General features: G+C 59.5%; 55 protein-coding genes and 1 pseudogene (2 of these 56 cut by a window edge). 20 read left to right on the top strand and 36 right to left on the bottom strand.

The window, feature by feature from the left end:
- Positions 1-234: the final stretch of a transketolase gene (locus H8S56_RS16500; protein WP_187519220.1), read on the top strand. The gene continues 246 nt to the left of window position 1, outside the view; 234 of the gene's 480 nt are visible here — the last part of the coding sequence; its start codon lies off the left edge, out of view; it ends in the stop codon at positions 232-234.
- A gap of 4 nt (positions 235-238) precedes the next feature.
- Here H8S56_RS16500 and H8S56_RS16495 read toward each other — a convergent pair whose 3' ends face one another.
- Complete coding sequence (locus H8S56_RS16495; protein WP_024696181.1) at positions 239-745, bottom strand: Lrp/AsnC family transcriptional regulator; 507 nt, start codon at positions 743-745, stop codon at positions 239-241.
- A gap of 170 nt (positions 746-915) precedes the next feature.
- Between H8S56_RS16495 and H8S56_RS16490 the strand changes: the two genes are divergently transcribed.
- The gene (locus H8S56_RS16490; protein WP_024696180.1) at positions 916-1,932 is read left to right on the top strand and encodes a 1-aminocyclopropane-1-carboxylate deaminase; all 1,017 of its coding nucleotides are present in this window, start codon (positions 916-918) and stop codon (positions 1,930-1,932) included.
- A gap of 265 nt (positions 1,933-2,197) precedes the next feature.
- Here the strand turns inward: H8S56_RS16490 and H8S56_RS24950 are convergent, their stop codons facing one another.
- From H8S56_RS24950 to H8S56_RS16470, 5 genes and pseudogenes are all read right to left on the bottom strand, one after another.
- Complete coding sequence (locus H8S56_RS24950) at positions 2,198-2,902, bottom strand: methyl-accepting chemotaxis protein (protein ID WP_408003823.1); 705 nt, start codon at positions 2,900-2,902, stop codon at positions 2,198-2,200.
- A 39-nt stretch (positions 2,903-2,941) separates the two neighbouring features.
- A pseudogene (locus H8S56_RS24945) lies at positions 2,942-4,126 on the bottom strand (methyl-accepting chemotaxis protein); the annotation flags it as partial.
- Positions 4,127-4,365: 239 nt separating this feature from the next.
- Entirely contained in the window at positions 4,366-4,848 is a 483-nt protein-coding gene (locus tag H8S56_RS16480; protein WP_187519218.1) for a DUF2269 family protein, read from the bottom strand.
- 2 nt (positions 4,849-4,850) lie between these two features.
- Complete coding sequence (locus H8S56_RS16475; RefSeq protein WP_187519217.1) at positions 4,851-5,978, bottom strand: saccharopine dehydrogenase NADP-binding domain-containing protein; 1,128 nt, start codon at positions 5,976-5,978, stop codon at positions 4,851-4,853.
- Between the two features lie 64 nt (positions 5,979-6,042).
- Entirely contained in the window at positions 6,043-7,011 is a 969-nt protein-coding gene (locus H8S56_RS16470; RefSeq protein ID WP_187519216.1) for a threonine dehydratase, read from the bottom strand.
- A 105-nt stretch (positions 7,012-7,116) separates the two neighbouring features.
- Between H8S56_RS16470 and H8S56_RS16465 the strand changes: the two genes are divergently transcribed.
- The 3 genes from H8S56_RS16465 (at position 7,117) to H8S56_RS16455 (ending at position 9,558) form a co-directional block, all read left to right on the top strand.
- Positions 7,117-7,914, top strand: a complete 798-nt coding sequence (locus H8S56_RS16465; RefSeq protein ID WP_187519215.1) for a helix-turn-helix transcriptional regulator — start codon at positions 7,117-7,119, stop codon at positions 7,912-7,914.
- 104 nt (positions 7,915-8,018) lie between these two features.
- Positions 8,019-8,645, top strand: coding sequence for a glutathione S-transferase family protein (locus tag H8S56_RS16460; RefSeq protein ID WP_024686502.1), 627 nt, complete (start codon positions 8,019-8,021; stop codon positions 8,643-8,645).
- A 166-nt stretch (positions 8,646-8,811) separates the two neighbouring features.
- On the top strand, positions 8,812-9,558 hold the full coding sequence (locus tag H8S56_RS16455; RefSeq protein WP_187519214.1) for a substrate-binding periplasmic protein: 747 nt from the start codon (positions 8,812-8,814) through the stop codon (positions 9,556-9,558).
- An 86-nt stretch (positions 9,559-9,644) separates the two neighbouring features.
- On the opposite strand, the gene gcvA is transcribed toward H8S56_RS16455, so the two are convergent.
- The gene (gene gcvA / locus H8S56_RS16450) at positions 9,645-10,532 is read right to left on the bottom strand and encodes a transcriptional regulator GcvA (RefSeq protein ID WP_024686500.1); all 888 of its coding nucleotides are present in this window, start codon (positions 10,530-10,532) and stop codon (positions 9,645-9,647) included.
- Between the two features lie 135 nt (positions 10,533-10,667).
- On the opposite strand from gcvA, the gene H8S56_RS16445 reads away from it, so the two are divergent.
- Positions 10,668-11,510, top strand: coding sequence for an EamA family transporter (locus H8S56_RS16445; protein WP_024686499.1), 843 nt, complete (start codon positions 10,668-10,670; stop codon positions 11,508-11,510).
- Here H8S56_RS16445 and H8S56_RS16440 read toward each other — a convergent pair.
- The 9 genes from H8S56_RS16440 to urtA form a co-directional block, all read right to left on the bottom strand.
- The gene (locus tag H8S56_RS16440) at positions 11,507-12,217 is read right to left on the bottom strand and encodes a tRNA (adenine(22)-N(1))-methyltransferase (protein ID WP_024696169.1); all 711 of its coding nucleotides are present in this window, start codon (positions 12,215-12,217) and stop codon (positions 11,507-11,509) included. The genes H8S56_RS16445 and H8S56_RS16440 overlap by 4 nt on opposite strands.
- 114 nt (positions 12,218-12,331) lie before the next feature.
- Positions 12,332-12,772: a tryptophan-rich sensory protein TspO gene (tspO, locus tag H8S56_RS16435; protein WP_187519213.1), complete on the bottom strand. Its 441-nt coding sequence runs from the start codon at positions 12,770-12,772 to the stop codon at positions 12,332-12,334.
- A 264-nt stretch (positions 12,773-13,036) separates the two neighbouring features.
- On the bottom strand, positions 13,037-13,384 hold the full coding sequence (locus H8S56_RS16430) for an FmdB family zinc ribbon protein (RefSeq protein WP_187519212.1): 348 nt from the start codon (positions 13,382-13,384) through the stop codon (positions 13,037-13,039).
- 79 nt (positions 13,385-13,463) lie between these two features.
- Positions 13,464-14,693 (bottom strand): formamidase, encoded by a 1,230-nt coding sequence (fmdA, locus tag H8S56_RS16425; protein ID WP_024686495.1) that lies wholly within the window; start codon positions 14,691-14,693, stop codon positions 13,464-13,466.
- Between the two features lie 84 nt (positions 14,694-14,777).
- Entirely contained in the window at positions 14,778-15,467 is a 690-nt protein-coding gene (urtE, locus tag H8S56_RS16420; RefSeq protein WP_024686494.1) for an urea ABC transporter ATP-binding subunit UrtE, read from the bottom strand.
- Positions 15,468-15,477: 10 nt separating this feature from the next.
- On the bottom strand, positions 15,478-16,239 hold the full coding sequence (gene urtD, locus H8S56_RS16415; protein WP_187519211.1) for an urea ABC transporter ATP-binding protein UrtD: 762 nt from the start codon (positions 16,237-16,239) through the stop codon (positions 15,478-15,480).
- Positions 16,236-17,399: an urea ABC transporter permease subunit UrtC gene (gene urtC / locus H8S56_RS16410; protein WP_187519210.1), complete on the bottom strand. Its 1,164-nt coding sequence runs from the start codon at positions 17,397-17,399 to the stop codon at positions 16,236-16,238. Before urtC ends, urtD begins: the two co-directional genes overlap by 4 nt.
- Positions 17,400-17,409: 10 nt before the next feature.
- Entirely contained in the window at positions 17,410-18,327 is a 918-nt protein-coding gene (gene urtB / locus H8S56_RS16405) for an urea ABC transporter permease subunit UrtB (RefSeq protein WP_187519209.1), read from the bottom strand.
- Between the two features lie 96 nt (positions 18,328-18,423).
- Positions 18,424-19,668, bottom strand: a complete 1,245-nt coding sequence (gene urtA / locus H8S56_RS16400) for an urea ABC transporter substrate-binding protein (RefSeq protein WP_187519208.1) — start codon at positions 19,666-19,668, stop codon at positions 18,424-18,426.
- 572 nt (positions 19,669-20,240) lie between these two features.
- Here urtA and H8S56_RS16395 point away from each other — a divergent pair.
- Together H8S56_RS16395 and H8S56_RS16390 are read left to right on the top strand one after the other, a co-directional pair.
- Positions 20,241-23,642 (top strand): ATP-binding protein, encoded by a 3,402-nt coding sequence (locus H8S56_RS16395; RefSeq protein WP_024686489.1) that lies wholly within the window; start codon positions 20,241-20,243, stop codon positions 23,640-23,642.
- Complete coding sequence (locus H8S56_RS16390) at positions 23,617-24,288, top strand: response regulator (protein ID WP_024686488.1); 672 nt, start codon at positions 23,617-23,619, stop codon at positions 24,286-24,288. The genes H8S56_RS16395 and H8S56_RS16390 overlap by 26 nt, the downstream gene beginning before the upstream one ends.
- Before the next feature lie 27 nt (positions 24,289-24,315).
- Here H8S56_RS16390 and H8S56_RS16385 read toward each other — a convergent pair whose 3' ends face one another.
- From H8S56_RS16385 to H8S56_RS16370, 5 genes are all read right to left on the bottom strand, one after another.
- Complete coding sequence (locus H8S56_RS16385; RefSeq protein WP_024686487.1) at positions 24,316-24,762, bottom strand: GNAT family N-acetyltransferase; 447 nt, start codon at positions 24,760-24,762, stop codon at positions 24,316-24,318.
- An 11-nt stretch (positions 24,763-24,773) separates the two neighbouring features.
- Entirely contained in the window at positions 24,774-25,556 is a 783-nt protein-coding gene (locus H8S56_RS16380; RefSeq protein ID WP_187519207.1) for a hypothetical protein, read from the bottom strand.
- Positions 25,557-25,610: 54 nt separating this feature from the next.
- Positions 25,611-25,889, bottom strand: a complete 279-nt coding sequence (locus H8S56_RS24715) for a hypothetical protein (protein WP_328803412.1) — start codon at positions 25,887-25,889, stop codon at positions 25,611-25,613.
- A 42-nt stretch (positions 25,890-25,931) separates the two neighbouring features.
- Positions 25,932-26,624, bottom strand: a complete 693-nt coding sequence (locus H8S56_RS16375; protein ID WP_328803411.1) for a hypothetical protein — start codon at positions 26,622-26,624, stop codon at positions 25,932-25,934.
- A gap of 168 nt (positions 26,625-26,792) precedes the next feature.
- Entirely contained in the window at positions 26,793-27,788 is a 996-nt protein-coding gene (locus H8S56_RS16370) for a hypothetical protein (RefSeq protein ID WP_187519206.1), read from the bottom strand.
- Positions 27,789-27,889: 101 nt separating this feature from the next.
- On the opposite strand from H8S56_RS16370, the gene H8S56_RS16365 reads away from it, so the two are divergent.
- Complete coding sequence (locus tag H8S56_RS16365; protein ID WP_187519205.1) at positions 27,890-29,842, top strand: WD40 repeat domain-containing protein; 1,953 nt, start codon at positions 27,890-27,892, stop codon at positions 29,840-29,842.
- A 13-nt stretch (positions 29,843-29,855) separates the two neighbouring features.
- Here H8S56_RS16365 and H8S56_RS16360 read toward each other — a convergent pair whose 3' ends face one another.
- Complete coding sequence (locus tag H8S56_RS16360) at positions 29,856-30,140, bottom strand: hypothetical protein (RefSeq protein WP_318533401.1); 285 nt, start codon at positions 30,138-30,140, stop codon at positions 29,856-29,858.
- A gap of 308 nt (positions 30,141-30,448) precedes the next feature.
- On the opposite strand from H8S56_RS16360, the gene H8S56_RS16355 reads away from it, so the two are divergent.
- A complete protein-coding gene (locus H8S56_RS16355) occupies positions 30,449-31,390 on the top strand; it encodes an alpha/beta fold hydrolase (protein ID WP_187519203.1) in 942 nt (313 codons plus the stop codon).
- Between the two features lie 57 nt (positions 31,391-31,447).
- On the opposite strand, the gene H8S56_RS16350 is transcribed toward H8S56_RS16355, so the two are convergent.
- The gene (locus H8S56_RS16350; RefSeq protein ID WP_187519202.1) at positions 31,448-32,653 is read right to left on the bottom strand and encodes an MFS transporter; all 1,206 of its coding nucleotides are present in this window, start codon (positions 32,651-32,653) and stop codon (positions 31,448-31,450) included.
- Positions 32,654-32,763: 110 nt separating this feature from the next.
- On the opposite strand from H8S56_RS16350, the gene H8S56_RS16345 reads away from it, so the two are divergent.
- Complete coding sequence (locus H8S56_RS16345) at positions 32,764-33,396, top strand: TetR/AcrR family transcriptional regulator (protein WP_024686479.1); 633 nt, start codon at positions 32,764-32,766, stop codon at positions 33,394-33,396.
- Here H8S56_RS16345 and H8S56_RS16340 read toward each other — a convergent pair.
- The gene (locus H8S56_RS16340; RefSeq protein WP_187519201.1) at positions 33,393-34,043 is read right to left on the bottom strand and encodes a DUF4214 domain-containing protein; all 651 of its coding nucleotides are present in this window, start codon (positions 34,041-34,043) and stop codon (positions 33,393-33,395) included. The genes H8S56_RS16345 and H8S56_RS16340 overlap by 4 nt on opposite strands.
- Positions 34,044-34,260: 217 nt before the next feature.
- Here H8S56_RS16340 and H8S56_RS16335 point away from each other — a divergent pair, with 217 nt between their 5' ends.
- The 3 genes from H8S56_RS16335 to H8S56_RS16325 all read left to right on the top strand — a co-directional run bounded on the left by H8S56_RS16335 (position 34,261) and on the right by H8S56_RS16325 (position 35,623).
- A complete protein-coding gene (locus tag H8S56_RS16335; RefSeq protein ID WP_024686477.1) occupies positions 34,261-34,518 on the top strand; it encodes a hypothetical protein in 258 nt (85 codons plus the stop codon).
- A 131-nt stretch (positions 34,519-34,649) separates the two neighbouring features.
- Complete coding sequence (locus H8S56_RS16330; protein ID WP_187519200.1) at positions 34,650-35,222, top strand: NADAR family protein; 573 nt, start codon at positions 34,650-34,652, stop codon at positions 35,220-35,222.
- Positions 35,223-35,323: 101 nt separating this feature from the next.
- Entirely contained in the window at positions 35,324-35,623 is a 300-nt protein-coding gene (locus H8S56_RS16325) for a hypothetical protein (RefSeq protein WP_187519199.1), read from the top strand.
- Positions 35,624-35,797: 174 nt separating this feature from the next.
- On the opposite strand, the gene H8S56_RS16320 is transcribed toward H8S56_RS16325, so the two are convergent.
- The 7 genes from H8S56_RS16320 to H8S56_RS16290 form a co-directional block, all read right to left on the bottom strand.
- Positions 35,798-37,681: a methyl-accepting chemotaxis protein gene (locus H8S56_RS16320; RefSeq protein WP_187519198.1), complete on the bottom strand. Its 1,884-nt coding sequence runs from the start codon at positions 37,679-37,681 to the stop codon at positions 35,798-35,800.
- A gap of 247 nt (positions 37,682-37,928) precedes the next feature.
- The gene (locus tag H8S56_RS16315; protein WP_187519197.1) at positions 37,929-39,170 is read right to left on the bottom strand and encodes an OprD family porin; all 1,242 of its coding nucleotides are present in this window, start codon (positions 39,168-39,170) and stop codon (positions 37,929-37,931) included.
- Positions 39,171-39,322: 152 nt separating this feature from the next.
- On the bottom strand, positions 39,323-41,059 hold the full coding sequence (locus tag H8S56_RS16310; protein ID WP_187519196.1) for an ATP-binding protein: 1,737 nt from the start codon (positions 41,057-41,059) through the stop codon (positions 39,323-39,325).
- Positions 41,056-42,657: a 5-oxoprolinase subunit B/C family protein gene (locus H8S56_RS16305; RefSeq protein ID WP_187519195.1), complete on the bottom strand. Its 1,602-nt coding sequence runs from the start codon at positions 42,655-42,657 to the stop codon at positions 41,056-41,058. Before H8S56_RS16305 ends, H8S56_RS16310 begins: the two co-directional genes overlap by 4 nt.
- A gap of 9 nt (positions 42,658-42,666) precedes the next feature.
- The gene (locus H8S56_RS16300; RefSeq protein ID WP_187519194.1) at positions 42,667-43,461 is read right to left on the bottom strand and encodes a putative hydro-lyase; all 795 of its coding nucleotides are present in this window, start codon (positions 43,459-43,461) and stop codon (positions 42,667-42,669) included.
- Positions 43,458-44,228: a LamB/YcsF family protein gene (locus H8S56_RS16295; RefSeq protein WP_187519193.1), complete on the bottom strand. Its 771-nt coding sequence runs from the start codon at positions 44,226-44,228 to the stop codon at positions 43,458-43,460. Before H8S56_RS16295 ends, H8S56_RS16300 begins: the two co-directional genes overlap by 4 nt.
- A gap of 27 nt (positions 44,229-44,255) precedes the next feature.
- Positions 44,256-45,488, bottom strand: coding sequence for an NRAMP family divalent metal transporter (locus H8S56_RS16290; RefSeq protein ID WP_187519192.1), 1,233 nt, complete (start codon positions 45,486-45,488; stop codon positions 44,256-44,258).
- A gap of 253 nt (positions 45,489-45,741) precedes the next feature.
- Between H8S56_RS16290 and H8S56_RS16285 the strand changes: the two genes are divergently transcribed.
- Complete coding sequence (locus H8S56_RS16285) at positions 45,742-46,410, top strand: GntR family transcriptional regulator (RefSeq protein WP_073164746.1); 669 nt, start codon at positions 45,742-45,744, stop codon at positions 46,408-46,410.
- Positions 46,411-46,490: 80 nt separating this feature from the next.
- Here the strand turns inward: H8S56_RS16285 and H8S56_RS16280 are convergent, their stop codons facing one another.
- Together H8S56_RS16280 and H8S56_RS16275 are read right to left on the bottom strand one after the other, a co-directional pair.
- Positions 46,491-47,417, bottom strand: a complete 927-nt coding sequence (locus H8S56_RS16280) for a Gfo/Idh/MocA family protein (protein ID WP_187519191.1) — start codon at positions 47,415-47,417, stop codon at positions 46,491-46,493.
- 117 nt (positions 47,418-47,534) lie between these two features.
- Positions 47,535-48,467 (bottom strand): alpha/beta hydrolase, encoded by a 933-nt coding sequence (locus tag H8S56_RS16275; protein WP_187519231.1) that lies wholly within the window; start codon positions 48,465-48,467, stop codon positions 47,535-47,537.
- 669 nt (positions 48,468-49,136) lie between these two features.
- On the opposite strand from H8S56_RS16275, the gene H8S56_RS16270 reads away from it, so the two are divergent.
- Positions 49,137-51,299: a TonB-dependent siderophore receptor gene (locus H8S56_RS16270; RefSeq protein ID WP_187519190.1), complete on the top strand. Its 2,163-nt coding sequence runs from the start codon at positions 49,137-49,139 to the stop codon at positions 51,297-51,299.
- A gap of 71 nt (positions 51,300-51,370) precedes the next feature.
- Here H8S56_RS16270 and nadE read toward each other — a convergent pair whose 3' ends face one another.
- The 3 genes from nadE to H8S56_RS16255 are packed head-to-tail and all read right to left on the bottom strand — an operon-like array spanning position 51,371 to position 54,078.
- Positions 51,371-52,207, bottom strand: a complete 837-nt coding sequence (gene nadE / locus H8S56_RS16265; RefSeq protein ID WP_187519189.1) for an ammonia-dependent NAD(+) synthetase — start codon at positions 52,205-52,207, stop codon at positions 51,371-51,373.
- A 7-nt stretch (positions 52,208-52,214) separates the two neighbouring features.
- Positions 52,215-53,420 carry a nicotinate phosphoribosyltransferase gene (gene pncB, locus H8S56_RS16260; RefSeq protein WP_187519188.1) on the bottom strand — a complete coding sequence of 402 codons (1,206 nt, stop codon included), beginning with the start codon at positions 53,418-53,420 and terminating at the stop codon, positions 52,215-52,217.
- A gap of 16 nt (positions 53,421-53,436) precedes the next feature.
- The gene (locus H8S56_RS16255; protein ID WP_187519187.1) at positions 53,437-54,078 is read right to left on the bottom strand and encodes a nicotinamidase; all 642 of its coding nucleotides are present in this window, start codon (positions 54,076-54,078) and stop codon (positions 53,437-53,439) included.
- A gap of 197 nt (positions 54,079-54,275) precedes the next feature.
- Between H8S56_RS16255 and H8S56_RS16250 the strand changes: the two genes are divergently transcribed.
- The 4 genes in view from H8S56_RS16250 to H8S56_RS16235 are tightly spaced (at most 37 nt apart) and all read left to right on the top strand, a layout consistent with a single transcriptional unit that may run on beyond the window.
- Entirely contained in the window at positions 54,276-54,821 is a 546-nt protein-coding gene (locus H8S56_RS16250; protein ID WP_187519186.1) for an adenylyltransferase/cytidyltransferase family protein, read from the top strand.
- 1 nt (position 54,822) lies between these two features.
- Complete coding sequence (locus tag H8S56_RS16245; protein WP_024695204.1) at positions 54,823-55,536, top strand: NUDIX hydrolase; 714 nt, start codon at positions 54,823-54,825, stop codon at positions 55,534-55,536.
- Between the two features lie 35 nt (positions 55,537-55,571).
- Complete coding sequence (locus H8S56_RS16240) at positions 55,572-56,111, top strand: NUDIX hydrolase (protein ID WP_050586921.1); 540 nt, start codon at positions 55,572-55,574, stop codon at positions 56,109-56,111.
- Positions 56,112-56,148: 37 nt separating this feature from the next.
- Positions 56,149-56,822, top strand: the 5' end (the start) of a protein-coding gene (locus tag H8S56_RS16235) for a cryptochrome/photolyase family protein (RefSeq protein ID WP_187519185.1). Its footprint extends 865 nt past the window's final position; the window shows 674 of its 1,539 coding nt (coding positions 1-674); the start codon lies at positions 56,149-56,151; its stop codon lies beyond the right edge, outside the window.

The raw sequence follows: 56,822 nt of genomic DNA, 5'->3' as shown, positions 1-56,822 counted from the left end.
CTGGGGGCGATCCCCAAGACCTGCTACTTGCTGGACGTCGAGGCCAGTCACCCTGCTCATCTGGCATGGCTGGGCTCGGTCTGTGGGCACAAGATGCACTTTCTGGAACTGATCCGCCCCGAAGAACAGATGCCTTCCAGCAACTCGCCACAGGCTCAGGTGGAAGAAATCCTCGCTGCAGCCCGCTTCCTGATGAGGTGCTACCTGCAGGAGCATTACCTGTCGCCGGACTGATCGTTCAAAGGGGGATGTGGGTGGTCGACAGCACCTGGCGCAGCCCCATGAACGAGCGGATCTGCCGAACGCCCGGCAGGTACAGCAACTGCTCGGCATGCAGGCGGTTGAAGCTCTGGCTGTCCTTGGTGCGCAGCAACATGAAGTAGTCGAATTCACCGGTGACCACATGGAACTCCATGCACCCGGACACCTTCTGCGCAGCCGCTTCGAACTGGGCGAAGGAATCCGGCGTCGAGCGGTCCAGCACCACACCGATCAGCACCACCATCCCCGCATCCAGCACATCACCATTGAGCAACGCCACCACACCCTTGATGACCCCGCTTTCCTTGAGCCGCTCCACACGCCTCAGGCACGCGGGCGGGCTGAGCCTGACCTTTTCCGCAAGCGCCACATTGGAGATGGACGCGTCACGCTGCAGTGTCTTGAGGATCGCGCGGTCAATCCGGTCCAGCGGCGGCGCGGCATCGGATGTCAGCTTTTTGCCGCGTTCATTTATTGCTTTCATCTGACTTTTCACAACATTAAATAAGGTTTAAGTGACCTTACACTATGCTTAATTTCTTATTTGAACAATTCTTTGCAACCACGCTTATCGGGCGATTTTCTATGATGGGACCCATCTCAGGCACAGCGTAAAACCCCGTGTCTGGATCCCCCTCTCAACGGAGACTCGATATGAACCTGAGTAAATTCAAGCGCTACCCTCTGACGTTCGGTCCCTCCCCCATCACTCCGCTCAAGCGCCTGAGTGAGCATCTGGGTGGCAAGGTCGAGCTGTACGCCAAGCGAGAGGACTGCAACAGCGGCCTGGCCTTTGGCGGCAACAAGACGCGCAAGCTGGAATACCTGGTGCCCGAGGCCATTGAGGGGGGATATGACACCCTGGTGTCGATTGGAGGCATCCAGTCCAACCAGACCCGTCAGGTGGCCGCGGTCGCTGCGCATCTGGGCATGAAGTGCGTGCTGGTTCAGGAGAACTGGGTCAACTATTCGGACGCCTTGTACGACCGGGTCGGCAACATCGAGATGTCGCGCATCATGGGCGCTGATGTACGCCTGGATTCGGCCGGCTTCGATATCGGCATTCGTCCAAGCTGGGAAAAAGCCATGGCCGATGTGGTCGAGAGTGGCGGCAAGCCCTTCCCGATCCCGGCGGGCTGCTCGGAGCATCGATTGGGTGGCCTGGGGTTCGTGCGCTTTGCCGATGAAGTGCGTCAGCAGGAAGAAGAGTTGGGCTTCAAGTTCGACTACATCGTCGTTTGTTCAGTGACCGGCAGCACCCATGCGGGCATGCTCGTGGGCTTTGCCGCCGACGGTCGAGCACAACGAGTCATTGGCATCGATGCCTCCGCCAAGCCGGACAAGACCCGCGAACAGGTGCTGCGCATCGCTCAGAACACGGCAAAACTGGTCGAACTGGGCCGGGAGATTACCGCCGAAGACGTGGTGCTGGACACCCGCTACGCCTACCCCGAGTACGGGCTGCCCAACGAAGGCACGCTGGAAGCCATCCGCCTGTGCGCGCGTCTGGAAGGCGTTCTGACCGACCCGGTCTATGAGGGCAAGTCGATGCACGGCATGATCGACATGGTCCGTAACAGCGAATTCCCCGACGGCTCGAAAGTGCTCTACGCCCACTTGGGCGGCGTGCCAGCCCTGAATGCCTACAGCTTTCTATTCAAGGACGGCTGAGGACACTCGCAGATCGGTCATCAGGCCATCGACCGCCCGCGAACATCGCGGGCTTTTTGGTTATGTGTTGGTGGCTTAGACGGTCAGGCCCTCATAGACCGATACGTCTTCAAGAGCGGCTTTACCTTCTAAGCGAGCTAAAACGGCGAAATGATTGCCGCAAAGCACTCACCGAAAGGCGGGCTCGACACCCGCATCGGCAAGCCCGCCTCCCGGATAAAACGCTCTGGGCCTGCAACCTTGCCGCACGCCCGTTTCCCAGGCCTCAGATACGAAAGCGCGCCACCATGCTCTGCAGGTTGCCGCCCAGACGGGCCAGCTCCACAGTCGATGCCGCGCTCTGTTCGGTTGCCGCCGCGGACTGATCCGCGATATCCCGTACGCTGAGCACGCTGCGGTTGATCTCTTCGGTCACTGCACTTTGTTGCTCGGCAGACGCCGAAATCTGCTGACTCATCTGCTCGATGGTGCCGATCGACTGATTGATTTCCATCAGCGCCTGCTCGGCCTGGCGCGCCAGCACCACGGTACCTTCGGTACGTTGCAGGCTGGCATCCATCAGGCCGGAGGCAGCGCCCGTACCCTGTTGCAGTGCCAGGATCAACGCTTCGATTTCGGTGGTAGATTTCTGGGTACGCTGGGCGAGGGAGCGCACTTCATCAGCCACAACAGCAAAGCCGCGACCCTGCTCACCCGCACGGGCAGCTTCGATGGCAGCGTTGAGCGCCAGCAGGTTGGTCTGTTCGGCAACCGCCTTGATCACGTCGATCACACTGCCAATCTTGTTGCTGTCTTCAGACAGACGCCCCATGGCCTGACCCAGTTGTTTGACTTCGCCCGCCAACTGGCCGATTTCCCGTGTCGCGTGTTGCACCACACTGCTGCCATGAGCGGCACGCTCGCTAGCCTGTTTCGCGGCCCTGGAGGCGTCTTCGGTGTTGCGCGCGACTTCCTGGACGGTCGACGCCATCTCGTTCATGGCCGTGGCGACCTGATCGACTTCGTTCTTTTGCTGAGCGACGCCAGCACTGGTCTGCTCGCTGCCGGCAGACAGTTCTTCGGCTGCGGTCGCGATCTGCATGATGCCAGTGCCGATGCCGCCAATCAGGCCACGCAGCGACACCGTCATGTGCTGCATGGTGTTTTGCAGCAAACCCAACTCGTCCTGACGCGTCGTAACGGTGTCATGGGTCAGGTCGCCCTCGGCGATCCGGCGAGCGGCGATAACAGTGTCGTTCAAGGGCACGGTGATCTGGCGGGTGATGATGAACGCCGCGAAGATGCCGATCAGCAACACAACCAACGCCACACTCAACAACTGCACCACTGCGGTGTTCTGCTCGCGCTTGGCACTGACCAGTTGCGCGGCCGCCAGGTCGTCGGCACGGGCAGCCGTGGCGATGGACTGTTGCTGCAAGGCACTGCGCACCTGGTCGGTCTGCTGCAGCATCTCGGAGATCGACGCCATCAGCACCTTGTATTGCTTCAAGGCACTCAGGGCGGTGTCCACTGCGCCGTTGGCCTCGGCAGGCAACTGGTCGCGAGCGGCAGCCAGTTGCGCGATCAGCGCATCGGCCGCACTGAAGGTTGCCTGACGGTTATCGGCAGACGGAATACTCAGGTAACGGCGGAAGATCAGACGGAAGTTGGTCATGCCGTTGCGCAGGTCCCCGGCGACTTTCACTTGTTGAATACCCGACTGGCTCGGCGCCCGCACGGCGTCGTCGATGGTTTTCTGCAGCAGGTTTTCGAACGTTGCACTGACATCGTCCGAGACCTTGATCAACGGTTTTAACGCGTCATCGACTTTCTGGTTGATGCTGACCAGTTGATCGAACGTCTGCTTCAGGCCCCCGACCTGTTCCTTGATGTCACGCAGTTTGTCCAGATTGCTCGAAACGACAAATACCTTGAGCCCCCGCTCGACACTGTCACCCAACGTGCCCAGCGCGCTGGCGTAGGTCTGCACGCCGGCGGCGCTTGGACCCGTTGCGTAGGCCTGAGCGGCAATTCGGGCATTGAGCACATCGCCCTTGATGGCGGCAACCTCGCCACTTTTGCCCAGACGCTCGATCAGCAGGTTGGTACTTGAGTAACCAATCGCCGTGACCGTGAGTACGCCCAGCAGGGTCGCGGCAAAGCCCAGTCCGAGCTTGTTGCTGACTTTCAAGTTGTCCAACCATGTCGCGCTCATAGCGTGTGTGCCTTCGATTTTTCGGAATGCCCGTGAATCGGCGCTGAGCAGATGAACTTGATGGGAAACTTGATCGATATAACTGATCGACCGATAGATAGAACACAAAGCCCCTTGTTTCAGGGGCCTTCGCCAACATTAAGATTTATTTAACTTAGTGGGCTGAATCTTTTTCGGACGACTGGTCGCGCAGCGAACTGAAGTTTTCAGCAGTTCAGGTCTTTTTTTGATGACGGCAATCACTGAAACCACTGCACCAGCGTCATCTTGCTGACCATCATCAAAACAATCGCGAACATGCCGGAAAAACCCGCCACGCCGAGCCAGAACCATAGGCGATAGTGGACATGAAACTCATCGGGCAGCGCCCCGCCCCTTTCAACCGCCTGTTCAGCAAGCCGTTCGAGGCGTTTTTGCAGTATCAGAACCGGCAACCACAATGCGCCCACGCAGATGAAGATGATCAACGAGGTCAGCACCCAGTTGCTCAACAGGGACAACCCAGTGAGTTTCACCAGCCAATACCCGGTGATGATCTGAATGAACCCCGCCGGAGTGGTGATCCAGGCGTCGTAGCGCACCACCATTTTCGCCACATGGGCAATGACTTGCGCATTGGCACTGCGGCTGGCTGCGATCAGGTAGAGGTACGACCCCATGCCGAAGCCGAACAGAAAGATCGCCGCAATCACGTGCACATACTTAAGTATCAGATAAAGCATGGTCAGGCCTGTGCGCCCTTGAACTGCACGTCCAGCGAAATGTTGGCGGGTTCATTCATGGCCATCAGGTACTCATTCACCGTGATCTCGCCAACGCACGCACGTGCCCCGGGAAGCGGTCGGTAACCGGCGGCCATTTTTGTCGCCAAGGCCACTGCAGCGCAGCTGGGGATTTGCGGCCCCTTGTCGTTTAGAGCAGTCAGCAGCGCCAGCATGCGCAAAGGCTGACGGTTGTGATCGATTCCATCGACGTCTATGTACATCGCGCTTTTCTTGTCGCCCAGGTGTTCAAACCGGGTACCCCAGCGATGGAGCCGTGTCGCCCAGGGCGCAGGGTCATGAATCAGACCGCGGCGAACCGCCCAGGCCAACAGAAAATTGGCGATGCCGCCTGCCTTCAGTCCTGATCCGGCCTTGAAGCGCAGATTTTTTGCCGCGTAGCGCGTCGCAAATACATCAATGTCAGGCGCATCGACATTGGCCAGCAGCCGCGTCCCCATGCCCGGTATCTTGCGCAGCGTCAGGTCCATCCAGCCAGGCACCTGATGCACCTGCCCGTCCTTGAGCTGGTTGATCGGCTTTCCTGCATAGGCCAACACGCCCAGCACGGTAGACAGACCCGGCATTTTGGCTGCCGATGAAATGCCGTGCTCGATCGAATCGATGCGCAGAAAACGTTCGCGATGCTGATCAATGATGGCCGCCGACAGGGTCGGCACCGAACTGCAGCCGCTCAACACACTGACACCTGCCTCGCGCGCGGCGGCATCAAGGGTCGAGACCCCGGTCACAAATGCGCGGCAGTCCGACAGGTCGCAGTAGTTCACACCCGCTTCGATGCAATGACGTGCGATGGCATAGGATTGCTGCTGAAAAGGCCCGGCCGTGTGAATCACCAACTGGATGCCCATGGCACGAAGCTCGGTGGCCGTGCCCTCCTTCATTGCATCACCGCACCAGCTTTCGCAGACCTTGCCGCCCAGCGTTTGCAGCTCGGCGACCTTTTGAGCCAGCTTGCGACTGTCACCGCCCGAAATGACCAGCTCAACCATCGGCATCGTCACCAGATGGTCGCAGATCAAACTGCCAAAGTTACCGTAGCCACCAATGACCAATACCCGAAATGCCATTGACTCGTCCCTGATCTAATGTGAGCGCGCAATCTTACGCGATCGGCGACGGTTGCCGTATGGGTCAGGGCCATAACCCGGCGATCACCCTTGTATAAAGCTCGCGATCAATATTTCCTCCCGACAGAATCACACCGGCTTTTTTGCCCTGCATCTGTGCATGCTCCTGCATGAGTGCCGCCAGCGCCGCGGCCCCCGCGCCTTCGGTCAAATTGTGCGTATCGGTGTAATACACACGCATGGCCTCGGCGATCTGCGCCTCGCAGACCGAGACAATGCGCGCCGCGCCCGCCGAGTACACGTTGAACGCGTCTGCCACCGGCTTGCGCACCGCCAGGCCATCGGCAAAGGTCGTCGCCGATGCGGTTTCCTGCAGTCGCCCTGTCTCGAACGACTGCTTGGCAGCGTCGGCCTCAGTGGACACCACGCCCACCACTTCAGTCTCAAGCCCCAACGCGTCGCGGGCGGCAATCACGCCGCAGACGCCGGAGCCACAGCCGATGGGCACGTAAACCACATCCAGGTCCGGCACCGCGTTGAACAGTTCCAGGGCGTAGGTCGCCACCCCTTTGACCAGTTCTGGATGATAGGGTGGCACCAGATACAGCCCGTGCACCTGCGCCAGACGCGCTGCCTCCTCGCGGGCCTGGTCGAAATCCTGACCGCACTCGACGACTTCGCCGCCAAAGGCGCGCATGGCGCTGTTCTTTTCCACCGAGTTGCCTTGCGGGACCACAATCAGGGCGTGCAGACCCAGGGCACTGGCCGCCAGCGCAAGGCTCTGGCCGTGATTACCTCGCGTCGCGGTGACGATGCCCCGGACCTCTGGATGATTGCGTTTGAGCCAGCTCATGAAGGTGATGCCGCCCCGGACCTTGAAAGCGCCGGTCGGCGTGTGGTTTTCGTGTTTGACCCAGACACTGCAACCCAGCCGCTGTGCCAGCAAAGGCCAGGCATATTGCGCCGTGGCCGGCATTACGTCGTACACCTGGCGAGCCGCGCCTTCGATGTCTTGCAGCGTCAATCCATGCATGGTCATTGCTCTCGAATGTTTTGGCCCAGCCTAGGCAGAAAACGCGCCTGTGGCTTTCAGAAAACTGACCTGACTTTTACTGCGACGCCTGAGTACTATGCAGCCATGAAACCGCTCAAACGTCTGCAATCATCGCCCCCCGCCGAACCGGTTCGCCATGCCGAGGCCGGGCCGTGGAGGATCGAACTGCTCCCGCCTTCGGCCTATGAAGCCCGGTACGTGGCGGCCCAGTCTGCAGTGGGTTTTGCCTTCGATGGGCAGCACGGCGTGCATGCTATCGGCAGCGACCGGGTGATCCCCTTTCAGGCCATTGCCAACGGTCTGGCGTTTGTACCAGCAGGCTGTGACGTGTTCTCACAATCGCCCAAGGGCGGCGAGTACTTGCGGGTCATCCGTACTGACGGCAAGCCGCTGGCCGACGCCGGTCCGTTCAATAACCGCATCGACCCGCCCGCGATCAGCCTCGCGCAACGCATGCGCAACGCACTGCTGCGCATGTCCGTCGAAGCTGACTGGGAAGCCTGGGCCTTCGCACTGGTCGAACGAGCAACGGGCGCTGAGCATGCAGCCTGTCAGCCTCGTCCCTCACTCACCGCAAAGCGGCTACGGTTGCTGGATGAATACATCGAGGCAGAGCTGGACGGAACGCTGAGCGTGCAGGCAATGGCGAACGTGCTGGGCGTGTCAGAGGGGCATTTCATGCGTGCGTTTCGGGACACGACCGGCCAGAGCCCGCACAGCTATGTGATCGACCGACGCCTGGCGCGCGCAAGGACACTGCTGCGTCATTCAACCCAGAGACTGGCTGATATCGCTCAGGCTTGCGGGTTCTCATCGCAGGCCCACATGGCCACCGCCTTCAGGCAGCGGCTCGGTATCAGCCCGCGTGACATGCGGGCGTAACGACATTTCCTGACCTGTGATCGACGTCAATACCGATCAAGGGCACTCCCCGCCTCGACGACAGTCCTCTATTAACACCCTCACGTACCTGAAACGGAGCCCACATGATCACTGTTCACCACCTCAACAACTCACGCTCGCAACGCATTCTCTGGCTGCTCGAAGAGCTTGGCCTGCCCTACGAGATCAAGCGCTATGAGCGGGATACCAAGACCAACCTCGCGCCACCTGAACTCAAAGCCATCCACCCGCTGGGCAAATCGCCGGTGATTCAGGACGGCCCTCACGTCGTCATCGAGTCTGGTGCCATCGTCGACTACCTGATCCGCCGCCACGGTGAAGGCCGTCTGCAGCCCGACCCTGCCGGAGCCACGTACGATGAGTACGTGCAATGGCTGCATTTCGCCGAAGGCTCGGCCATGCTGCCCCTCATGCTCGACCTGTACGTCGGACGCCTGGGCGACGCTGGTGCGCCGTTGCACCCACGGATTGAATCGGAAGTGGCCAACTATCTGGGCTACCTGAACGAAGCCTTGGGCCTGACGCCTTACCTGGTCGGTGAAGAACTGACCGGCGCGGACATCCAGATGAGCTTCATCGGCGAACTCGCCAAGGCCCGCGGCAAGCTGCAGGCTTACCCCAACCTCGCCGCCTGGGTCGAAAAATTCCAGGCCAGACCCGCGTACCGCAAGGCCCTGGAAAAGGGTGGCGAGTATTCATTCGCAAAATAAAGCCGATGACTGCACGCCAGGCATGCAGTGACGCCTGACCCCGTCACTGCTGCTTTTCGCAATTGCCTCCCAGTGCCGCGATGCACGCCCGATACGCGTCTATGCTAGCTTTATCTGTTCAATCAAATCCGCTCTGGACCACCGAACAGCTCATCAGGCAGACCCTGTGAACCACTCGACATTAACTGCAGTGCTGTTGTGTCTGTTGCTCGGCGAACCTGCCAGGGCGGAGCGTTATCAGATCGTCACGGAAGAATGGGCGCCCTACAACTATGAGGAGAATAACCAGCTCACCGGCATGACCACGGAAATCGTCAGAGCCATCATGGCGGTCACCGGGGATGAGTTCAACATTGTGATGTTGCCCAGCATGCGGGCGAGCCATACCTTGAAGAGCCGACCCAAAACCATTCTGTACTCGATGTTTCGAACGCCAGAGCGCGAGCACCTGTACAAATGGGTTGGCCCCATCGCGGAAGAGTCCATATACCCTTATCAACTGGCATCGGCACCGCCGATCACCTCTCTTGAGCAACTGCTGCACGCACCGCAGATCACGACGCGGCATGCTGGCCTGCTACCCGACATGCTGCAGTCGCTGGGTTTTAAAAACCTCGACAAGAGTGCGACTGAAAGTGTTCAGCTTTATCGAATGCTGCTCAATGGGCGCACCTCTATCATCATTGGCGATACCGATGCGGGAGTGGTGTACCGCAGCCGACAACTGAACATCGCTCCCGGCACCTTGCGACAGATACCCATCGCGCTTTATCGCTCATCGCTGTATATCGCTTTCAGTCAGGACTGTGACGACGCAGTGGTCGCTTCCTGGGCCAAGGCATTGGAGACGCTGCGCGAGTCGGGAGAACTGGAGCGCATTCAACGCAAGTACGAGCGCCAACCAGACGCGTAGCCGTTGCAAGAAGGCCTTTCCCCGAGCCATGGGCATGGATTTTTCGGGGGCAGTTATCTGCGGGGCTGATGTCACTCGGCTAAAGCTTATCCACCGCCCTGCCCTTCAAGCCATGAGCAGAACAGTTGTACCGTTTCATCGGCCAGCTTCTGGTCCGGGACATAGGCGCAGTAACTGCGTGACGTGAGGCGAGGCCCGGTAAATGGCGTGACCAGCCGGCCAGCCTGCAAGTCGCTGGCCACCAATGCCGTGGGTCCCATTGCGATGCCGAGCCCATCGATGGCTGCTTGCAAGGTCAGGTAAAAATGGTCGAATACCACGCCCGCAGCTGGCTGCAAGGCTGGCACCTCGGCACTGGCGAGCCAGTCAGGCCAAAGTCTGGGCAGACTGGAGGTATGCAGCAACGTGTGCTGCTCCAGATCCTGGGCCACCCGAAGCGGCAGCCTCTCCAGCAACGCCGGGCTGCACACCGGTAACCGGTCTTCACGAAGGAACGTTCGGGTCGAGTAGCCATAGAGCGTGTCCGGCCCACCACGAATGATAATGTCGTAGGGATCCCTCAGGCTTTCAACCGCTTTGTTGGAGGTGTGCACCTGCACATCAATGCCGGGATGACTGGCGCGAAAGGCTTCAAGCCTAGGGACCAGCCAGCGCAGGGTGAAGGTCGCCAGCGCGTTCACCAGCAGTGTGCGAGGGGCAGGATCAGGCAAGCCGAACCGCGCCGTTGCCAGCACGATGCGCTCAAGCAAAGGGCCGATTTCAGTCAGATAAGCCTTGGCTGCCGGGGTCAGTATGACCCGACGATTATGCCGGTCGAACAGCGACGCGCCGAGCCAGTTTTCCAGCAGGCGCACGCTTTGGCTGATCGCTCCAGACGTGACATGCAACTCGGCGGCAGCCTGTTTGAAGCTGCCCAGACGACCGGCCGCCTCAAAAGCGCGCAAGGCATTGAGCGGGGGCAGTTCTCGCTTCATTCGCAATAGCCATTCTAATGTGAGCAGCCAATTTATCTGGTTTGTCAGCGAGGTCCAAGATAGATATTTTGCTGATCAGCGAGTCAATGCCGCTGCATCTGGCGGCTCCCCTGCACGGCTTACCGGAAAAAAATCATGTTCAGTTACGCTGGTGGCCTCGTTCTTCTCGCAGCTGTGCTTCACGCAGGCTGGAACGCCATGCTGCATGGCAACCGCGACCGCCACTTGTCCATGGCCTGGATGGGCCTTGTGATCGCAACGGTGGCCACCGTCGCCGTCATGGTCCTGCCGCTGCCTGCCGCCCAAGCCTGGCCCTACATTATCGCGTCTGGTCTGGTGCATTTCGTCTACACGCTCAGCCTGGTGCGTTCATACCGGCGCGGTGATCTGGCGGTGGCCTATGCGATTGCCCGGGGCTCATCACCGCTGTTGGTCACGCTCGGCGCGGCCGTATTCGCACACGAAGGCATCAGTGCCGTGCACGCCTTGGGAATCGGCCTGATATCGGGCGGCATACTTACCCTCGCCCTCCTCGATCGCCATGTGTCCCGCGCCGATGTGCTGACCGCGCTGGCAACGGGTGTGCTGATCGCGCTGTATACCGTGATAGACGGCATTGGCGTGAGGCAATCCGGAGGCCAGGCGCTGGCCTACACAGCCTGGATGTTTTTGTTCTACTGGACGATGCCGATGCTGTTTGTGGCAAGCCGTGGACTCAACGCGCTGGTGACGTCACTGCGCACCCATCCAGCTGCCGTCGGTTCGTCGGTGCTGGGCGGTCTGGTGTCCATCGCAGCCTACGGCATCGTGATCTGGGCGATGCAGTCGGGCGCGATGGGCGGCGTGTCGGCATTGCGTGAGACCAGTGTGGTGTTTGCAGCGCTTATCGGCAGGCTGTTTCTGGGCCAGGCCATGAGCGCTCGACGCTGGGCCGTCTGCACACTGGTCGCAGCGGGCGCGGTGTGTCTTGGGCTTTAGTCAGCCCCGCAAGCATTCGCCAGCACGCGGGTGATCCACTGGATCTGCTGGCCGATGTCGTGCAGTTTGTCCTCAGGCACCGCCTGCGCTCGGGCGAAGTTGTTCAGGGTTTTCTGACGCTGACTCAGTCTGCGCTGCCACTTGGCCAGAAACGCCGGGCTGCGCTCTTCAAGCAGTAGCGGACCGAAATACAGCGCTTCTGCGCTGTACGCCACCGGGCCAGTGCGTTCGGCCACAATAATCTCGTAGTCAAAACGGTTCTCGCGCAGGACTTCCTCGCCGACAATTCGATAATCGTTGTCCATCAGCCATTGGCGCAGGGGCTGCTCGCCCCCGTTTGGCTGCATGATCAGCCTCGCCAGGCCGCTCAGATGCGCCCTGCCACTGTCGAGAATGTCGCGAATCGTCTCGCCGCCCATGCCGCAGAGGGTGATGGCGGTGATCTCGTCGCCAGGCTCGATAGCAGCGAGCCCATCAGCCAGACGGACGACAATTGCGTTCTCAAAACCGTTTTCCCGCACCACGCGTTGGGCCGAGTGAAACGGCGTCAACGCCACCTCACCTGCCACCGCTGCAGCAATGGCACCTCGGCGCATCAGCGCCACGGGCAGGTAGCCATGGTCAGAACCGATATCGGCCAGACGCGCGCCAACGGGCACATGTGCCGCCACACGCTCCAGACGCATGGACAATAGATGTTCGTTCAACCACAGCCCCTTTCATTCAGAACGTCCGGCACCGAAGCCGGATCGGGGCGCGATTCTGTCGGGCTGTGGCGTATTTATCAATGCTCTGCGCGCCCAGATCTGCCTTGGGTCGCCTCAACGATTGTTGCGCAGGATCGAGAAATTCAGCGCAGCGGCCACACAGAGCCAGACAAGATAGGGAAACAGAATCAGGCCGGTGATCACATCCAGTCGCAACGCCATCACCACCATCGTGGCCACCACCGCCCACAGCACCGAGATGATCACCATCCCGGCAAACGGCTTTTGCGCACCAAAGAACACCGGCGTCCACAGTGTATTCAACGCAATCTGCGCAGCCCACAGCGCCAGTAATTCCTGGCTGCCGGGGATCAGGCTCAGACGGTAGCCTGCCCAGGCGAGTAGCAGATAGATGATCGTCCACGCGACCGGAAACGCCCAGTTCGGCGGCGTGAAACCGGGTTTGGTCAGCGATTCGTACCATTGGCCGGGCTTGAAAATGATGCCAGTGCTGGCGGCGGCGGCGCAGGCCAGGAGAAAAATGAAAAAGGTCATCGTCGTTCCTTGAGAGGGATAGTGGTCTGGCGCTTACCCTTCAATGACTCCCTTGCGGTGTCAGAAATTCAATGCGTCGGTGAGGTTTGTTATGTGGCGCAGTAAACACCTGGCCGTGGGGAGGCGGTTTACCCGCGATGAACGATGACGCGATTTTCCCGAGATACCGCGTCTACTGCATCGCCGGAAAGCCGCCTCCCACAATAGGTTGTTGCAATCAGACAGTTATAAGTCAGGCGATAGCCCGGAACTCAAAACCGGCACTCAATGACTGATCATCCACGGCCGCCCCGCCGCCTTGCCTTTCAGCGCATGCGGATTCGCCTTGGTCGGGACCGGTCGGGTCGTGGGACCGCAGCAACTGCACCCGCTCGGGTGGCCGCGGCTTTCCTTGTATTGATCGAGCGTTTTCGGTTCATGAGCACTTCGCTCGTTGCGGGCGATGGCTCTGCGGGTGTTGCCCGCCATGGTGCTCAGGCCCGGTGCCGACAGGATCACGCGCATGCTGGACGCGCCGCACTCGGGACACTCACAGGGCAGCGCGCTTTCGGCCATGGGCCGCAGTGACGTGAAGTCGCCGCAGTGCGGGCAGTCGTACTCGTACATGGGCATGCTGAATTCCTCTGAATTGAAATCGACAACGTGCAAATGGACGCCGCTCGTCTTTCACGAGCGGTGCGTCCTGCACAGTCTATTTGTCCTGAGCGATCGGCAAATCGACAGTGCCGTCGATGAACTTCGTCGGACCATTGGCGTTCGGGTTGATATCGAACTTGAAGATCTCCGTCGGCAGCCACAGCGTCGCGCAGGCGTTGGGCACGTCCACCACGCCGCTGATGTGACCCTGCACAGGTGCTGAGCCGAGCAGCGAATAGCCCTGCGCCGGGGAGTAGCCGAACTTGGTCATGTAGTTGATCGCGTTCAGGCACGCTTGGCGGTACGCGACGTTGACGTCCAGGTAATGCTGCTGGCCCGCTTCATCGACCGAGATGCCTTCAAAGATCAGGTAGTTGTTGTAGTTCGGCACGATAGGGCTGGGTTTGAAGACCGGGTTCTTGATCCCGTACTTGGCCATGCCACCCTTGATCAACTCGACACGCATGTGCACCCAGCCGGCCATTTCGATGGCACCGCAGAAGGTGATTTCGCCGTCGCCCTGACTGAAGTGCAAGTCACCGACCGACAGCCCCGCGCCGTCGACATAAACAGGGAAGAACACTTTCGAACCACGGGACAGGTCCTTGATGTCGCAGTTGCCGCCGTGCTCGCGGGGCGGAACCGTGCGTGCGCCAGTCGCAGCTGCCAGATCACGGGCCGGCCCCTTGAGTTTGCCCAGATGCGCGGTCCCGGCAAACGGTGGACAGGCCAGTACCGGGACTCGATCAGGGTCGGTGTCGATCAGTTCCTGCTCGCGGCGGTTCCACTCGGCGAGCATCTTGTGATCTGGGAGGCAGCCAATCAGGCCAGGGTGGATCAGCCCGGCGAACTCGACACCGGGGATGTGCCGCGAGCTGGTCATCATGCCTTTGAAATCCCAGATGGATTTCTGCGCCAACGGGAAGTGCTCGGTCAGGAAGCCACCGCCGTTCTGCTTGGAAAAAAAGCCGTTGAAGCCCCACTGCGAATCCGCACGGGCACCGATATCGAGCAGGTCCACCACCAGCAGATCGCCGGGTTCGGCGCCGTGTACGCCCACAGGACCGGACAGGTAGTGAACGGTGGTCAGGTCCACATCACGCACGTCACTGGCATCGTCGTCGTTCTTGATCGCGCCAGCAGTCCAGTCGTAGGTTTCGAGGATGAAGTCGTCACCCGGCTTGACCCAGCAGGCCATCGGAATGTCCGGGTGCCAGCGGTTGTGGATCTGCTCGTTCTCGGTGACGGGCTGGTTCAGGTCGACTTTGATCAGGGTTTCGGTCATAGCGGTTCTCCTGCGGGCTCGGGTCAGTTCGATAAGGATGTAAGGTCACTGCGGATAAAAGGTTCAAAAGCTCTGAATCAGGGGCTAGACCGACAGGTAGCGGCTGATCGTCGCTTCATCGACGTTGGCACGGGCCTCCTCGACCACGAAGCGGCCCTTCTCGATCACCAGGAATCGGTCGGCGATTTCCAGGGTGAACGACAGCACCTGCTCGGAGACCACGATGGTCAGGTTGCGCAGGCTGCGGATCTCTTTAAGCGTGCGGGCGATGTCCTTGATGATCGACGGCTGAATCCCTTCAGTGGGCTCGTCGAGCAATAGCACTTTGGGGTTGGTCGCCAGCGCACGGGCGATTGCCAGTTGCTGTTGCTGCCCGCCGGACAGGTTGCCGCCACGACGGGCGCGCATGTCGAACAGCACCGGGAACAGTGCGTACAGGTCCTCCGGCACCTTGCCGTTGGCTGACGCGGGCAGTCCGGTCTGGATGTTTTCCAGCACGCTCATTGACGGAAAGATCATGCGGCCCTGCGGTACGTAGGCCATGCCGTGTTCGACCCTTGAATGGGTTTCCATCGCGGACACGTCAACGCCGTCCACCTGCACCTGCCCGCCCCATTGCGGCAGGATGCCCATCAGGCTCTTGAACAGCGTGGTCTTGCCCATGCCGTTACGGCCCATGACGGCGACGATTTCCTGTTTCTCGACGTTGAGGTCCAGGTCATGAAGAATCTGGCTCTGGCCATAGCCACAGCTCAGCTGTTGAATCGTGAACATGCTGTGCTCCTCAATGACCCAGATAGACTTCGATGACTTTCGGGTTCTTCTGCACCGACTCCATGCTGCCTTCGGCCAGCACCTTGCCCTGATGCAGCACCGTGACCTTGTGGGCGATGCTCTTGACGAATTCCATGTCGTGCTCAATCACCAGCACCGATCGGCCTTGGCTGATGCGGTTCAACAGATCAGCCGTCTGCGCACGCTCGCTGACGCTCATCCCGGCCACCGGCTCGTCGAGCATCAGCAGCTCCGGGTCCTGCATCAGCAACATGCCGATTTCCAGCCACTGCTTCTGACCGTGGGACAAAAGCCCGGCCTGCTGCTCCAGCAGATCACCGAGAAAAATGTCGGCAGACACCTGCCGGACCCGCTCCAATACGTCGCCGGAGCGCCTGAAGAACAACGCGCCGAACACACTGCGTCCCGCTGGGAATGACATTTCCAGATTCTCGAACACGCTCAGGTTGTCGTAGATCGACGGGGTCTGGAATTTGCGCCCTACGCCTGCACGCACGATGTCGTACTCGTTCATTCGGGTCAGTTCGCGGTCCTTGAACTGGATGCTGCCGCCAGTGGCGCGGGTCTTGCCGCAAATCAGATCGAGAACGGTGGTCTTGCCTGCGCCGTTGGGGCCGATCACCACGCGCACCTCGTTGCGGTCGATGTACAGGTTGAGATCATCGACCGCCTTGAAGCCGTCGAACGACACGGTCAGCCCTTCGATGGCCAGCACCGGTTTGTTCATCTGGAAGCCTGTCGGGCTGCTCATGGCTGGGTCTCCAACGGGCGGGTGGGTTGTTTTTCAGTCGTCAACGACGTGGGCACCTTGCTCACTGGTGCTGGCCTGGGCGCGAATCTGCCCAGCCATTTTCGACCGTGGCTCTCCCACAGACCGGCCAGGCCGTTGGGGAAGTACATGACCACCGCGATGAACAGGCCGCCCATGAGGTACAACCACAGTTCCGGGAAAGACTCGGAAAAATAGGTCTTGCCGTAATTCACCAGCAGCGAGCCGTACACCGCGCCCAGCAGCGACATGCGTCCCCCGACCGCCGCGAAGATAACCATCTCGATGGACGGCACGATGCCGACGAACGAGGGCGACATGAAACCTACCTGCAACGCGAACATCGCCCCGCCGATCGCGGAGAATCCGGCAGCCACGCAGTAGACGAACACCTTGAACGCCGCCACGTCATAGCCCGAAAAGCGCACACGCTCTTCCTTGTCGCGCATGGCCATCAGCAGTCGACCGAGCTTGGAATAAAGAATGAATTTGCCGATCAGGATGCAGACGAACAGCAGCGCGGCGTTGATGAAGTACAGCGCCAGCTTCGCGCCGTCGCCGCGAATGTCCCAGCCGAGCAAGGTCTTGAGGTCAGTGATGCCATTGACGCCACCGGTCAGGCCTTGCTGGCCGATGATCAACACAGTCAGAATCAGCGCGATGGCCTGGGTCACGATGGAAAAATACACATCGCCCACCCGCCGCCGAAACAGCGCGGCACCGATGATCAGCGCGAGGATGACCGGCACCAGCACCACGGCGATCACCGTGAACGTAAAGCTGTGGAACGGCACCCAGAGCCACGGCAGTTCAGTGATCTGGTTCCAGTCCATGAAATCCGGGATGCCGGGAGTCGACTGGATTTTGGTGCTCTCGGGGTCCGATGCTTCCAGCTTCAGGAACATCGCCATGCAGTAACCGCCCAAGCCAAAAAACACCCCCTGCCCCAGGCTGAGAATGCCGCCATAACCCCAGCACAGCACCAGGCCAACCGCGACAAAGGCATAGGTCAGGTACTTGCCGACCATGTTCAGGCGAAAGGCATCCAGAGTCAGTGGAAACACCACCAGAATCAGAGCGGCGAGGATCAGCAGGCCGATCACGCCTTGGCGGCCACCGAGCATTTTGTTGAGTGCGTTCATCGTTCGGCCTCTATTTGCGGACTTTGCTGGAAAACAGGCCTTGCGGGCGCATCAGCAGGATCAGGATCACGGCCGACAAGGTCAGTACCTTGGCCATCGAGCCACTCATGAAGAACTCGGAAATCGATTGCGCTTGGGCAATCGCAAACGCCGAAGCGATGGTGCCGAACAGGCTTTGCGCACCGCCAAAGACCACCACCAGAAAGGTGTCGACGATGTACAACGAGCCCGCCGTAGGTCCCGTGGAACCAATGGTGGTAAAGGCAGCACCCGCGACGCCCGCCACGCCGCAACCCAGCGCAAAGGTCATGCGGTCAACCTGGCGGGTATTGATGCCGACCGCGCGGCTCATGATGCGGTTCTGCACCGTGGCGCGAACGTGCAGGCCCCAGCGGGTGCGGTACAACATAAGGAAGATGCCGCTGGTCATCAGGATGCTGAGGCCCATGACGAACAGGCCGTTGCGGGGAATTTCGATGGCATCGGTCAGGTTCACGGCGCCCATCAGCCATTCCGGCGGCGTGGCGCTGACTTCCCGCGCACCGAAGATCGAACGAAACGCTTGCTGCATGACCAGTGACAGCCCCCAGGTCGCCAGCAGGGTGTCGAGCGGCCGATGGTAGAGGCGGCTGATCATCACCCGCTCCACTACCCAGCCAATCGCACCGGCCACCACGAACGACAGCGCGATAGCGAAGAAAAAGTAGTACGGCTGCATCCACGGCAGATAGGTCTGCACCAGGGTCGAGAGCACGTACGTGGTGTAGGCGCCAATAGTGAGAAACTCACCATGGGCCATGTTGATCACGCCCATCTGGCCAAAGATGATCGCAAGCCCCAGGGCCATCAACAGCAGCACGCAGAATACGGACAGGCCGTTGAACCCCTGCATGGCCGCGATGGCACCAAATTCCGATAGCCATTCCATGATGGTGGTCTCCAGGGTGAATGACGGGGTCGCGAGGCTGTCGGCTTGACACCGCAGACAGCCCCGCTCCGGTAAACAGCGCTCAGGCAGCCGCTGTTACTGGTAACCCTTGGGGAAAGGATTGGGCTCGATCAGGTCTGACTCGTAGATCACCTTGAACTGACCGTCGGCCTGGACTTCGCCGATCCGGGTCTTGCTCCACAAGTGATGGTTCTCGTGAACTTTGACGTAGCCTTCCGGCGCGGTTTTCAGCTCGATACCTGGCGAAGCTGCGACCACTTTGTCAACGTCGAAACTGCCCGCTTTCTCGACAGCGGCCTTCCACAACCAAGGCCCAAGGTACGCGGCCTGAGTCACGTCACCCATGACCGAATCCTTGCCGTACTTGGCCTTGAAGGCTTCCACGAAGGCCTTGTTGTTCGGGTTGTCGAGGCTTTGGAAGTACTTCATCGAGGCATAGAAGCCCTGCATGTTTTCACCGCCGATGCCCAACAGCTCATCCTCGGTCACCGACAGGGTCAGCAGGTTCTGTTTGGCCGAAGTCACGCCTGCGGCCTTGAGCTGCTTATAGAACGCGACGTTCGAGCCGCCCACCACGGCGGCGAATACCACGTCGGGTTTCTTCAACTTGACCTTGTTGATCAGCGAACCGAACTGGGTGTTACCCAGCGGGTAGTAGTCTTCGCCGACTACAGTGCCGTGCAGGACATTCTCAATGTGCTTGCGGGCGATCTTCATGGAGGTCCGCGGCCAGATGTAATCCGAGCCGATCAGGTAGAAGGTCTTGGCGCCCTTCTCCCTGGCAATCCAGTCGAGGCTTGCCAGGATCTGCTGGGTGGCTTCCTGGCCGGTGTAAATCACGTTCTTCGACTGTTCCAGCCCTTCGTAAAAGGTCGGGTAGTACAACAGGCCATTTTCCTTCTCGAACACCGGCAACACGGCTTTACGCGAGGCCGAAGTCCAGCAGCCGAACACGGCGGCGACCTTGTCACCCACCAACAGCTTCTTGGCCTTTTCGGCAAAGGTCGGCCAGTCAGACGCACCGTCTTCCTGGACGATCTTGATCTGCCGCCCGAGGATGCCGCCCGAGGCATTGATCTGGTCGATGGCCAGCCGCTCGGCCTGGATCGAGCCGGTCTCGGAGATCGCCATGGTGCCGGTGGCCGAGTGCAACTGGCCGACCGTCACTTGCGTGGCCGTCACAGCAAGTCCCGTGGTGTTTGCCTCATCGGCCAGGGTGGCCTGGCTGAACACACTGGCGGCAATCAGCGAGAGCGCTGCCGCACCCAACGCCAGGCGTCGGGGAAAAAAGCGTATGGGGCCTGTCAGTCGTGAATCCATGTTCCCGCTCCTGTGCTGGTGAGTCGCGGCAAGACCGGTTAAAGCCGTCGCGAGTTGCGAGCAAGCATGAGCGTGACGCTGAAAACGAGGTATACGCAGCATGACGTATCGGCATACGTCATTTGACGTAGGGCACACGGACACGATCGGGCGCATGATTGCGCCGGTGAGCGTGTTGCTGAATGCAATCTGCTGAAGAAACACTGTTTTTTTGTGCGAGGCGGCTTGCTGGTGAAGGCGTCAGGCCAGTGACTGAACCCTCGCAGGCAAAAATGCATCGCCGACAAGCCGCCTCACACGGTCATTGCACCTGCAGCAAGAACGCGCGGTGCCGGACGTAGAGGCCATCCGATCCGTCAGCCGTTCGACCGGGCAAGTGGGCGTGTCCACGACGGCTCACCGGCAGGCAGAAAATCGCGTGCAGTACAGCGTTACTCCCACGGTATTGCATTCATTCGGCGACAGTTGCTTCTCACCTTGTACCACCCGACAGGCACAGAAGTTGCTGCCCGCATTCACGTCGGCAACGTACAGGGATTTGCGTGAGTCATTAATCCTCAGGAATCCACTCAGTGCGCCCTTCTGGCTCTCAACGCATCATCAAAGTGCGCCGCGATTACAACCGGTTGGTCGCCGACGAGACCATGGAAGACTACGCCCTGCGTTTTACGCCGAAATCGTTTCGAAAATGGTCGGAATTCCGCATCGCCAACACCGCCGTGGGTGCCGTATCGTTTCTGGCGCTGGAAGCCATTGGCGGCGCACTGGTGATGAGTTACGGCTTCACCAACACCTTGTGGGCGATCATCGCCATGGCCGTGGTGATTTTCCTCACCGGCCTGCCCATCAGCTACTACGCCGCCCGTTATGGCGTGGACATGGACCTGCTGACCCGAGGCGCAGGGTTCGGCTACATCGGCTCAACCATCACCTCGCTGATCTACGCCAGCTTCACCTTCCTGTTCTTCGCCCTGGAAGCGGCGATCATGGCGCTGGCGCTGGAGCTGTATTTCCACATTCCGCTGGCACTGGCGTATGTCATCTGCTCGATCATCGTCATTCCGCTCGTGGCCTATGGCATCACCCTGATCAGCCGACTGCAAATGTGGTCACAACCCTTGTGGCTGACGCTCCTGATCGTGCCCTATGTGTTCGTGATCTGGAAAAATCCTGAAGCCCTGTCGGATCTCACCTCGTTTGCCGGCCGCGAAGGTGAAGGCGGCACGTTCAACCTGCTCCTGTTCGGCGCGGCCTTCAGCGTGGCGCTTTCACTGGTGACGCAGATCGGCGAGCAGGTCGACTACCTGCGCTTCCTGCCGGAAAAAACCCGCCGCAACCGCAAACGCTGGTGGGCGGCGCTGCTGATGGCCGGACCTGGCTGGGTGATTCCCGGCGGGCTGAAGATCATGGCGGGGGCGTTTCTGGCCTTTCTTGCCCTGCAACACCAAGTGCCCATCGAACGTGCTGCCGAGCCGACACAGATGTACCTGGTAGCCTTCAACTACGTGTTCCTGTCACCGGAGTGGGCGCTGGCGGCCATGGTGCTGTTCGTGATCATTTCCCAAATCAAAATCAACATGACTAACGCCTACGCCGGGTCACTGGCCTGGTCCAACTTCTTCGCCCGCGTCACCCACAGTCATCCCGGCCGGGTGATCTGGCTGGTGTTTAACGTCGCCATCGCCCTGATCCTGATGGAGCTGGGTGTGTTCGACGCCATTGAGGAAGTGCTCGGCCTGTACGCCAACGTGGCCATCGCCTGGATAGGCGCGCTAGTGGCCGATCTGGTGATCAACAAGCCACTAGGCCTGTCGCCCAAACACATCGAGTTCAAGCGCGCGCACCTTTACGACATCAATCCGGTCGGCGTGGGTGCGATGTTCATCGCGTCACTGTTATCGATCTGCGCCCATTTCGGTGCGCTGGGCGAACTGGCCAGAGCCGCGCCGCCGCTGATCTCCCTGACCACCGCATTGATCGCCGCGCCACTGATCGCCTGGCTGACCAACGGCCGCTATTACCTGGCGCGTGACAGCGACCCGGTTCTTCTCTTCCCGGCCGGTCGCCAGGCCAGCCTGCACTGCGGCGTCTGCAGTAACGCCTTCGAATCCCCGGACATGGCCTGGTGCCCGGCCTACGGCTCGCCGATCTGCTCGTTGTGCTGCTCGCTGGATGCGCGCTGCGGTGACCAGTGCAAGAGCCGCTCGCGGCTGTCCATGCAGTTCGAAGACCTGGTGGGACGCCTGTTGCCTCGCCTGCCACGTCGCTACCTGCACACGCGACTCATGCAGTATCTGGGCTTGCTCAGCGTACTGGTCCTCGGTCTGTCGGGCGCGCTGGCATTGATCTACAGCCAGGTGTCACACGGCCTCACCGATCAATCGCCGCAAGCGCATCACACGCTGATGCTGGCCTTTCTCAAGGCTTTCCTCACCTGTTGCGTCTTCGCCGGCGTGCTGGCCTGGTGGGTGGTGCTGACCCGAGAGAGCCGCCGCGTAGCGCTGGAAGAATCCGAACGCCAGACCGCCCTGCTGATGCAGGAAATCGAAGCCCACCACAAGACCGATCAGGCCTTGCAGGAGGCCAAGGAAGCGTCGGAAGCCGCCAACGCCGCGAAGAGCCGCTATGTCACCGGGCTGTCCCACGAGTTGCGCACGCCGTTGAACAGTATTCTTGGCTTCACCCAGATTCTGCAACGCGACGCAGCCACCCCAGGCAAGCACCTGGACTCGCTGGCGACCATCATGCGCAGCAGCTCACACCTGCTGTCCTTGATCGACGGCCTGCTCGACGTGGCCAAGATCGAGGCGGGCAAACTGCGTCTGGAACCCTCGGAAATTCTGTTCCGGGAATTCCTCGACGACCTGCGAAAGATGTTCACCGGACCCGCGCAGGACAAGGGCTTGACGCTGCGCATGGAGCTGCTCGGGCGCATGCCGGACGTGGTGCGTGGCGATGAAAAGCGCGTGCGCCAGATCCTGATCAACCTGCTGGGCAATGCGATCAACTTCACCGACAGCGGCGAAGTCTGTCTGCGGGTCAGCTATCGCCTGGAAACGGCCATTTTCGACATTATCGACACCGGCATCGGCATCGCCCCGGAACAGCTCGAGCGGATCTTTCAGCCCTTCGAGCGCGGCGGACTGGTGCGTCAGGACAACGGTGTCGGCCTTGGCCTGACCATCACCCGCATGCTCACTGCCTTGATGGGCGGCGCGCTGTCGGTCACCAGCCAGCCGGATGAAGGCACGCGCTTTCAGGTTCGGCTGTTCCTCTCGGAAGTCCGGGTGCCCAAGGCGGTCGTGGCCGTGGACCATGACCTCATCGGCTACGAAGGACCACGGCGGCTGATTCTGGTGGTGGACGATCACATCGAACACCGAAAGGTTATCAGCGGCATGCTCACGCCCCTTGGCTTCGACGTCGCCCAGGCGGCCAACGGGCAGGAAGCGGTGAGGCAGGTTTCACTGCTGCATCCGGACCTGATCCTGATGGACCTTTCAATGCCCGACATGGACGGCTGGGCCGCCAGCCGCCTGATCCGCCGCAACGCCCTGTCTCAGGCGCCGATCATCGTGCTGTCGGCCAACGCCAGCGGATTGGCCGACGATAAAGAGCGCAACCTGCACGTGTGCAATGACTATCTGCCCAAGCCTGTGCATTTGCAGCATCTGCTGGACCGCCTGCAACATCACCTGCATCTGACCTGGCAGCGTCGCACGCAAAGCGCCCCGACGCCTGCGCCGTCTGCACGGGCGCTGCCTACGCGGGTCGACCTGGAAGAACTTTACGAGCTGTGTGGCCTGGGCTATGTCCGTGGCATTCAGCAAAAGCTCGATGCAATCGAGCAGGACGGCGCAGGCAGTAGCGACTTCGTCGCCGAATTGCGCACCCTGGCCTCAGGCTTTCGCCTGGATGAACTCAGCCACCAACTGAAGGAGGCGCTCCATGGACGCAATGACCCAAGCCGCTGAAAAAGGCATCATCCTGATCGTCGACGACGTGCCCGATAACCTGGCGCTGCTTTCCGATGCGCTGGACGAAGCGGGCTACATGGTGCTTGTCGCGCTAGACGGCCAAAGCGCGCTGACCCGCATCCAGCGCCGCCGACCCGATCTGATCCTGCTCGACGCCATGATGCCGGGCATGAACGGATTCGAAACCTGCCGGCAGATCAAGGCACAACCCGACACCGCCAACATCCCCGTGCTGTTCATGACCGCCCTGACCGACAGCGAACACGTGGTGCAAGGCTTCGAAGCAGGCGCCATCGATTACGTCACCAAACCGATCCAGTGCACCGAAGTCCTGGCCCGCGTCGCCTCCCACCTACGCACCGCACGCATCCTGCAATCGGCACGCAACGCCTCACAACCCGCCAGCTTCGACGACAAGCCTGCCTACGGAAAGCTCTCCAGCCGGTTCCAGTTGACCGAACGTGAAATCGAAGTCCTGCGCTGGGTGTCGTGCGGCAAGACCAACAAAGACATCGCCAACATCCTGCAACTCAGCCCTCGCACGGTGAACAAGCATCTGGAACATATCTATATAAAACTGGGAGTCGAGACACGCACGGCGGCGACGTCGGTGGTGTTGGGGGTTATGGCGGGTGGGTGTTAGCGTGCCAGGGTGCGAAGTCGCAATGGATCATGCCTTGCCAAGAGGCATGATATGCGTTGCATGCTCATCAACCAATCTGTGGAAACCACACCGTAGATAAAACGAATTGCCTTCGACCGTATCGGTGGATAGCCGTAGTACACGAAAATGCAGAGCAGCTTGAGCCACCAGCCTTTCCACCAGTGCCCGCCCCACGCCTTGCCCTCTTGCCGAGGGTGCAATGTAAACCCTGCGCAACCTGCCTGTTCCATTCTGCGCAAAGGGATCGACCGAAACCCCTCCAATACCAACCAGGCAGTTGCCCAGAAAGACAGCCATAAGGCACTCTCCCGGCGCGTCGAAACGATTCACTCCGCTGCTCCACTCGTTAATCAAGCGCGTGAGAAACCTGAATCCCTCGCCGACTGATAGCTTTTCCAGCATCAGGACCTGTGGCGGAAGTTGTGTGATGTGTCGAATCTGGACCTGTGTCATGACGCCCCTATTCACTCCACATACCGCAACCACAAATACGTCTTACCGCAAATGGCCTTGGTCACAACAGAAACCCACGCCGGACGGTTCTCGTCAGTAACGTTGTACAGCGCACATAAATCGTTTGCGACGGTGTGGGCTTCAGCGAGATCGAGAGGCTCTTCACGCAAAAAGCCGAGATAAGCCGCACCGACCCCGATCAACTCATAGCCATGCGTTCGAGAAAAATGCAGCGCCACGGCAAAGTTTTGCGCGGGGTCAAGGTCGCTGGCGAAGTAGCCATTGGGAAATGCAGCGAGGGCCTCACAGGACTGCCCGACTGGAACCAGCATGGCCGAGAGGGGCTGGTCGAGCAACGATACCGGGTTTTGCTGATAATCAACCCACTCCTGCACGGCGTGTTCATCAAGGGTCAGGCCATGGTTGCAAGCATCCTGAAACGAGACAGCCGAAGCCAGTTTCATGAAGTTGCGAAGGCAGAGGGGAAACTCGGCCTTGGTGGTGGGATAGCCCAGGTATTTACCGTTTTCGAAACACTCGGGCGGCAGACTGGCGATGTCTTCTTCGGTGACATCGTCCAGTCCAAGATTATTGCGCGCATGCCCCGACGTGTAGCGGGCCTGAGGATAATCGTCCAGCGAGAACAACGGCTTAAAACGGGGATGATCGGCCGCGAGTTTTCGATAGGCACCGACGAGGTCATCCAGGCTGGAAATCGCGCTCAGGCTGTACTCGTCACAGGTGCCGATAGCCGGATTTTCAAGCCTTCCGGTACCGTGAAACTGAATATCCATGATGACTGCATGCTCCAATTTTGACTGTCTGTTTTCGGGCACCCTGCAACCGAATTATCTTTTTAAGGGATTGGATTCAATCCAGCCGCGTATCGCTATGCGCAGGCACGTCCAGGCGATGACACTGATGATCAGCACTTCGACGAAGCCGGCCAGCATATGAAATGAAAAAGCCAGTGGCTGTTCATTCCAATAGTAAATCGTCGGACGCGTTCGCAAGCCTGTGACACGCAACCGCCCGGAAAACAGAGAAGACACCAGTTGGAAAACGTTAGTCAGCTCCAGCACGGCGAAAAAGATCCCCAACAGAGCGCTTATCGCGCGAGCGGGCATGCCGATTTTTTGGGTCGACTCAAGCGGGGACGCGGGCTCTTGTCATGGACGTTGCTTCACACTCTTTCCGGCGCTGACTTTGGCAGGGGCTGGAGCAGGCTTATCAATCCCTGCTGAACCACTCGACGAATCAATGACGACTTCGGTGGGCACTGCCACGTTCAGATAGTCGGCCAACTGACTGAGTAACAGGTCCGTACGCTTGCTTCCAGGTACGATCGGAACACTGCTGGTCGTCAAACGATGCTCGGTGCCATCGCGCATGACCAGCCACAGCTGAGTGTAGATCGGCTTGCTCTGCGCGTGGCGGCGAAGCTCAAGGTAGTTGGGGGTATCGATTCTAAAGACCGCTTGCACGCGTTCACGGCGTCCAAAGAAGTTTCGGGTACGACGCCTGCCTTCTCCCTCAAGTCGCGATAAGAGCAACGTCTCGCGCAAGCCGGTGTAAACCATAATCACCAGGCCAAGGGCTGCTAACAGCAGTATCCCGAGCACCATCAGAAGCGCGTTCAATGGACCCACGTCAACCAGCGGCGATCCTCCATTGATGGTCACGCACACGATGAATACCACCGGTGCGGCAATGGCGATGGGGCCTAACAGCAGCGCTATTGCGTCCTGCAGTAGGTTGCGAGTGTGAATGTGCAGATCACCCTGCGCGGTACGCTCGAACCGATATCCAATCAACATGCCGTCCACCCGATAGGCCGCGCCTGAAATCACTGTAACGGCCATGACAAGTGACTTTACGCCTCAGGGCAGGATCCTGTTAACGCAAGGAAGAATACCTGATGTCAGTGATACCGCGTCACCAGATAGCGTAGGGTTTAGCGGTGCCTGTCGCGGTCTTTAGCAGCACTGAAAAAATCGCGCTCGTAGCGCTCAAGACCCTGCCGTTTTGCCTCATGGCGTCACGATATTCCCCAATGAACGTAAGCCGTCCTGGCTGTTCGGGCGTATCCCCAGTACCTCACCCGAAACACGCTGCAAAACCGAATGGTCGGCCTCGATGGGCGTTCCCGTACGGCGATCCAGGGCCGACGTTTCCGCTGGCGGGCTGAACAGCAAAGCCTCGTGATATCGACGAACCTGAGTGCCGACAGGGTAGTGAACAGAGCCGAAATCAGTCTCACGGTTCAGTACGCCGTCCCATCCGAGCACATCACCATAAGGCTTGTTCAGGCGCATGCTCAGCCAGCGCAGTTCCAGCCCGAAAAGTGAGGTCGATGTGTCACCGGCCCTCACCTCCCAACCGTCACCCTCAGTGGAAAACACCTTCACAGGTCCCGGCCAGACAATGCCACCCAACGTGCTGCCTGGCGCAAGCGTACAGCCATACAGATGCCACTCGGAGAGTTTGAAGTGGGCTCCGAACGGGAAGCGAAACTCGATTTCGCCCGGCTCACACTTCCAGCCTTGCAGGTCATTGACTGCCACGGCCTCGACCGTCGCCGAGCCGTGGTGTTGCCACAGTTCCAGGCGACGCACACTCAGCCCCAGAATGTCGCCTGGTGTGCGTTCGAAGTCAGCTTGCTTGAGGCTCTGCAGACCGTAGGGCACGGGATCGCCACTCAGGTCGTTGAACGGCTCCAGGTATTCGAGCCGGACCCGGGTGCCCGCTGGCAGCACCAGATCGCCCAGCACCTCGTCACGCTCAAGGCGCGGGTTGTGTGCACGCCAGTCTTGCCAATCAGTGATCTCGCTCCAGACGTAGGGCACGCTGGCGAACGCAAGGCCGACGACAATCAGACCGAAGCGCCAACGCCTTGCCAGCATGTAACGCCTGCAACGCGGAATCAGCAAAGCCAACACGCAGGCAATCAATAGCCCGAGCAAGACCTGGGAAAAGATGAAGATCAGGAAGCCGATCATCATGGCCAGCGGATTGATGGGGATCATGGACGCCCTTGTAAACCTCACGACAGACCCCGCAGAATAATCCGAGCGATGGCACTTCCCCAAGTTCCAGCACGCATCGAACGGTCAGGGAAGCAAAACACATGAAATGGGCAGGGCTTTGGAAGTATGTGTTCTGGGTTGCAGCGATCAGCCATAGCAGCTTCAGCAACGCCGTGACCTTGCCACCGGGCTGGGACATCAGGCCGAGCACTGTGGAAGACATCGACAAAGGCCTGCCATCGGCTTTGCAGTCCTCAGAACTGGCCAATAACGGGCGTCGCCTTGCGGGCGTGAAAATGGTCGTTGCCCTGCCATTCAGCCAGGTGCTGCCAGTGGTTATCTCGGCGCTGGAGCCTCTGGGTCCATTGCGCGGTGAGACCGGTATGGACACGGTATCCAATATGGATGACGCGTGGGGTGCTGTGCTGTTGACGCGACGCCCGGACCTTGTGCATGACCTGGTTCGTCAATTCGATATGCCCAGGCTGCAGCAGTACGTTCGCGATGGGGCGCTGGCTGAATCGGAGATTGCGGAGCGTATTGAACGCATTGAACGTACCCTGCGCTTTCAGTCGGGCAGCCCGCGCATGGCCCTGTTGACCGAGCAGTACGCGTACTGGAACGGCAGCGCCAAACGCGAACACGGCGCAATGGGCCATAGCACCAGTATTGTCATTGCCCATGTGATCCAGCTTGATGCGGTATTCGGGCGCCCCGTGACTGCAGTCTATTTGACGCGCAATGACGACTATCCAAATCCTGACAGCGGGTTGATAAGCCAGGTACGCCGCCTGGCCGATTTGAATATTTTCAACCCGGGCCAGCCAAAGCGCCTGCAACGTAGCAGCGTGCCGGGGGAGCTGTTCAGCCCGGTCTTCGAGGCGTTGAGCACGCTGCCGAACGCGAACCTGGAACTTGGCGCGGACGCAGAGCGATGGCGCGCGCCACCCAGGCCAACGCCCTCGGTCAGCGAGCCGAAGCTCACCTTGCCGAACACCCAGGCCAGGGTGCTTGAGGCGAGAGCGGTTCTGCCCTTCAAGAACCCGGACGACTTTACCGTTCTGGCCGATGGCAGTGTCTTGCTCATCCGCAGTTATCCGCGCGCGCTGATGCACTGGTCGCCTGACGCCGGCGAGCCGCGCGAAATCTGGAAGCCGTCGCAATTCTTCACCAAGTGGCTGTTGTCGCGCGACGCGAGCGGGCAATCGGCGTACATGACCGAGGGCCCACTCGTCATGCGCTTCGACGCGAAGACACAGTCTCTGAACGCGCATCCCATGGTGTTCGACAAACCGGGCTTGCAGTACAACGCTTACATGGACTACTTCCCCGACGGCAATGGCGTGCCGTTGATCTATCGCCACCAATACCTTACCGATCACAATACGTTCGAGGTCTGGCAAGCCGTCGCACAACCGGCCGGGGATGGCACGCAGTGGAATTACACGTTGCGCTTTGCCTCTCCACGTCAGGAAATGATGAACTATTTCACCCGCGGCAATGGCCAGATCAAGCCTGTACGCTGGGACGGCACGCTGCCCACTGTATGGGTCGAAGACGCTTACGGGCTGTCCGAACTCGATGGTAAAACCGGCCGGGTACTGCGTGTGGTGAAGTTGCCGCGCCGCTTTGGCGAGGTGGACCCCGCCGATGATACCGGCATGGCACAGTGGACGCCGGAGCCGTTCGGCTCAGTCAAAGGCCGCTGGATCGCAGTCGGCTTTGTGCTGATGGAGGGAAAACGTCGCAATCCTGGCGTGCATGTCGTCGATGTCGCCAGTGGCAAGGTGCGGTATTCACTGACCCTGCCCGATCAGGACTCACTCGAAACGGCAGTTGGCTCACCTGACGGCCGCCTGCTGGCTCTCGCCACCGGAAGCCGCAAAAACGTAGCGGTGCTATGGAACCTGGAAAACGGTCGATCCCTCACGCTTCAATCCGGTGATGCAGGATGTCGGGATCTCGAACAGCTCCAATGGAGCCCGGATGGTTTGCGCTTGTGGGGGCGTTGCCAGAACGGCTTGATGACATGGGATATGCCTGCGACCTGGTAGACCGGCTCGCCAGTCAAGGCGTGCCGATCGGGTAGTGCTTGATACGGCACTCATAACTATGACCATCGCCTTTACACAGCCCATCCAGGTATCGGTAGTCAACGCGCACGGACTGACCTTTGGTGGGCCATTGTCGGCGTGGCAGCGTACGTTGGTAGTCTCGGGTTTCCGGCGTAAACGTCAGGGCAGACCCTTCTTCCGGGCATTCTACAGTCGACGACGCGGGACTGACCTTGAGGATCCGGGCCTGCAGTTGCGGGTACGGCTGTTTCAGCACCTCAGTGACACGCAGTTCCATGCGACAAATTTGCCACGTTGACGCATCCGCCTGCTCGCACAACACGAGCAAGGGCAAAGCCAATATCACCAAGCGTGTTGCGTGATTACTCATCACTCCTCCTGCCGGACATCCTGATACCCGAGGCACTCTCGGACCTGGACTCGTCGAATCATAGAGCGTTTTTCGAGAGACGACTGCGTCAGTCGCTCAGCGTGAGACAGCACAGATGAGGTTCGCACCAACATGTAACCTATAAATTAGTTTTGACAGGTTACACAAACACTCGTAACCTAAAAACCCACATTTAACGGTTACAAGGAATCATCATGACCTCTCCCCACTCAATCGCATCGCTCGGGCTCGCCGCCTCTCTGCTGGCTGGCGGTGCGCATTGCGCCGATTCAACCCACCCGGTTCATTACCGTTACGAGCAGGTAGGTGATGTAAAGGTGTTCTATCGTGAGGCAGGCAACCCCGACGCCCCTACGGTCCTGCTACTTCACGGTTTCGCCGCCTCATCGTTCATGTTTCGCGACCTGATCCCCGAACTGGCGGATCGTTATCACGTGATCGCACCGGACCTGCCGGCGTTTGGCTTCACCGAAGCGCCCGGGAAAAACGCATACAGCTACACCTTCAGCCAACTGGCGAAGACCATCGGCCAGTTCACCGAACAGCTCAAGCTCAATCACTATGCACTCATGGTCCACGACTATGGCGCGCCGGTCGGATGGCGCCTGGCCGTCGCCCATCCTGAGCGGGTGACAGCGATTATTTCCCAGAATGGCAATGCCTATGAGGAAGGACTTGGCGAAGGTTGGACGCCGATCCAGAAGTACTGGCGTGAGCCGACGCAACAGAACCGGGATGCTCTGAAGGACTTCCCGACACCGGCCTCGATCAAGTGGCAATACCTTGAAGGAGTCGCCGACAAGAGTTCGGTTTCGCCAGACGGTTACACGCTCGAAGGGCTTCAAGTATCGCGGCCTGGCAATGCGGACATTCAACTGGACCTCGTGCTGGATTACGCGTCGAACGTAGCGATGTACCCAACTTTCCAGGCGTACTTTCGCCAGTACCAACCGCCGTTGCTGGCGGTCTGGGGAAAGAACGATCCGTTCTTCCTTCCGGCCGGAGCGGAGGCCTGGAAGCGCGATATTCCCAAGGCGGACGTTCGCTTCTATGACACCGGACACTTCGCACTCGAAACCCACGGTAAGGAAATCATCCCTGTGATTCGTGAGTTTCTGGACAAGAACATTCACTGACAGTGACCGCTGGGGGATGTCGATGGCGATGGCAGGCAGCGCAATGCTGCCTGCCTATCAATGACCGGCGACCGTCTGGCTGGACTGCCGGACGCCTTGGGTAAACCCGTGCACGCGTGCTCGCGATGCAATGGCCAGACCACCCAGCAGCAACAACAGCAGGACCCATGGGAAGGAACCTGCCCCCCATTGGCCGAGCAAAACGCCGCCCATTATCCCACCGCCTGCGATAGCGCTGTTCCAGACAACCACATTCATCGACAGCGCAACGTCAGCGCCCTGCGCTGCCGAGTCCGCAAGGGCGGTTTGCAGCAGTGTCGCTGCGCCGCCAAACGTCAGGCCCCAGATGAAGACTCCGACGTAGATGGCCAAGGCAGACCCCGGAAACAGGCCAAAGAACACCGAAACCGCAGCGAAGGTTGCGAGACTGGCCAACACCGTCGCACGCAAATGACGATCAACCAGACGTCCAGTGACCCAGATGCCCGCCAGCGCGGCGACGCCAAACGCCAACAAAACCAGATCAACGTCATTCCCCAACCCGGCCTCGGAAACAAAAGGCGCGACGTAGGTATACAGAATGTTATGCGCCAGCATCCAGGTGAAAACGACGCCCAGCACCGAACGTACGCCAGGCATCAAGAACACCTGACGCAACGCCATGCGCTCTGACGAGGATTGGCCGGGGTAATCCGGCACCTTGATCACTACCCAGACGATCAGCACCAGCGTCATGGCGGACATCACTCCGAACGCCATACGCCAGCCCATTAGCCCACCCAGCCAGGTTCCTAACGGCACCCCGAGCGACAACGCGATGGGCGTTCCCACCATGGCTATCGCCATCGCACGGCCCTGCAGTCGGGGAACAACCATGCGTCGTGCATAGCCCGCGATAAGGCTCCAGGCCAGCCCAGCCGAGGCGCCAGCGAAGAATCTTGCGACCAGGGTCAACCCGTAATTGGAGGACAGCGCCGTGAGGGAATTGAAGACCAGAAAGCCGATGATCGGCAGCAGCAATACGGTTCTGCGACGCCAGCTTTGCGTGGCGATGGTCAGCGGAATGGCCGCCAGCAATGATCCCAATGCGTAAACCGTCACCATCTGCCCCGCAAACGACGGCGAGACCCCAAGGCCACTGCCGATCTCCGGCAGCAAACCTGCGGGTAATGTCTCGGTCACGATGCAGATAAAACCTGTCATCGCCAAGGCCAGTAATGCCCCAAACGGAAGCTTTGCGCTCTGTTTCTCATCTTTGGTCATTGGATGCTCTCCACTAATATACCGATCAGTACAAATATAGGGAGAAGATGGCAGGTGGTCAACGATTTATGTATCGATTAGTATTTAAGTACTTCTGAAGGAGATTCCACATGGCACAGATGGGACGCCCACGCACCTTTGACCGTGACGCGGCGATCACTCAGGCAATGCATTTATTCTGGGAGCACGGATACGACGCGACCTCCCTCAGCCAACTCAAGGCGAGCATGGGTGGCGGCATCACCGCGCCCAGCTTTTATGCCGCTTTTGGCTCCAAGCAAGCCCTGTTCAATGAGGTCATGGAGCGCTACCTCACCACCCATGGTCGAGTCACCGACAGTCTGTTTGATACGACCCTGCCGCCCAGAGAGGCAATAGAACTCACGCTCCGCCGGTCGGCAAAAATGCAATCCGAGCCCGATCATCCCAAGGGGTGTCTGGTGTCGCTGGGCCTGATGAGTGCGTGTTCCGACGAGAGCAAGGTCATATCTGAGCCTCTTGCACGGGCCAGAGAGAAGAATCGTGCGGGGCTGGTTGCCTGTGTAGAACGTGCCATTGAGGCAGGTGAATTGCCGGCGACAGTGGTGCCACAGGCCCTGGCTGCCGTATTCGACAGCTTCATGCTGGGCTTGTCGACACTGGCGCGCGACGGTGTTGCCCATGCGACGCTGGACGCTGCGGTAACCCACGTGATGGGAACATGGGACAACGTGTCCAGCGCACGCCTCTTCAACCCACTTTAAAATCCGTTATCAACAACCACGGGCTGACCCACCAACTGCAGAAAACCATCGACCGCATTGGCGCTCAATGCGGCGAACTCGGCAGACTCGGAAAAGCCGGTGACCACTTCCTGTCTGTTCAACACACCGTTTTCCAGTTGCGCGACCCACCAGTTCAGGCCGTCCGCGTCGGCTGTGCGGTTCAACACGTTCAGGTATAACTGGTCGACAAAGCCACTCGTGTTCAGCGTGCCATAGGTCTGGGAAAACTCGTTGCTGTTGATGAAGCTCGCGGCCACATCGTTGAACGGCATGCCTTGGTCCATTTGCTGATCCCAATAGCGAAACCCGCCCTCATCTGGAGACCTGTCGAACACCGCCATATAGAGACGCGCCAGTGCCTGATCGGAGGCATCGGGCAGCCATTGATCAGGGCGACTATAAGACGTCGATATTTCCTGGAAGGTGCCTGAACCTTCCAGGTCCCGATAAACAGTCGTTTCCAGCCAGCCGTCGTCGCGCTCCACATGCAACACGTCCGTGCCCGACAGCGTGTAGCTTTCATCCGGCTCGATCCGATCCGATTCCCACCGACCGTCATCGAATTCATAAACACGCTGGATCTGCCCCGACACAATGTCAAAGCGCTTCAATTCGGGTTGCGACATGGCTCATTTCCTGACGAATGACTGATGCCGTGCACGCTACGATTCGAAGCTTAAACAAAACTGAAACAGGCCATTCAAACAGTGCGTGCAGAAGACGTAAGCCTGGCGTGAAAAAGAGCGGGAACATATTAAGCTTGCGACACAACCCCACAAGGAGTGCACCCATGTTGCATACTCCACCCACGCATAGCGCTTAACCTTATTATCCGGACGTCACATGACACCCAACGCAGAACACTACAACCCCGCCACCGAATATGCCGACAAGCTGATTTCGCGCATCGGACAAACACCCTCGTGGATCGCAAAGCGCATCGGTGTCACTGACAAACGCATCCGGTACATCCTTGATGGCGAGAGGACCGTCAAGGGAGAAACCACGCCGATTCAGATGACGTACACCGAACAGTTTGCCCTTGAGTGCCTTGCCGCAGAGGCCAAGGCCCTGAAAAAGCAGGCTTCCACACCGCAGTGACAACTGGCCTGTCTCCGCTTGCCTGAGAGACTCGTCATTCAAATCACTGCATTCATGGCGCTGCAGTCCTCGCCGTTTCCGGGTCAGCAGGCCAGCTGTAACGTTGAACGTCAGTTAACGAGGGCACCTCCTTGAACGACGCTAACTATCTCGACGATCTGCGCGCCCGCTTCAACGCTGGCGAACCGCTAGAGTTCACTTTTTTCTGGGGGCACCAGCGCAGCAAAACCGCGACCACAGCTTCGTGCTTCAGCCAGTGGTTCGAGGCCGGGTTCACTGTCGAAGGTCAACATTACCTGACAGCCGAACACTTCATGATGGCCGAGAAAGCGGCCTTGTTCGACGATCAGGAAATCCGCACGCAAGTACTCCAGGCCCCTACTCCCAATGCCGCCAAAGCACTGGGCCGCAATGTGCGCGGATTCAACGACAGGATCTGGCTGCAGCACCGATACGACATCGTCGTCCGTGCGAACCAGGCCAAGTTCTCTCAGAACCCGGAGTTGAACGAATACCTTCTGCGAACCGGTTCCCGCGTTATCGTCGAGGCCAGTCCGGTTGATCACATCTGGGGGATAGGACTCGCCCAGGACAACGTGGACGCGAACAACCCTAACCTCTGGAAAGGCTTGAACCTGCTGGGGTTCGCGCTGATGCAAGTCCGGGACAGGGTCGCTCCACTGAGCGGATCGCACAACGGTTGATCGACGGTGAACCGTTGGTGTGGTTGAACAGACGACGGCGGGAACGACCGTCGTCGCCTGTGCGTCAGACCTGTATCGACTCACTGAACAGGTACAGCGCAATGGACAAGACGATCACCGTGGACCAACTGGCTACCACAGACCTTGAATCAATCAACGAGATATGGATTGGCGACACTCATACCCAGCTATGCCTGTGGCGTGGGGAACAAGTCGTCACCCACGACATGCTCAGCGAAGGTACACACGATCAGAATACCCGGCGTCTGTGCCTGCAATTGGTCGACCCTGACGATCAGCCCGCAGTGGCCAGCGTTGAGAGGATCGTGCGCGAGCGCCTGGAAAATACGGGCCGTGAGGGCGAGTTCTATCCGGCTGAAGAGGTGGACACTCATCAGTAAATCATTCTGATGACACAGGATCCTGCAGAAGCCGGTTTGAGGCTGCTGCAGGCCCCAAGCTTTCTGATCACACAGCCGCACCCACGCTGTAAGGCGTGGACGTTGACGCACATCTCGCCGGAGCCAGGCGTCAGGAGGCAAGGCTGCAAGCATCGCCTCCGACAACAGCCATGACTAGACCTTGAACGTCCCCACCACCCTGTGCAGCCGCTCAGCCTCGCTGTCCAGCTCGGCGCAGGCCCGGAGCGTCGCGCCGAGGTTGTCGGTGGTGTGGCGGTTCAATTGGCTGATTTCGTGTACATCGCGGGTCAGTTGATCGACGGCGGTGGTTTGCTCTTCTGTTGCGGCGGCGACCGTCAGACACATGTCGTCGATCTCGCTGATGCGTGAGACCACCGTCAGCAGGCTGGCACCGGCCTGTGCCGCGACCTGTACGCTTTTGCTGCCGATTTCATGGCTGTGCATCATGGTCTGGGCCGCCTGGGTTGCGCCCGCCTGGAGTGCTTCGATCACCACACGGATTTCCTCGGTCGCCTCCTGGGTGTGGTGGGCAAGGCTTCTGACTTCGTCTGCCACCACGGCAAACCCGCGTCCGGCCTCTCCGGCTCTGGCGGCTTCAATGGCTGCGTTGAGGGCCAGCAGATTGGTTTGTCCGGAGATGGTCGAGATCACTTCCAGCACCCGGCCGATGTTGGAGGTGCGCGTGTTGAGATCGACGATCTGTGAACGCGTGAGTTCGATGTTTTCCTGCAAACGGTTCATCGCACTGATCGTGCTGTCCACCAGGCCGCAGGTAGTGTCGATCTGCAGTCTGGCCCCTGATGCACCCTTGGACGCTGCCGAGGCGCTGGACGCAATTTCCTGTGCCGTCGCGCCGAGTTCTTCGATGGCCGTTGCCACACTGGTGGTGTAGCCGGACTGATGCTCGGACTTCTCGACAGAGGAATTGGACGCCGACAACACCCGACGAGTGGCCTCACCCAAGGCATGGGTTGTCTGTGAGACCTCGACGATGGAAGCATGAATCCGGTCGCCGAAACGGTTGAAGCTCACCGCCAGTTGCCCGAATTCATCCCCTGACAGGATCGACAACCTGCGCGTCAGGTCGCCGTCGCCTTGCGCGATGTCTTCCATGGCGTGGCCGATCAGACGCAGAGGTTTCATCAGTATGCGGATGGCCAGCCCCAGCAACAGCAACGTGACAACACCCGCGACAAGCGTGCTGATGATCGCTGAGGTGCGAAACGCGGAAACGCTGGCCAGTGCTGCCTGCTTGTCCAGCACAATGCCCACGTACCAGTTCTGCGAAGGCAGGCCCTTGATGGGCGAGAACAGCGTAAAGGTGCCGCCCGCAACCGACGTGGCCTCGACCAGCCTGTCGCTCAATTCGATGGTCTGGCCGGGAAACAGATCGGACAGCGTCTTGCCGATCAGTGCGCTGTCAGGGTGAACCAGTATCTTGCCTTCCCTGCTCACCATAAAGGCATACCCGCCTCCCTCGAATGCTTGTGCATTAAGGGTCCGGGAAATGGTTTCGATGCTCAGGCTCGCGCCCAGAACGCCCAGCATCTGGTTACCGGAACGAATAGGCACCGCCTGGGTGATGATTCTGTAGTCAATGCCTGCGCCCACATAAGGCTCGGTCATTGCGGCACCCTTGTCGATGGCGTCCTTGTACCACTGCCGTTGCCGAGCGTCGTAGCCGGCAGGCATTTCCCGTGGCGGATAGATTTGAAAACTGCCATCACGGGTGCCGGTATACGCCGCGATGAACTGCTCCATGAGCACCTGCCCCTGCAATCGGGCCAGAATATTTTCCGGGCTCGGATCCTGAGCGATGAACTCGGCAACGGCCTTGACCAGTATCAGTCTGCCGTCCAGCCAGCTCTGGATATCGTGCGCCATCGAAGCAGACAGCGCGCGCGTGTTCTGTTCGATTTTCTGCGTGCTGTCTTCACGCAGGCGAGTGTCATTCAATACGGAAAACGCGCAGAACACGGCCATGATGACCAATGCGGCAATCAGCACTATCTTCTGGTTGAACGTGAGGTGTCTCATGACTGATTCTCCGCGGATGAATCGCTGGGCCATTGATCGACGCAAGGCAATGGATCCCGGGGCGCACTGTTGAGTGCGCCGCGGGACTGTTTTGTTATTCACAATCGCAACACTGAAACGTCTGCACCCTGTAATGACTGTTCCCACTTTCAGGGTGCACGACGCTGCATGCCAAATGGCATGTGTTTATAAAGTTGCAAAAGACGACGCGAGGTTTAGTGCTGAACGTTAACGTGCCAAATGTCTGTTACCACAACGGCAGTGTGTAACTTACGATCAAACGGGTTTCATCCAGATCGTTACCGAAGTTGGAACGCACGGTCGCATTTCTGAGGCGGACCCCCACATTCTTCAGCGAACCACTCTGGATGATATACGCCAGGTCCGTATCACGTTCCCACTCTTTCCCCGTGTTGCTGCCCGCCACCAGCGCGTTGTCGCCGTTTACATAGCGGGTCATGAACGTCAGTCCCGGTACGCCCAACGCGGCAAAGTTGTAGTCATAGCGCACTTGCCAGGACGTTTCCTGCGTGTTGGCGAAGTCATTAATCTGAACAAAGTTGACCAGGTACGGGTCGGTATTGGCGATATAGGGAAACGGGTCATCACCGCTCATGCGCTGATAGGCGGCCATGAACACATTGCTGCCGAGTGTGTAGGAAACCTGGCCGTTGGCAGCACGGTTGTCGAGGGCGCGGAAATTGCCGTCCTCCGTGCTTTTCGAATAACGCAGGTCGAACTTCAGCGATTGTCGGTCCGCCAGAGGGATTTCATAGACCACGCCACCGAAGTATTGCCGGTAGACGTTCTCCAGGTTCCCGTAATACAGGCTGGTGCTGAGGGTCTTGCTGAAGCTGTAGGTGCCGCCGCCAAACGTGAACTCGTCACTGGTGCCGCCGATGCGGTTGCCGGTGAAGTCCTGGTAGTTGGTGGAGCTGTTGAACTTGATCTGTTCAAGCTTGCCGCCTTGCAGGCTGAGCTTGTCGATGTCTTTGGACGTAAGCATGGCGCCCTGGAACGTGGCAGGCAGCAGACGTGTGTCATTGCTGGAGACCACCGGGCTGCGGAACGCCAGCGAGCCGACTTTGAGCACCGTTTCAGAGACCTTGGCCTTGGCGGTCAGCTCAAGTTTCGAATACTCATCCTGCGAGCCCCGTCCATTTCTGGAGCTCAGGTCTGCAGGCAGCAACCCGGTGCCGCCCGAACCGTCACCGCCATCAAGCTTCAGCCCCACCATGCCCAGTGCATCGAGGCCAAACCCCAGCGTACCGGCGGTGTAGCCCGATTCAATCCTGAACAGTGCCCCCTGCGCCCATTCTGTCGCCGAATCTCGCTGGGCGGTAGGAGGCCCGTTACGAAAGTCTCGATTGAAGTAGAAGTTACGCAACTCCACGCTGGCTTTGCTATCGCTAATAAAGTCCGCCGATGCCGCCAGCGGAAACGTAAGTGCGCACGTACTGATAAAGCAAAAAGTCTTATTGATCGACATTCCCGTCATGCTCCGAATATGGGCAGATTGAATCGACTAAGTTTATTGTTAGGGGTGGTACGGTAGTGCGTGGAACATTTTCTTTGCGGCAGGACGCAACAGCCAGGTTAATACCCGGCCGTGCGCACTGTCCGAAAAGAAGTACTGCTTAATCAGTGATCTGTTTTGATATACCCGATCTTGAACTTTGCGTTCAAGTAACTTCCTGACTGTTCGCTGATCTGCAACTGACCGGCGCAGGGTGCAAGTACCGACGTTTCCATCTTCATCGCTTCCATGACCGCAATCACCTGACCCGCTTCCACGGTTTCGCCATCGTTCACCGCCCAACTGTGCAGATTGCCTGCGACGGGAGTGACGACGGCCCGCGCATCAGCGACCTCGGCTACTGCGGTTTCAGGCGCAGCATCGGTGCCGCCCAGGCTGACACCCCGTAACAGCGCAGTGGGCAGGCCCAGTTCATGGCGCTTGCCGTCGATTTCGACGAAGGTGCGCAGCACACCCGGATCCACTGACACCGCAGCGCGCGGCGCGAGGGTGATCTGCTCGGCAAAGTCGGTCTCGATCCAGCGGGTGTACACCGCAAACGTATCAGGCGCGGTGAAATCATCATGGTCCATGACTGCACGATGGAACGGCAGAACGGTTGCCACGCCTTCAATGCGGAATTCTGCCAGCGCGCGGCGCGCACGACGGATCGCCTGTTCGCGGGTTGCACCGGTCACAATGAGCTTGGCGATCATCGAGTCGAAGTTCGGCGACACACGCGAGCCCTGCTCGACGCCGGTTTCCAGACGAACGCCAGGGCCGGACGGCGGCTGAAACACGTCGATAGAACCCGGCGTTGGCAGGAAGCCGTTACCCGCATCTTCTGCGTTGATACGGAACTCGAAGCTGTGACCACGCGGAACCGGTGTGCCTTCGAACGACAGCGGCAGGCCATCGGCCACCCGCAGTTGCTCAATCACCAGGTCGATACCGCTGGTTTCTTCAGTGACCGGATGCTCGACCTGCAAGCGGGTGTTGACTTCAAGGAAAGACAGCGTGCCATCGGCGCTGAGCAGGAACTCCACCGTACCGGCACCCACATAGCCCGCCTCGGCGCAGATGTCGCGGGCCGAGTCATGAATGCGCTGACGTAATGCGTCGTCCAGGTACGGCGCAGGCGCTTCTTCAATCAGCTTCTGATTACGACGCTGCAACGAACAGTCGCGGGTGCCGGCGACCACGACTCGGCCGTGCCGGTCAGCGATGATCTGCGCTTCGATGTGCCGAGGCTTGTCCAGAAAGCGCTCGACGAAACACTCGCCACGCCCGAACGCCACCACGGCTTCACGCACCGCCGACTCGTACAGCTCGCTGACTTCATCGAGTTTCCACGCCACCTTCAAACCGCGACCACCACCACCAAACGCCGCCTTGATGGCAATCGGCAGGCCGAACTGCTCGGCGAACGCGACCACTTCACTGGCATCGTTCACCGGCCCTTCGGTCCCGGCGACCAGCGGAGCCCCGACCTTCTGGGCGATGCGCCTGGCTTGTACCTTGTCGCCCAGTGCATCAATGGTGCTGGGGTCCGGGCCGATCCAGGTCAGGCCCGCATCGATCACGGCGCGGGCAAAATCGGCGCGCTCGGACAGAAAACCATAGCCTGGGTGAACCGCGTCGGCACCGGCACGTGCCGCCACCGCCAGCAATTTTTCGATGTTCAGGTAAGTGTCGGCAGGTCGCTCGCCATTCAGCCCATACGCTTCATCGGCCTGGCGCACATGCAATGCGTCGATATCGGCATCGGCATACACCGCCACCGAAGCAACGCCATAGTCACGGCAGGCACGGGCAATACGGATGGCAATCTCGCCACGGTTGGCAATCAGAACCTTTTTCATTGGTTATGGGTCTCGTCTGAAAGAGCTGGGCACACGGGCTCGAACGCGCCCAACGGATTGAAGCGAATGCGTGAATTGATCGGAATCTGACCGGCCAGGTCCAGGTGATGCGGCGCAACGACTGCGATGACCGGGTAACCACCGGTCAACGGATGGTCGGCCAGAAACAACACCGGCTGGCCATTGGGCGGCACTTGAATCGCACCTACGGCAGTGCCTTCGCTGGGCAGTTCACCGTGAACCGAACGCTCAAGCGCCTGATCGCCCGCGAGCCGCACGCCGATGCGATTGGATTGCGGCGTGACCTGCCAGGTCTGCCCTGCCAGCACGGCCTGCGCGTCGGCAGTGAACCAGTCACTGCGCGGGCCCATGACCACGTCCAGCACGATGACCTGATCGGAGCGCGGCATGTCGAACGGTGGTTGCTCGCTGAGCGAGACCGAAACGCCACCCGGCTTGCAGTGAAAGCCCAGACGATCACCCGCTGCCAAGGGTGCAGGCCCGACCTGAGCCAGGGTGTCGGTAGACAGGCTGCCCAGCACGGGTTCCTGCGTGAAGCCGCCGCGAATCGCCACGTAGTTACGCAATCCGGCAGACGGTGAGTCGATGCTCAACTGATCGCCATCCTGCAGAACGAACGGCGTATACAGCGCCGGGCGCAGCAGTTGACCGTCGGCGGTACGCACTTCCAAAGCGACCGTTGCGCCCGTGACGGCGGCCACGGTCTGACCGTGACAGGTGAACGTCAGGCCACCCATCAACACTTCCAGACAGGCAGTCGCGGCAGCGTTGCCCACCGCACGGTTGGCGGCGCGCAACGCACCCCGATCCATCGCGCCGGAAGCCGAAACGCCCTGCCCTGCGCGGCCGGGACGCCCGAGGTCCTGAAACAGCGTCTGCAGACCTGGCGACAGCACTTCCAGACAGTTTTCAGTGGCGTGAGACGCCTGACGACGCGCCGGTGCAGCGACCGAGACGCTGTCCGTAACAGGCCCCGCATCCACAAAGCGCACGCGATAGCCAGGTTGCAACAGCGCAGGCTCGTCGCGCTCCAGGTCCCACATTCGGGTCTCGGTGACACCAATGATCTGCCAGCCACCCGGGCTGGCCTGCGGGTAGACGCCACTGAAAGCACCTGCCAGCGCCACGGCACCCGCCGGAATCCGGGTACGTGGCGTGCTGCGACGCGGCACCACGAACTCCGGACCGCCGCTCAGGTACGCAAAGCCGGGGGCGAAGCCACAGAAGGCCACCTTGTAATCGCTGCCGGTATGACGCCGAATCACTTCCTCAGGACTGATGCCCAGTTCACGGGCAACGTCGTCCAGATCCTCACCGTTGTAATGCACGGGGATCTCGATCAGCTTGCCAGCCTCGCGAGCCTTGACGTGCACATCACGCGTGGCGATCTGCGCGGCCAGCGCTTCGCGACTGACCGCACCGGGGCGGAAATACACCAGCACCGTCCGGGCGGCAGGAACGAGTTCCTCCACGCCATGGATGGGCTGCTGCTGCAAAGAGTCGAACAGGGCAAGAGTCTCGTCCAGGTTCGCCAATTCAACCAGGAGCGCGTCCTGGCTGACCGGGTAGAAACGCATGATCCTCTCCTATACGTGGTAGTGGCTGTCGGGCACATCGGTGATGAACATGTGGCCCGGTGCGTGGGAAATCGCAAAAGGTACACCAGACGCCATGACCACGGCCTGCGGTGTCACGCCACATGCCCAGAACACCGGAATTTCACCAGGCTTTAGCGTAACGGCATCGCCAAAGTCGGGACGCGAAATATCTTCAATGCCGAGCAGACCGGGCTCGCCCACATGGACCGGAGCACCATGCACGCCGGGGTAGCGCGCAGTGATCTTGACGGCATCGGCCACCCGATCAGCCGCGATGGGCCGCATCGACACCACCATCTCGCCTTTCAGACGCCCGGCTGGACGGCAGATGCGGTTGCTGCGGTACATCGGCACGTTGCAACCCTCGCTGATGTGACGCACATCGATGCCGGCTTCCAGCAAAGGGGTCTCGAAGGTGAAGCTGCAACCAATCAGAAAAGTGACCAGATCCGTATGCTCGGTCCAGAGATCCCGCACATCGCTCACTTCATCGGCCAGCTTGCCGTCGCGCCAGACGCGATAAAGCGGAATGTCGGTACGCAGGTCAGCGCCCTCGGCCAGAACGGTGCTGTAATTGCCGGCCTCGGTAACGTCGAGGATCGGACAGGCCTGAGGGTTACGCTGAGCGAACAGCAGAAAATCGTAGGCCCACTCGCGTGGCAGGCAAATCATGTTGGCCTGGGTCAGACCCGGTGCATGGCCCGCAGTGGGAGACACCATGCCTTCGCGATACCGGGCACGAGCGGCAATGGCTGCATGACGGGCGTCATTCAAGGAGTTCATGGTTGACCTCGGGTAAATGCACGAATGTTGACCTCTGCGTCGAGCAGACGTTGTCTCAGAGCATTGGCGATGTTGACCGCGCCGGGGCTGTCGCCATGCACGCAGATCGAATCGGCTTGCAACTCGATCAAGCTGCCGTCTTCGGCCTCAATAACGCCATCGCGCACCAGACGCAGCATACGTTCGGTGATCAGCTCGACATCGTGCAGCACGGCACCGGGACGCGAGCGGGACACCAGCGTGCCCTGAGCGGTATACGCCCGGTCCGCAAAGGCTTCGGACACACAGGACAGGCCTGCCTCGCGCGCCCAGCCCAGCAACTTCGAATTGGCGAGGCAAACCAGCTTGAGCTGCGGATCGATGCGCAGGATGGCCTGAATCACCGCCGCGGCCTGAACCGGGTCGCCTGCGATGGTGTTGTACAGCGCGCCGTGAGGCTTGACGTAGGTCACTGTCGTCCCGGCGCTGCGGGCCAGTCCCTGAAGCGCGCCGATCTGGTAGATGACGTCGGCGGTGAGCTGCCCGGCTGGCACGTCCATGTTGCGCCGACCGAAGCCGACGAGGTCCGGGTAGGCTACATGGGCACCGACGGCCACATCCCGAGCAGCCGCCGCTTCGAGCGTGCGCAATATTCCGGCCGGATCTCCGGCATGAAATCCGCACGCCACGTTGGCGCTGCTGACCACTTCAAGCATCGCGGCATCGTCGCCCATACTCCAGGCACCGAAGCTCTCTCCCAGGTCACTATTGATATCTATGTTTGGCATTTCTTGACTCCTCGGCCTCTATCTAACTCAGACCACATTAAGGAATGCGAAGATCGGACCAATGGATTTGATCGCCATATACCAGGTGAGCAGGCAAGTCAGGGCTCCGAGGACCAGCAGCCAGCGTGGGTAATGGTAACCGCCCATCATGTCGGACCGGCGCCAGCCTACGTAGATAAAGAGGCTCAGTCCGATTGGCAGGATCAGGCCGTTGAAACCGCCCGCAAACAGCAGAAGTGCCGCCGGCGCAGTCCCCATCAGCATGTAGGCCAGCAGCGATACGCCAATAAATATCGTCGTGGCGCGGTTACGGCCTGGTTCGGTGATGTTCGGCTTGAATACCGAGAGAAAGGACATGGACGTGTAAGCGGCACCAATCACGCTGGTGATTGCTGCGGCCCAGAGTATCAGTCCAAAGGCTCGCAGGCCGAACTGGCCAGCCGCTGCCTGGAAGGCCTGGGCTGCAGGGTTGGCGCCTTTACCCGAAGTGTCGATGACTACACCACTTGCAACCACACCGAGGACTGCCAGAAACAGCACATAACGCATGAGGCCGGTGACGAAGATGCCACTTAAAGCGGCTTTGGTAACTGCCGCAAGGTTTTCTTCGCCGGTTGTGCCCCGGTCTAGCAGGCGGTGCGCCCCAGCGTAGGTGATGTAGCCACCAACAGTGCCGCCGACAATAGTGGTGATAGTGGCGAAATTGATCTGGTCAGGGAGTACGGTCTGGTAGAGCGCTTCACCCAACGGCGGGTTAGAGACGAACGCAACGAAAACTGTCAGGCCAATCATTATCACGCCTAGCCAAACAATCATACGGTCGACGGCAAGACCGGCGCGGTGCGAGGAAAATATTCCGATAGCTAGCAGTGCGCTCAAACCGCCACCCCACTTGGGGTCAAGGCCGAGCAACGCATTCAGACCCAGCCCGGCACCGGCGATGTTGCCGACATTGAACACCAGGCCCCCGAACATCACCAGTACCGCTAGCAGGTAACCACTACCAGGAATCGCCTTGTTGGCCAGCTCTGCGGCGCGCATGCGAGTCAGGGTGACGATTCGCCAGATATTAATCTGCACAACGAAGTCGATCAGGATCGACGCCAGGATGCCAAACGCGAACGCGGCACCCATCTTCGCCGTAAACGTAGCGGTCTGAGTGATGAACCCCGGCCCGATAGCGGAGGTTGCCATCATGAAGATGGCGGCGACTAAAGACGCCCGCCGCGTCTTTGTGAACTCTAGAGTGGTCGTTGTCACGGCATCATTCCTACGGTGAGTGATACCTCAGCAGAGCAATGTGCGTGCCAAGGCTCAATCAACTCACCTACAACGTAGATTAATCAAGGTGTCATTGTTGAACAATGTACTAAACATTGATCAGTCAAACGCACCAAGTTGTTACCCTAACACTCAGCAGCGCTACTTAATGAAGCACGCGGCGCGCTTCTTTCTTGCCACGCACTAAGCTCTCAGAGAAGATCGTCGCGGCTTTTACCACCCTGGACCCCTTATGAAAGACGCAACACCCCCTTCTCCCGCCCGTACACTGGGAGAATCCATCACCCAAGAAATCCGCCGAATGCTGGTCGAAGGCGAATTGGTGCCCGGCCAGCGCCTGTCAGAAGCGGCCCTGGCTGAAAATCTGGATATCTCGCGCAATACTTTGAGAGAAGCGTTCAGGGTCCTCACCCGTGAGGGTCTGCTCAAGCACGAACCCAATCGTGGCGTAACGGTGGCCGAGCCCGACATGGCGTCGATCATCGACATCTACCGCGTGCGCCGTTTCATCGAGTGCAAGGCCATTGCTCAAGGCTATCCACAGCACCCCGGCACACTGCACATGCGTGAAGCGGTCGAGGCCGGCATGCGAGCGCGTGAAGCTGAAGACTGGGTGGCGGTAGGCACCGCCAACATGATGTTCCATAAAGGCATCGTCGAACTGGCCGACAGCCCGCGTCTGGTGGTGTTTTATGGGCAGATCTCGGCCGAGCTGCGGCTGGCCTTCGGATTGCTCAACGCCCCGCAGTTCCTTCACCTTCCCTACGTCGACATGAACGCAGCGATTCTTCAGTGCGTGGAAGCCGGTCAGGCCGATAAGGCCACCGCAATGCTCGAAGCGTATCTGGTGCAATCGGAGCGCACAGTTCTGGCGGCTTACGAGCGCAGCCTGAACCGATAAGTGGCGGGGTCGCGAGCGCTCATCGGCTCCAGGGAGGATGAGCGCTCACTTGCCAGACCTGTTGGTCTGTTGTGATGCGATCAGTCGTAAAACGGCTCGACCAACGCGCGACTGCCCACAAAAAAGCTGTCGGCCACCAGCCGCAGCGGCTGCAGGTCCAGGTCACTGGATTTGCTGGCGATCAACTGCTGGAAATGTCGATACACAGCCGCATACTCGCCCTCTTCCGAAACCGTCTGCTGCACGCCGTCGATACTCAACAGCGCGCCACCGCCATCCAGCCGCAGAGTGCCCTCGACACAACGGATTTCGATGCTCCAGAGTTCGTCGTGGCCATGGTCGAAATCGAACTCTGCGCGTATGTCGAGGTGCTTTGCATCCGACATCAGAATGGACGCAGCAATAGGCGACTGGCAGTTGGACGGCACACGCAATTGAGCTGACTCGACGAACATCGGCAATGGCAACAGGTGCGTCGCGATCGACAACGCATTGATGCCCGGATCGAACACACCCAGCCCACCCGGCTGCCAGATCCACGCCTGGCCGGGATGCCATTTGCGCACATCCTCTTTCCAGTCGATCTGCACGTGTTGCAGCGTTCGGGTGGCCAGCCATTCACGAGCGGCCTCGATACCGGGCGCATAACGAGAATGCCAGGCGAACAAACCAGTAACGCCCTGTTGCTGCGTCTGGCTCACCAGTTCCATCGCCTCGCCCAACGTGGCGCAGGGCGGCTTTTCCACCAGCACGTGTTTGCCTGCGGCGAGCGCCTGCTGCACCAGTGCGAAACGGCCTTGCGGCGGCGTGCAGAACGCAATGGCATCGACCTGCGGCCCGTTTTCAAGCAGCTCACCCAGCGACTTGAAGTTTGCCACCCCATCGCAGGGCTGCCCTTGTGTGGCGACCGACACCAGTTGAAACGCGGGGTTGGCGTGGATCGCGGGAACGTGCTGATCCTGGGCGATCTTGCCGTAGCCGACCAGACCGAGACGAATCGGTTGCATCGAAGACTCCTGAGTTTTTTGTATTTATGCCGGGGAGCAAACTAGACGGAAACGGCGCGGCGGACAATGGGCGTGTGCGGTCGCCGCCCGGTTTTGACGACGGTGCCTGCACTGGGCTTACTGCGGACCACCAGCCGTTTGAATCCGCTCCTTCAGCCATTCCCGACTGCGCGCAAGCACCTTCTGCCCTATCGCGACCGGAAAATGAATGAAACCGTGTGGCGATTCCGGCAAAAGATGCATTTCGACCTCGGCCGAGTGCTTCCAGCGTTCAGCCATTTCACGCGTGTCGTCCAGCAGCGGGTCAATGTCGCCGACGAACATCAGCGCCGGCGGCAGCCCGGTGAGGTCGCCGTATAGCGGCGATAAAGGCGGCTGCTGGCGCTGTTGATCGGTCAAACCAGGCGTGAGCAGGCGCAAGGCATCGACCATGCCCGGTCCATCGAGCACCAGTGTGTCGGGGCCCGCCGCGCGCACGCTGGCGGTGCCTGTCAGGTCGTAGACGCCGTAATACAACAACGCACCTTTTATACGCTCCAGCAGCCCGGGCCTTTCCTTCAGTTTCAGCAGGGTTGCGGCGGCGAGGTGGCCGCCCGCCGACTCACCCACCACGATGACCGGCAAACCGGCAAACTCCGTGCAGTCATTGCCGAGCAGCCAGCACGCGGCCGCAAAACAATCATCCATCACACCCTCGACAGGCGTGGAGACGGCAAGCCGGTAATCGACCGAAACCACCGCCACCTCGCACGCGTTGACCATCGCGACGTTAAGATCATCGTTCATCTGCGCATTGCCGATCACCCACCCGCCGCCATGGAAGTCGAGCACGACACCCTTGGCCTTGCCCTTGGGCCTGATAATGCGCACCGACACAGAGACGTTGTTCGCACTGACGACTTGCTTCTCGGCGTGAAGGCCGTGCCGGGTCAGCTTGCCAGCCCCGCCGATCTGACTGACACGCAGGAGTGCCTGAATCAAGGTCGGCGCAATGCGGTTTTTAATGCGAAAACGCGGAAGCCTGCCAAGGGTTCTATTGAACTGACGCATTTGTGCCAGTTCATGGTCCTCGAAACTCAAACGCTTGTTGTCGTCCAATCCTTATCCCCCAAGTCATTATCAGGCCACTCACCCTTGTTACCTTAAGACCCGTGCAGAGAAGCCGTGCCACGAACACAGTGAACATAACAGGGTTCTCATGGCAGTCATCATCATGCCCCAAACCCGTTGAATTGATTCAGTGACGATGACACTTATCAAGACTGAAAATAATCAGACGTGCAGTAGCTATATAGATTAATGCCCTCACGAGACCTGACAAACCTCCATCACCAACAAAGCACGTGAGGACGAAGCCTTCACGACGCAGAGCAGGCACTCAATGTGTTCTGTTAGCGCTACCCATTCAACCACTCTCGGCCCATTCGGAGCCTGCAAACCCGAGCCAGTTGAGTCGACGCGGCGGAACCACGCTTGCGAAGGGCGCACCTTACGTCCGGGACAGAAAACCACCTGACTTACCGCTCGACCTTACCCGCCCTCACACGCTCGAACACCCGCCTGCCTTGAACAATAACCCCTGCTGAAGGATGTGAAAATTTTGTTAAGTATTTGTCCGTGTGGGCTTTTTCCCACAGAAACAATCTGCCACACTAACGCGAATCGTTCTTATCATCATTATCATGCGGCCACGGACGGCGTTCAGGGAGTGTCAGGTTCATGTCGGGCCAGCAACTGCAAAGCCGTTTTCATTTCAAACCATGCCTGTTGGCCATCGGCATCGGGATAGCAACCTCTCACGGGGTTTTCGCCGCAGAGCCTCTGCCTGAGCAGGCGACCGGGACGCTGGAGCTGGGTGCCACTGAAATCAGTGATGCACGCCTGGGCACGACCACCGAAGGCACTGGTTCCTACACAACCGGCGTCATGCAGACTGCGACCAAACTGCCCCTGAGCATGCGCGAAACCCCGCAGGCCGTGACCGTGATCACCCGCCAGCGCATGGACGATCAAGCCATGACCAGCGTCAACGACGTGGTCAAAAACACCCCCGGCCTGTTCCTCAGCCAGTCCAGCGGACCCGGCAGGCAGACCTACACATCACGCGGTTTCGACATCGACAACATCATGTACGATGGCATCCCTGCCTCCTACTCTGGCTGGACCATGGGCGTGCAGCCGAACCTGGCGATGTTCGATCGCGTGGAAGTGATTCGCGGCGCCACCGGCCTGATCACCGGTGCAGGCAACCCCTCGGCTGCAATCAACATGGTGCGCAAGCGTCCGACCGCAGAGCCGCAGGTGACCCTTACGGGCAGCGCCGGAAGCTGGGACAACTACCGGGGTGAGTTCGATGCATCGAGCAAGCTGAACGAGAGCGGCACCCTGCGCGGCCGTGTGGTCGGCTCCTATCAGGACGCCAACAGTTTTCGCGACAAGGAAGAGAGTGACCATGGCGTGTTCTACGGCGTAGTCGAAGCTGATCTGAGTGACGCCACGACCGCCACACTGGGCTATTCTCGCCAGGAAGACGAAACCAACTTCTTCTGGGGCGGCCTGCCACTGGGCACCGATGGCCACCACCTGAACCTGCCCCGCTCGACCTATCCAGGTTCAGACTGGGAAAAGAAGAAACTGCAGGTCGACACCGTGTTCGGCGAACTGGAACACCGCTTCGATAACGACTGGAAACTGCACCTGGCCGGTACTGCCTCGTCACTCGAGGGCCTGTTCTCGGGCACCTATCTGTCGCGCTACAACGGCCCGCTGGAAACCACCGCGTACCAGTCGCGTCCCGAGGAAAAACAGACTGCTTTCGATGCTTTCGCCAGCGGCCCGTTCCAGGCCTTGGGCCGCACCCATGAACTGGTGGTCGGTGCGAGTCGGCGCGTTTATGACAAAGACAGCAAGGAATACAGCCCCTACGACACCGGCCTGCCGATTGCTGCGCCAAAGCCGGACTTCGTCCGCGATGGCAACCTGCACAGCGTCGCCACTCAGGAAGGTGTGTACCTCACGACCCGCTTGAGTCTGGCCGATCCCTTGACCCTGATTCTCGGCGGTCGTCTGGACTGGTACGACTACGATGACCGCACCGGCGATGGCGATTACAAGGTCACCCGGAACGTGACGCGCTATGGCGGTCTGATCTACAAACTGGACGACACCTATTCCGTGTACGCCAGCTACACCGACATCTTCCAGCCACAGAACTATCAGGACTTGTCCGGGGCGCAACTCAAACCCGTCGTCGGTGAAAACTATGAAGTCGGCATCAAGGGCGAGTATTTCAACGGTGCCCTGAACGCCAGCCTGGCCGTGTTTCGTACCGACCAGACCAATGTGGCAACCCAGACCTCCACTCAGGCAGGCTGCCCGGTGCTCACTTGCTACGACGCGTCCGGCCTGGTGCGCAGCCAGGGCATCGACCTGGAACTGCAAGGCGCGCTGACCGAGAACTGGCAAGTCGGCGCAGGCTACACCTTCACCCGCGCTCATTACGTGAAGGACGCCGACCCCGCGAACAAGAACCAGCGCTTCGACACCGACACGCCAGAACACCTGTTCAAGGTTTCGACCGTATACCGCTTTCAGGGCCCCCTGGAGAAATTGCGCGTCGGCGGCAACGTCTACTGGCAGAGCCGCATGTACAACGACATCGCCCTTACCGACGGCAGCTATCGCCTCGAACAGGGCGGCTATGCCGTTGCCGACCTGATGGCCGGTTATCAGGTCAACAAGCATCTGGACCTGCAATTGAACGCAAACAACGTTTTCGATCGTGTCTATTACTCGGCGATTGGCACCAGTTCCGTTTGGGGCTCTACCGACACCTATGGTGATCCGCGCAACTACACGCTGACGGCCAAGTACCGGTTCTGATGGATGCGCCACCTTCGGGTGGCCCTTCTATGTCTCTCGATCAACGTTCGGTTTGGTAGCCGTCTGCGATTTCAAACAGGAATGATCGGCAGCTCACGTTTGTGAGCGGTCTTGAGGTAGGCCGCCTCGATGATCGCTGTTGCCGACGCTGAAACGTCCTTGCCCAGCAGGTAATTGTCGATGTCGTCGTAGCTGCAGCCATAGGCCGCTTCGTCCAGCTTGCCTGGATCAAGGTCTTCAAGGTCGGCGGTCGGGGCTTTGGTGACAAGGTGCGCGGGAGCGCCCAGCGCCCCTGCCAGCATGCGGACCTGACCTTTGGTAAGTCCGCTCAAAGGCGCAAGATCGCAGGCGCCATCACCAAATTTGGTGAAGAACCCCATTACCGCCTCGGCGGCGTGATCAGTGCCCACCACCAGGCCACCGACAAAGTTGGCAATCGCGTACTGCGCCAACATGCGGGTACGGGCCTTGACGTTGCCCTTGGCGAAGTCGGTCAGTTCCGGGCTCGGCTCAAGACCGTCAATAGCGATAGCGCTCATCACGCTGTCAACCGCACCGGCGATGTTCACGTTGGTGATCAGGTCTGGCTGGATGAAGCTGAGCGCCGCTTGCGCGTCGTGCTCATCGGCCTGGGTTTTGTAAGGCAGCCGCACGGCAACAAACTTGACCTTGTGACCCGCCGCTTTCAGCTCGTTGACCGCCAATTGGCAAAGGCGTCCGGTGGTCGAAGAGTCGACGCCGCCACTGATGCCCAGCACCAGCGCTTTCGCGCCGGACTCAAGCAGCACGCCTTTGATAAAGCCGATGCGTCGGGCGATTTCGGCGTTCACGCTCTCAACATCGATGATGCCGCGGTCAATGCCAAGCGCTGACTGAATCTCTACTTGCAGAGGGGTTTGCGTATTCATGATTGCCTCACTCCTTGACCTGAAAAACCTGTTTGAGGTACGACAGAAATTCGGGCGATTCGCACTGACTCTTGCCCGGCGCATCGGAAATCTTCGCCACCGGCTGGCCCTGGCAGTTGACCATTTTCATCACGATGCTCAGAGGCTTGACGCCCTCGACGCCATTGGTGAGGTCAGTGCCGATGCCGAACGACACGTTGATGCGGCCGCGAAAGTGACGCAGGATCCGCAGCGCCTTGTCGCCCAGGTTCAAGCCGTCACTGAAGATCAGCGTCTTGGTCTGCGGGTCGATGCGCAGTGATTCGTAGTGCGCAATCATGCGGTCGCCCCACACCAGCGGATCACCCGAATCGTGACGACAGCCGTCGAACAGCTTGGCGTAGTACGAATCGAAGTCCCGCAGGAATGCGTCCTGATTGATGCAGTCCGCCAGAGTCAGCCCCGGATCACCGCGATACTCCTTGATCCAGCCATCCAGCGCCGCTTTCTGGCTGTCGACCAGGCGTGGCCCCAGTTGCTGATGAGCCTGAAACCACTCGTGAGCCTGTGTGCCCACGGCGCGAATATCGAATTCGCGGGCCAGTTGAATATTGCTGGTGCCGACGAACTCACCGGGAAAGTCCCGCATCATGGTGCGTACGACTTCTTCCTGAGCCAGGTACGAAATCCGGCGACGGGTGCCGAAGTCAGCGACCTTGAACGCGGCCAGCTCTTCAGTCGTGGCGTTGGCCTTGAGCCAGTCGAACTTCTTGTAGAGGCTTTCACGTACCTGTTCCAGAGACAGATCCGGGTAAACGTGACGGTTACGAATCTCGCTGACAATGGCCAGAATCTTGACCTCGAAGGGCGAGACACCCACCCACGGGCCACGCGCACGAATCTCCAGCTGTCCGTCCTTCTCGCCGACTTTGACGAAGCGCGGCTTGAGGCGGAAGTCTTCCAGATAGTCGATGTAATCGGTACTGATGTAGGGAATGCCGCGCAGATGACGCAGCATGTCCTGACTGCTTTCCAGCTCTTGAAGCTGATCGACCGCCTCGCGAATGTCATTGATGCAGGGCGTCAGATCATCCTGGGAACGAACCCGCAGCGCCCATTCGGTATCGGCGCTGGGATAAGCGTGGTAGATCGCCTGCCCCATCGACAGCTTGTACATGTCGTCGTCAGTCGGCGAACGCACAATCGGTTTGCTGAAGTCGTAAACACTTTCCATGTCTGTCTCCCAGGCCTCAGGCCAGTTCGGTCAATTCTTGAGGGGTGTTCGCAATCAGGATTCCGGCCTGTGCCATATCGGCCAGCGCCGCGAGCGAACCTTCCTCACTGATACCCCGGCACGCAGGCACATACAGCACCACGACGAATCCGGCTTTGGCCAACTGCAGGGCGGTGGTCTTGACGCAAAAGTCCAGAGCCAGGCCGCCGACGATCACGCGTTCGATCCCGTTGGCCCTCAGGTACTCGATAACGCCGGTAGACATCTTTTCATCCAGGTCATGCCAAATCGCGCCGTAAGGATGCAGATCCGGCTCTACGCCCTTCCAGACGAAGTAGTCGTACTCGAGTGGTTGAGGCAACACATCCAGGAGTTTGAAGCCCTCGGTACCCGGTACGCAGTGGCTCACCCAGGTCAGGTCGGCGTGCTTGAGTCCGGTTGGCTTGAGCATCCCGTCATGAGTCTCGACGACCCAAGGCGCGTTGACGGCGTGAGCATCCTTGCTGCCCAGACGCAGACGGGCAAGCGTTGCCATGAAGTTGAGTGCTTCACCAATCTGATCCCCGCCGCTGACAGGCAGCTCATCAGGGCACAGCGGCGTGAAGCTCTTTTGAGCGTCTACATCGAACGAAGCAGTCTTGGCGGTGTTGGCATTCATGATGTGTTCCTCGTTTGCATGACCATAAAGTACATCTGATGTACTTTATGGTCAACGCTAATTTCAGCTTATTTTCAATTCTTCCTAGACCGACAAATAAATTTGGATTCTAAGGCTGTTGATTGGTGAATATGAAAGGTCAAGGACGCTTGACCAATAAGTACATCTGACGTACTTTTAAGCAAAGGAGAAACGCCATGCACGAAATCGCGATCTATGGTGGAGCGTTCAATCCACCGCACGCCGGCCATGCCAACGTCATGATCCACGCGTCCAGACAGGCAAAGCGCACCCTCGTGGTCCCGTCTTACCGGCACCCGTATGGCAAGGTCATGGTCGACTACGAGCTTCGTCTCCAGTGGCTGCACCTGATTACCGATCAGATTCGCCAGCAGTGCCGCGGCGCGCTGACGGTCAGCGACATCGAACGTGAGCTCTTCAGTCAGAACCCCGGCCCTGTCTACAGTTTCAACCTGCTGACCTGCATCGCGGAACGCACAGGCGTATCGCCCAAGCGCATTGCCCTGGTGGTGGGTCAGGACGTGGCCGACGCACTGCCCGGCTTCTACCTGGGCCCGGAGCTGCTTGAAACGTTCTCGATCATCACCGTGCCCGAGCAGGTTGGCGTACGCAGCACTACGTTGCGCAAGCAATTGCTGGAGGGCGTCCCGCTTCCGGCGCACTGGATTGCGCCGGGCCTGGATCCGGTAAACTACGCGATTTACGCATCAGGTGCCGTTTGATATGAGCCAGACCGACTCCCCCTCTCCGTCGAAGATGGACTATCTGCATACCATCGACCTGGTAGTCCTGCGTTACTGTCGCAAAACCCGAGGGCTTGAGGTTTTGCTGCACAGACGCCCCGGCGAACCTTATGCAGAGAGCTGGGCGCTGCCGGGTCTGGTGCTCAATGGCGATGTGCGTGATGTGTCGATGGACGATGGGGTCAAGCGCCTGATCGAGTCGGAAAAGATTGGCGTCACACTCGGCTACATCGAGCAGGTCGGCACCGTGGGCAATGCGTTTCGCGACCCCAGATGCTGGTCGTCTTCCACCTTCTACCTCGCGATTCTGGATCAGGACGCCGTCTTGAACGAGCGGCAGAAATTTGTGCCGCTTCAGGCCCTGCTGAGCCGCGAAAGCCTGTTGCCCTTTGACCACAACGAGCTGGTCGATCAGGCCGCTGAACGCTTGTACTCGAAATCACTCTACTCAAGCCTGCCGCTCCTGTTTCTGGGCAACGAGTTCAGTGCGCCGGAAGCGACTACGATCTATTCCGTAGCGCTGAGTCGGCCTGTGCTCAAGTCCAGCATGCGCCAGCGGCTGCTCAAGTTGACCGAAGAAGGCTTCATCAGGGAAACCGGGCGCAAGAAGTCCGGTGAAGGCATCAAGGCGCAGGCGACAGTCGAAAACCTCAAGCCCGGCAGGATTTTCTATTTCGACCGTTCGTTTGCCTGACAGCAAAGACCGATGAGCCAGCCAAGGACATAGCGATGAACGCCACCCCCAAAGCACCTGTTGTCACCACGCTGTTGAGTACCCGATTTTTCGACGTCATTGACGTCAATGACGGAACCCGCCCTGAAGGGCACGGCTACAAGATCATCAGAGAGCCCAGGCCCGTCAATGGTGTGGTGGTTGTGCCCGTGCTGCCTGACGGGCGCGTGGTGCTGGCCTCGCTGATGCGCCGTGCCATTGGTCAGATGTCCATCGAGTTTCCGCGCGGCAAGATCGACGACGATGAAACGCCTGCCGAGGCGGCCGTGCGCGAGCTGCTTGAGGAAACCGGCATGGTCGCCTTGCAGACCATCGAGATCGGCACGCTGCACAGCAACACGTCTTTGCTGTCGAGCGCCGTGTCCGTCTGCATCGTCGAGGTCTCGGGTGACGTCAGCGGTGAAACTGATGGCGAAGTCGATAAGATCATGATCAAAACCCGCCAGGACGTTCAGCACATGATTCTCAGAGGCGAAATCACCGACGGCCACACGCTGTCAGCCTTGACCCTGCTGAGCTGCCACGAAGACCTCTAAAGGCTGGCCCAGCCCTGCATTTGCGGATACTGACTGAATGAACACAACTCACCGTCTGTGCCTTGTCCTCGGCGACCAGCTGTCTTTCGACCTGGCCTCGCTGCAAACGTTAAATGCCGAGCGGGACACCGTGCTGCTGGTCGAGGTGATGGAGGAAGCCAGCCATGTGCCGCACCATCCGCAAAAGATCGTCCTGATCTTCAGCGCCATGCGACATTTCGCTGAAGCGCTGCGCCAGCGCGGGTTTCAGGTGCAGTACGTGACCCTTGATGATCCTGACAACACAGGCTCGGTCCCGGGCGAACTGCACCGCTGGCAATCGCTGTTGCAGCCTGAAGAACTGCACCTGACCGAATGCGGCGACTGGCGACTGGAGCAGTCGATCAAGGACAGTGGCTTGCCGATCCAATGGCACGCTGACAGTCGCTTTCTGTGTTCACGAGGCGAATTTTCAGCCTGGGCTCAAGGCAAGAAACAGCTGCGCATGGAGTTCTTTTACCGGGAAATGCGCCGCAAAAGCGGGCTATTACTCAATGGTGATGGCACGCCGGTCGGTGGTGCCTGGAACTTCGACGCTGAAAACCGCAAGGCGCTGCCCAAAGGTGTCACAGCCCCCTACCCTGCACGCTTTTCGCCAGACCCCGTCACTCGGCAGATCATCGCCCTGGTGAAAGAGCGCTTCTCCAGTCACTACGGGTCGGTAGAAAACTT

The sequence above is a fragment of the Pseudomonas triticifolii genome (assembly GCF_014358015.1).
In the GTDB taxonomy this organism is placed as follows: Bacteria; Pseudomonadota; Gammaproteobacteria; order Pseudomonadales; family Pseudomonadaceae; genus Aquipseudomonas; species Aquipseudomonas triticifolii.
This window is presented reverse-complemented; position numbering and strand designations above follow the sequence as displayed.

Excerpts from the sequence above, each read along its gene's own strand:
- H8S56_RS16495 (WP_024696181.1), bottom strand. The coding sequence starts at position 745 with ATGAAAGCAATAAATGAACGCGGCAAAAAGCTGACATCCGATGCCGCG.
- H8S56_RS16490 (WP_024696180.1), top strand. The coding sequence starts at position 916 with ATGAACCTGAGTAAATTCAAGCGCTACCCTCTGACGTTCGGTCCCTCC.
- H8S56_RS24950 (WP_408003823.1), bottom strand. The coding sequence starts at position 2,902 with ATGGCGTCGACCGTCCAGGAAGTCGCGCGCAACACCGAAGACGCCTCC.
- H8S56_RS16480 (WP_187519218.1), bottom strand. The coding sequence starts at position 4,848 with ATGCTTTATCTGATACTTAAGTATGTGCACGTGATTGCGGCGATCTTT.
- H8S56_RS16475 (WP_187519217.1), bottom strand. The coding sequence starts at position 5,978 with ATGGCATTTCGGGTATTGGTCATTGGTGGCTACGGTAACTTTGGCAGT.
- H8S56_RS16470 (WP_187519216.1), bottom strand. The coding sequence starts at position 7,011 with ATGCATGGATTGACGCTGCAAGACATCGAAGGCGCGGCTCGCCAGGTG.
- H8S56_RS16465 (WP_187519215.1), top strand. The coding sequence starts at position 7,117 with ATGAAACCGCTCAAACGTCTGCAATCATCGCCCCCCGCCGAACCGGTT.
- H8S56_RS16460 (WP_024686502.1), top strand. The coding sequence starts at position 8,019 with ATGATCACTGTTCACCACCTCAACAACTCACGCTCGCAACGCATTCTC.
- gcvA (WP_024686500.1), bottom strand. The coding sequence starts at position 10,532 with ATGAAGCGAGAACTGCCCCCGCTCAATGCCTTGCGCGCTTTTGAGGCG.
- H8S56_RS16445 (WP_024686499.1), top strand. The coding sequence starts at position 10,668 with ATGTTCAGTTACGCTGGTGGCCTCGTTCTTCTCGCAGCTGTGCTTCAC.
- tspO (WP_187519213.1), bottom strand. The coding sequence starts at position 12,772 with ATGACCTTTTTCATTTTTCTCCTGGCCTGCGCCGCCGCCGCCAGCACT.
- H8S56_RS16430 (WP_187519212.1), bottom strand. The coding sequence starts at position 13,384 with ATGCCCATGTACGAGTACGACTGCCCGCACTGCGGCGACTTCACGTCA.
- fmdA (WP_024686495.1), bottom strand. The coding sequence starts at position 14,693 with ATGACCGAAACCCTGATCAAAGTCGACCTGAACCAGCCCGTCACCGAG.
- urtE (WP_024686494.1), bottom strand. The coding sequence starts at position 15,467 with ATGTTCACGATTCAACAGCTGAGCTGTGGCTATGGCCAGAGCCAGATT.
- urtD (WP_187519211.1), bottom strand. The coding sequence starts at position 16,239 with ATGAGCAGCCCGACAGGCTTCCAGATGAACAAACCGGTGCTGGCCATC.
- urtC (WP_187519210.1), bottom strand. The coding sequence starts at position 17,399 with ATGAACGCACTCAACAAAATGCTCGGTGGCCGCCAAGGCGTGATCGGC.
- urtB (WP_187519209.1), bottom strand. The coding sequence starts at position 18,327 with ATGGAATGGCTATCGGAATTTGGTGCCATCGCGGCCATGCAGGGGTTC.
- urtA (WP_187519208.1), bottom strand. The coding sequence starts at position 19,668 with ATGGATTCACGACTGACAGGCCCCATACGCTTTTTTCCCCGACGCCTG.
- H8S56_RS16390 (WP_024686488.1), top strand. The coding sequence starts at position 23,617 with ATGGACGCAATGACCCAAGCCGCTGAAAAAGGCATCATCCTGATCGTC.
- H8S56_RS16385 (WP_024686487.1), bottom strand. The coding sequence starts at position 24,762 with ATGACACAGGTCCAGATTCGACACATCACACAACTTCCGCCACAGGTC.
- H8S56_RS16380 (WP_187519207.1), bottom strand. The coding sequence starts at position 25,556 with ATGGATATTCAGTTTCACGGTACCGGAAGGCTTGAAAATCCGGCTATC.
- H8S56_RS24715 (WP_328803412.1), bottom strand. The coding sequence starts at position 25,889 with ATGCCCGCTCGCGCGATAAGCGCTCTGTTGGGGATCTTTTTCGCCGTG.
- H8S56_RS16375 (WP_328803411.1), bottom strand. The coding sequence starts at position 26,624 with ATGGCCGTTACAGTGATTTCAGGCGCGGCCTATCGGGTGGACGGCATG.
- H8S56_RS16370 (WP_187519206.1), bottom strand. The coding sequence starts at position 27,788 with ATGATCCCCATCAATCCGCTGGCCATGATGATCGGCTTCCTGATCTTC.
- H8S56_RS16365 (WP_187519205.1), top strand. The coding sequence starts at position 27,890 with ATGAAATGGGCAGGGCTTTGGAAGTATGTGTTCTGGGTTGCAGCGATC.
- H8S56_RS16360 (WP_318533401.1), bottom strand. The coding sequence starts at position 30,140 with ATGGAACTGCGTGTCACTGAGGTGCTGAAACAGCCGTACCCGCAACTG.
- H8S56_RS16355 (WP_187519203.1), top strand. The coding sequence starts at position 30,449 with ATGACCTCTCCCCACTCAATCGCATCGCTCGGGCTCGCCGCCTCTCTG.
- H8S56_RS16350 (WP_187519202.1), bottom strand. The coding sequence starts at position 32,653 with ATGACCAAAGATGAGAAACAGAGCGCAAAGCTTCCGTTTGGGGCATTA.
- H8S56_RS16345 (WP_024686479.1), top strand. The coding sequence starts at position 32,764 with ATGGCACAGATGGGACGCCCACGCACCTTTGACCGTGACGCGGCGATC.
- H8S56_RS16340 (WP_187519201.1), bottom strand. The coding sequence starts at position 34,043 with ATGTCGCAACCCGAATTGAAGCGCTTTGACATTGTGTCGGGGCAGATC.
- H8S56_RS16335 (WP_024686477.1), top strand. The coding sequence starts at position 34,261 with ATGACACCCAACGCAGAACACTACAACCCCGCCACCGAATATGCCGAC.
- H8S56_RS16325 (WP_187519199.1), top strand. The coding sequence starts at position 35,324 with ATGGACAAGACGATCACCGTGGACCAACTGGCTACCACAGACCTTGAA.
- H8S56_RS16320 (WP_187519198.1), bottom strand. The coding sequence starts at position 37,681 with ATGAGACACCTCACGTTCAACCAGAAGATAGTGCTGATTGCCGCATTG.
- H8S56_RS16315 (WP_187519197.1), bottom strand. The coding sequence starts at position 39,170 with ATGTCGATCAATAAGACTTTTTGCTTTATCAGTACGTGCGCACTTACG.
- H8S56_RS16310 (WP_187519196.1), bottom strand. The coding sequence starts at position 41,059 with ATGAAAAAGGTTCTGATTGCCAACCGTGGCGAGATTGCCATCCGTATT.
- H8S56_RS16305 (WP_187519195.1), bottom strand. The coding sequence starts at position 42,657 with ATGCGTTTCTACCCGGTCAGCCAGGACGCGCTCCTGGTTGAATTGGCG.
- H8S56_RS16300 (WP_187519194.1), bottom strand. The coding sequence starts at position 43,461 with ATGAACTCCTTGAATGACGCCCGTCATGCAGCCATTGCCGCTCGTGCC.
- H8S56_RS16295 (WP_187519193.1), bottom strand. The coding sequence starts at position 44,228 with ATGCCAAACATAGATATCAATAGTGACCTGGGAGAGAGCTTCGGTGCC.
- H8S56_RS16285 (WP_073164746.1), top strand. The coding sequence starts at position 45,742 with ATGAAAGACGCAACACCCCCTTCTCCCGCCCGTACACTGGGAGAATCC.
- H8S56_RS16280 (WP_187519191.1), bottom strand. The coding sequence starts at position 47,417 with ATGCAACCGATTCGTCTCGGTCTGGTCGGCTACGGCAAGATCGCCCAG.
- H8S56_RS16275 (WP_187519231.1), bottom strand. The coding sequence starts at position 48,467 with ATGCGTCAGTTCAATAGAACCCTTGGCAGGCTTCCGCGTTTTCGCATT.
- H8S56_RS16270 (WP_187519190.1), top strand. The coding sequence starts at position 49,137 with ATGTCGGGCCAGCAACTGCAAAGCCGTTTTCATTTCAAACCATGCCTG.
- nadE (WP_187519189.1), bottom strand. The coding sequence starts at position 52,207 with ATGAATACGCAAACCCCTCTGCAAGTAGAGATTCAGTCAGCGCTTGGC.
- pncB (WP_187519188.1), bottom strand. The coding sequence starts at position 53,420 with ATGGAAAGTGTTTACGACTTCAGCAAACCGATTGTGCGTTCGCCGACT.
- H8S56_RS16255 (WP_187519187.1), bottom strand. The coding sequence starts at position 54,078 with ATGAATGCCAACACCGCCAAGACTGCTTCGTTCGATGTAGACGCTCAA.
- H8S56_RS16250 (WP_187519186.1), top strand. The coding sequence starts at position 54,276 with ATGCACGAAATCGCGATCTATGGTGGAGCGTTCAATCCACCGCACGCC.
- H8S56_RS16245 (WP_024695204.1), top strand. The coding sequence starts at position 54,823 with ATGAGCCAGACCGACTCCCCCTCTCCGTCGAAGATGGACTATCTGCAT.
- H8S56_RS16240 (WP_050586921.1), top strand. The coding sequence starts at position 55,572 with ATGAACGCCACCCCCAAAGCACCTGTTGTCACCACGCTGTTGAGTACC.